General features: G+C 65.3%; 51 protein-coding genes and 1 pseudogene (1 of these 52 running past the window's edge). 18 read left to right on the top strand and 34 right to left on the bottom strand.

The features are described 5' to 3' along the window. The 5 genes from DNK34_RS18975 to DNK34_RS18955 all read right to left on the bottom strand — a co-directional run. Positions 1–372: the 5' portion of a hypothetical protein gene (locus DNK34_RS18975; RefSeq protein ID WP_242675197.1), read on the bottom strand. Its footprint begins 276 nt before the window's first position; the window shows 372 of its 648 coding nt (coding positions 1–372); the start codon lies at positions 370–372; its stop codon lies beyond the left edge, outside the window. Positions 373–601: 229 nt separating this feature from the next. After that, positions 602–2092, bottom strand: a complete 1491-nt coding sequence (locus tag DNK34_RS18970; RefSeq protein WP_131177414.1) for an aldehyde dehydrogenase — start codon at positions 2090–2092, stop codon at positions 602–604. Between the two features lies 1 nt (position 2093). Then, entirely contained in the window at positions 2094–2996 is a 903-nt protein-coding gene (locus DNK34_RS18965) for a dihydrodipicolinate synthase family protein (RefSeq protein ID WP_131177413.1), read from the bottom strand. 294 nt (positions 2997–3290) lie between these two features. Then, positions 3291–4610 (bottom strand): NAD(P)/FAD-dependent oxidoreductase, encoded by a 1320-nt coding sequence (locus DNK34_RS18960; RefSeq protein ID WP_131177412.1) that lies wholly within the window; start codon positions 4608–4610, stop codon positions 3291–3293. A gap of 90 nt (positions 4611–4700) precedes the next feature. Continuing rightward, complete coding sequence (locus tag DNK34_RS18955) at positions 4701–5423, bottom strand: GntR family transcriptional regulator (protein ID WP_131177411.1); 723 nt, start codon at positions 5421–5423, stop codon at positions 4701–4703. A 543-nt stretch (positions 5424–5966) separates the two neighbouring features. Between DNK34_RS18955 and DNK34_RS18950 the strand changes: the two genes are divergently transcribed. The 7 genes from DNK34_RS18950 to DNK34_RS18920 all read left to right on the top strand — a co-directional run bounded on the left by DNK34_RS18950 (position 5967) and on the right by DNK34_RS18920 (position 12700). After that, complete coding sequence (locus DNK34_RS18950) at positions 5967–6659, top strand: GntR family transcriptional regulator (protein WP_131177410.1); 693 nt, start codon at positions 5967–5969, stop codon at positions 6657–6659. A gap of 195 nt (positions 6660–6854) precedes the next feature. Beyond that, a complete protein-coding gene (locus DNK34_RS18945; protein ID WP_131177409.1) occupies positions 6855–7706 on the top strand; it encodes a glycine betaine ABC transporter substrate-binding protein in 852 nt (283 codons plus the stop codon). A gap of 74 nt (positions 7707–7780) precedes the next feature. Beyond that, the gene (locus DNK34_RS18940) at positions 7781–8899 is read left to right on the top strand and encodes a quaternary amine ABC transporter ATP-binding protein (protein WP_131177408.1); all 1119 of its coding nucleotides are present in this window, start codon (positions 7781–7783) and stop codon (positions 8897–8899) included. After that, entirely contained in the window at positions 8896–9756 is an 861-nt protein-coding gene (locus DNK34_RS18935; RefSeq protein ID WP_131177407.1) for an ABC transporter permease, read from the top strand. The genes DNK34_RS18940 and DNK34_RS18935 overlap by 4 nt, the downstream gene beginning before the upstream one ends. Beyond that, positions 9743–10594 (top strand): ABC transporter permease, encoded by an 852-nt coding sequence (locus DNK34_RS18930; RefSeq protein WP_131177406.1) that lies wholly within the window; start codon positions 9743–9745, stop codon positions 10592–10594. Before DNK34_RS18935 ends, DNK34_RS18930 begins: the two co-directional genes overlap by 14 nt. A gap of 16 nt (positions 10595–10610) precedes the next feature. After that, the gene (locus tag DNK34_RS18925) at positions 10611–11609 is read left to right on the top strand and encodes a 4-hydroxyproline epimerase (protein ID WP_131177405.1); all 999 of its coding nucleotides are present in this window, start codon (positions 10611–10613) and stop codon (positions 11607–11609) included. A 41-nt stretch (positions 11610–11650) separates the two neighbouring features. After that, a complete protein-coding gene (locus tag DNK34_RS18920) occupies positions 11651–12700 on the top strand; it encodes a GlxA family transcriptional regulator (protein ID WP_131177404.1) in 1050 nt (349 codons plus the stop codon). A 115-nt stretch (positions 12701–12815) separates the two neighbouring features. On the opposite strand, the gene DNK34_RS18915 is transcribed toward DNK34_RS18920, so the two are convergent. The 7 genes from DNK34_RS18915 to DNK34_RS18885 form a co-directional block, all read right to left on the bottom strand. Then, entirely contained in the window at positions 12816–14315 is a 1500-nt protein-coding gene (locus tag DNK34_RS18915; protein ID WP_131177403.1) for a CoA-acylating methylmalonate-semialdehyde dehydrogenase, read from the bottom strand. Between the two features lie 54 nt (positions 14316–14369). Beyond that, entirely contained in the window at positions 14370–14732 is a 363-nt protein-coding gene (locus DNK34_RS18910; protein ID WP_131177402.1) for a RidA family protein, read from the bottom strand. Continuing rightward, complete coding sequence (locus DNK34_RS18905) at positions 14729–15496, bottom strand: amino acid ABC transporter ATP-binding protein (protein WP_131177401.1); 768 nt, start codon at positions 15494–15496, stop codon at positions 14729–14731. Before DNK34_RS18905 ends, DNK34_RS18910 begins: the two co-directional genes overlap by 4 nt. Before the next feature lie 14 nt (positions 15497–15510). Next, positions 15511–16149, bottom strand: coding sequence for an amino acid ABC transporter permease (locus tag DNK34_RS18900; protein ID WP_131177400.1), 639 nt, complete (start codon positions 16147–16149; stop codon positions 15511–15513). Between the two features lie 57 nt (positions 16150–16206). After that, positions 16207–17016, bottom strand: a complete 810-nt coding sequence (locus DNK34_RS18895) for a substrate-binding periplasmic protein (RefSeq protein ID WP_131177399.1) — start codon at positions 17014–17016, stop codon at positions 16207–16209. A 154-nt stretch (positions 17017–17170) separates the two neighbouring features. After that, positions 17171–18577, bottom strand: coding sequence for an NAD(P)/FAD-dependent oxidoreductase (locus DNK34_RS18890; protein ID WP_131177398.1), 1407 nt, complete (start codon positions 18575–18577; stop codon positions 17171–17173). A 72-nt stretch (positions 18578–18649) separates the two neighbouring features. Further along, positions 18650–19420 carry an AraC family transcriptional regulator gene (locus DNK34_RS18885; RefSeq protein WP_317621891.1) on the bottom strand — a complete coding sequence of 257 codons (771 nt, stop codon included), beginning with the start codon at positions 19418–19420 and terminating at the stop codon, positions 18650–18652. Positions 19421–19887: 467 nt separating this feature from the next. Between DNK34_RS18885 and DNK34_RS18880 the strand changes: the two genes are divergently transcribed. Genes DNK34_RS18880 through DNK34_RS18865 form a run of 4 tightly spaced genes read left to right on the top strand, consistent with a single transcriptional unit; the run spans position 19888 to position 26466 of the window. Next, a complete protein-coding gene (locus DNK34_RS18880; protein WP_131177396.1) occupies positions 19888–20553 on the top strand; it encodes a TetR/AcrR family transcriptional regulator in 666 nt (221 codons plus the stop codon). Further along, complete coding sequence (locus DNK34_RS18875) at positions 20553–22013, top strand: efflux transporter outer membrane subunit (protein ID WP_131177395.1); 1461 nt, start codon at positions 20553–20555, stop codon at positions 22011–22013. The genes DNK34_RS18880 and DNK34_RS18875 overlap by 1 nt, the downstream gene beginning before the upstream one ends. Before the next feature lie 14 nt (positions 22014–22027). Then, complete coding sequence (locus DNK34_RS18870; RefSeq protein ID WP_165497343.1) at positions 22028–23221, top strand: efflux RND transporter periplasmic adaptor subunit; 1194 nt, start codon at positions 22028–22030, stop codon at positions 23219–23221. Beyond that, entirely contained in the window at positions 23218–26466 is a 3249-nt protein-coding gene (locus tag DNK34_RS18865; protein WP_131177393.1) for an efflux RND transporter permease subunit, read from the top strand. The genes DNK34_RS18870 and DNK34_RS18865 overlap by 4 nt, the downstream gene beginning before the upstream one ends. Before the next feature lie 67 nt (positions 26467–26533). Here the strand turns inward: DNK34_RS18865 and DNK34_RS18860 are convergent, their stop codons facing one another. Then, positions 26534–27436 carry a LysR family transcriptional regulator gene (locus DNK34_RS18860; protein ID WP_131177392.1) on the bottom strand — a complete coding sequence of 301 codons (903 nt, stop codon included), beginning with the start codon at positions 27434–27436 and terminating at the stop codon, positions 26534–26536. Between the two features lie 113 nt (positions 27437–27549). Here DNK34_RS18860 and DNK34_RS18855 point away from each other — a divergent pair, with 113 nt between their 5' ends. Further along, positions 27550–27978, top strand: coding sequence for a VOC family protein (locus tag DNK34_RS18855; protein WP_131177391.1), 429 nt, complete (start codon positions 27550–27552; stop codon positions 27976–27978). Next, entirely contained in the window at positions 27975–28562 is a 588-nt protein-coding gene (locus DNK34_RS18850) for a glutathione S-transferase family protein (protein WP_131177390.1), read from the top strand. The genes DNK34_RS18855 and DNK34_RS18850 overlap by 4 nt, the downstream gene beginning before the upstream one ends. A 407-nt stretch (positions 28563–28969) precedes the next feature. On the opposite strand, the gene DNK34_RS18845 is transcribed toward DNK34_RS18850, so the two are convergent. The 5 genes from DNK34_RS18845 to DNK34_RS18825 all read right to left on the bottom strand — a co-directional run bounded on the left by DNK34_RS18845 (position 28970) and on the right by DNK34_RS18825 (position 33695). After that, positions 28970–30040, bottom strand: coding sequence for a serine hydrolase domain-containing protein (locus tag DNK34_RS18845; protein WP_131177389.1), 1071 nt, complete (start codon positions 30038–30040; stop codon positions 28970–28972). 252 nt (positions 30041–30292) lie between these two features. Then, complete coding sequence (gene mntP, locus DNK34_RS18840) at positions 30293–30862, bottom strand: manganese efflux pump MntP (protein WP_131177388.1); 570 nt, start codon at positions 30860–30862, stop codon at positions 30293–30295. A 328-nt stretch (positions 30863–31190) separates the two neighbouring features. After that, positions 31191–32867, bottom strand: coding sequence for a phosphoethanolamine transferase (locus tag DNK34_RS18835; RefSeq protein ID WP_131177387.1), 1677 nt, complete (start codon positions 32865–32867; stop codon positions 31191–31193). A 22-nt stretch (positions 32868–32889) separates the two neighbouring features. Beyond that, positions 32890–33429 carry a cytochrome b/b6 domain-containing protein gene (locus DNK34_RS18830; RefSeq protein ID WP_131177386.1) on the bottom strand — a complete coding sequence of 180 codons (540 nt, stop codon included), beginning with the start codon at positions 33427–33429 and terminating at the stop codon, positions 32890–32892. Then, the gene (locus DNK34_RS18825) at positions 33429–33695 is read right to left on the bottom strand and encodes a PepSY domain-containing protein (RefSeq protein WP_131177385.1); all 267 of its coding nucleotides are present in this window, start codon (positions 33693–33695) and stop codon (positions 33429–33431) included. The genes DNK34_RS18830 and DNK34_RS18825 overlap by 1 nt, the downstream gene beginning before the upstream one ends. A 135-nt stretch (positions 33696–33830) precedes the next feature. On the opposite strand from DNK34_RS18825, the gene DNK34_RS18820 reads away from it, so the two are divergent. Both DNK34_RS18820 and DNK34_RS18815 read left to right on the top strand, forming a co-directional pair. Continuing rightward, positions 33831–34496 (top strand): response regulator, encoded by a 666-nt coding sequence (locus DNK34_RS18820; protein ID WP_131177384.1) that lies wholly within the window; start codon positions 33831–33833, stop codon positions 34494–34496. After that, positions 34493–35854, top strand: coding sequence for an ATP-binding protein (locus DNK34_RS18815; RefSeq protein WP_131177383.1), 1362 nt, complete (start codon positions 34493–34495; stop codon positions 35852–35854). The genes DNK34_RS18820 and DNK34_RS18815 overlap by 4 nt, the downstream gene beginning before the upstream one ends. Positions 35855–36074: 220 nt before the next feature. Here the strand turns inward: DNK34_RS18815 and DNK34_RS18810 are convergent, their stop codons facing one another. From DNK34_RS18810 to DNK34_RS18760, 11 genes are all read right to left on the bottom strand, one after another. Further along, entirely contained in the window at positions 36075–38027 is a 1953-nt protein-coding gene (locus tag DNK34_RS18810; protein WP_131177382.1) for a DUF7844 domain-containing protein, read from the bottom strand. Beyond that, complete coding sequence (locus tag DNK34_RS18805; RefSeq protein WP_131177381.1) at positions 38024–38344, bottom strand: DUF2388 domain-containing protein; 321 nt, start codon at positions 38342–38344, stop codon at positions 38024–38026. The genes DNK34_RS18810 and DNK34_RS18805 overlap by 4 nt, the downstream gene beginning before the upstream one ends. Before the next feature lie 90 nt (positions 38345–38434). Next, positions 38435–38752 (bottom strand): DUF2388 domain-containing protein, encoded by a 318-nt coding sequence (locus tag DNK34_RS18800; RefSeq protein WP_131177380.1) that lies wholly within the window; start codon positions 38750–38752, stop codon positions 38435–38437. A gap of 242 nt (positions 38753–38994) precedes the next feature. Beyond that, a complete protein-coding gene (locus tag DNK34_RS18795) occupies positions 38995–39207 on the bottom strand; it encodes a DUF1127 domain-containing protein (protein WP_131177379.1) in 213 nt (70 codons plus the stop codon). A 528-nt stretch (positions 39208–39735) separates the two neighbouring features. After that, on the bottom strand, positions 39736–41184 hold the full coding sequence (locus DNK34_RS18790) for an NAD(P)(+) transhydrogenase (Re/Si-specific) subunit beta (protein ID WP_131177378.1): 1449 nt from the start codon (positions 41182–41184) through the stop codon (positions 39736–39738). A 1-nt stretch (position 41185) separates the two neighbouring features. Continuing rightward, on the bottom strand, positions 41186–41515 hold the full coding sequence (locus DNK34_RS18785) for an NAD(P) transhydrogenase subunit alpha part 2 (protein WP_131177377.1): 330 nt from the start codon (positions 41513–41515) through the stop codon (positions 41186–41188). A gap of 53 nt (positions 41516–41568) precedes the next feature. After that, complete coding sequence (locus tag DNK34_RS18780) at positions 41569–42687, bottom strand: Re/Si-specific NAD(P)(+) transhydrogenase subunit alpha (RefSeq protein ID WP_131177376.1); 1119 nt, start codon at positions 42685–42687, stop codon at positions 41569–41571. A 537-nt stretch (positions 42688–43224) separates the two neighbouring features. Beyond that, the gene (locus tag DNK34_RS18775) at positions 43225–43596 is read right to left on the bottom strand and encodes a hypothetical protein (protein WP_131177375.1); all 372 of its coding nucleotides are present in this window, start codon (positions 43594–43596) and stop codon (positions 43225–43227) included. Between the two features lie 40 nt (positions 43597–43636). Beyond that, entirely contained in the window at positions 43637–44446 is an 810-nt protein-coding gene (locus tag DNK34_RS18770) for a putative RNA methyltransferase (protein WP_131177374.1), read from the bottom strand. Next, on the bottom strand, positions 44446–45588 hold the full coding sequence (dapE, locus tag DNK34_RS18765; RefSeq protein ID WP_131177373.1) for a succinyl-diaminopimelate desuccinylase: 1143 nt from the start codon (positions 45586–45588) through the stop codon (positions 44446–44448). Before dapE ends, DNK34_RS18770 begins: the two co-directional genes overlap by 1 nt. A gap of 198 nt (positions 45589–45786) precedes the next feature. Continuing rightward, positions 45787–48387, bottom strand: a complete 2601-nt coding sequence (locus DNK34_RS18760; RefSeq protein ID WP_131177372.1) for a glycosyltransferase — start codon at positions 48385–48387, stop codon at positions 45787–45789. A gap of 278 nt (positions 48388–48665) precedes the next feature. Here DNK34_RS18760 and tcdA point away from each other — a divergent pair, with 278 nt between their 5' ends. Beyond that, positions 48666–49472 carry a tRNA cyclic N6-threonylcarbamoyladenosine(37) synthase TcdA gene (gene tcdA / locus DNK34_RS18755; RefSeq protein WP_131177371.1) on the top strand — a complete coding sequence of 269 codons (807 nt, stop codon included), beginning with the start codon at positions 48666–48668 and terminating at the stop codon, positions 49470–49472. An 84-nt stretch (positions 49473–49556) separates the two neighbouring features. After that, entirely contained in the window at positions 49557–50729 is a 1173-nt protein-coding gene (locus DNK34_RS18750; RefSeq protein ID WP_131177370.1) for an alpha/beta hydrolase, read from the top strand. A 461-nt stretch (positions 50730–51190) separates the two neighbouring features. Here DNK34_RS18750 and DNK34_RS25755 read toward each other — a convergent pair. The 5 genes and pseudogenes from DNK34_RS25755 to DNK34_RS18725 all read right to left on the bottom strand — a co-directional run. Next, positions 51191–51316 (bottom strand): annotated as a pseudogene (locus DNK34_RS25755) (IS110 family transposase); the annotation flags it as partial. Between the two features lie 292 nt (positions 51317–51608). Then, complete coding sequence (locus tag DNK34_RS18740; protein WP_131177369.1) at positions 51609–52013, bottom strand: SufE family protein; 405 nt, start codon at positions 52011–52013, stop codon at positions 51609–51611. Further along, entirely contained in the window at positions 52010–53215 is a 1206-nt protein-coding gene (locus DNK34_RS18735; RefSeq protein WP_131177368.1) for an aminotransferase class V-fold PLP-dependent enzyme, read from the bottom strand. The genes DNK34_RS18740 and DNK34_RS18735 overlap by 4 nt, the downstream gene beginning before the upstream one ends. 96 nt (positions 53216–53311) lie before the next feature. Then, positions 53312–54346, bottom strand: a complete 1035-nt coding sequence (gene dapD / locus DNK34_RS18730) for a 2,3,4,5-tetrahydropyridine-2,6-dicarboxylate N-succinyltransferase (protein WP_131177367.1) — start codon at positions 54344–54346, stop codon at positions 53312–53314. 39 nt (positions 54347–54385) lie between these two features. Beyond that, positions 54386–54733: an ArsC family reductase gene (locus tag DNK34_RS18725; RefSeq protein ID WP_131177366.1), complete on the bottom strand. Its 348-nt coding sequence runs from the start codon at positions 54731–54733 to the stop codon at positions 54386–54388. 895 nt (positions 54734–55628) lie between these two features. Between DNK34_RS18725 and DNK34_RS18720 the strand changes: the two genes are divergently transcribed. Further along, positions 55629–57269: a Na+/H+ antiporter gene (locus DNK34_RS18720; RefSeq protein WP_131177365.1), complete on the top strand. Its 1641-nt coding sequence runs from the start codon at positions 55629–55631 to the stop codon at positions 57267–57269. The last annotated feature ends 402 nt before the right edge of the window (positions 57270–57671 follow it).

The following is a 57671-nucleotide window of genomic DNA, read 5'->3' as shown; positions in this document are numbered from 1 at the left end:
AACATCGAGGATCGAGCGACGCCCGGCGCCCTCGAGCAGTTGGTCATCCACATGCGTGGCCAGCAACAGTCGGTGGAAAGGTACGCCCAACCCGCGAAATCGTGTGGTCGCGAAGTATACGACCGGTGCATCGGCGGCATTATCGGAGAGGTCATAGGGCGTCATCGACTCAGGCGCCCAATCGCCTTGGTAATCCTTGTAGTGGTAATTGGAGCAGGCGCTGGTGAGAGCGGCGATCAGCAGGACGGCCGATAGCTTCAGGCACGACGAGAATGACGACGAGCGCATTTGTTCTTCCTTGTTGAACGAGAGAGCCGCATAGGATAGCGCGTCGGCAATCGGCCTGTCCCTGAGCCGGACAGGGAATTCCATGCCATCGGCTTCGTGCTCATTGAACGTCCAGGCCGATCGCTCTTGATCGGGGTGGATAGCGTGTGGAAGCGCCCGCTGTGAGGAGCGAGAGCGCAGCCTCTCTCCGTTGAGGTGCACACGGGTTCAGCGTTTGGTTTTCGATTGTATGAGCGGTGCTCTTCCTTGAGCGCTGCCGCCTCCCTGGCGCGTCGGCTCATGCGCTGGGATAACCCAGCGCATCAACGTCGAATCACGATGCATCGATCCAGATCGTTTTGAGCTCGGTGTATTGATCATGCGCCCATTGCGACTTGTCGCGACCGCCGAAGCCCGACTCGTTATAGCCTCCGAACGGCGTCGAGGCGTCGCCTTCGCCGAAGCAGTTGACGGTCACGATGCCGGCACGGATTTCCCGGGACAGGCGCAGCGCATGGCGCAGGCTGCCGGTGTAAGCCGACGCGGCCAGGCCGTATACCGTATCGTTGGCCAGGTCGATGGCCTCGTCGATATTGCTGAAGGACGTGACCGCCAGCACCGGACCGAAGATCTCTTCCCGGAAAAGCCTGCTGTCGCGGCCCACGTCGTCGAAGACGGTGGGCTCGACGAAGATCTCGCTCGTCGTTTCACCGCCGAAGACGACCTTCAGCCGTTCGTTCTGCGCCTGATCGATGTACGAGCGAACCTTGTCGAAATGAACCTTGCTGACCAGGGAGCCGAGGCGGTTCTGCGGGTCCAGCGGGTCGCCCAGCTTCCAGTCGCGGATATGCACGCCGATGCGTTCCAGCAGGGCGTCCTTGATGTCGGCATGAACGATCAGGCGCGAGGACGCCGAGCAGTTCTCGCCCATGTTCCAGAAGGCGCCGTTGACGACGTGCTGAGCGACCTGATCGAGATCCTCGACGTCGTTCATCACCACCGCCGGGTTCTTGCCGCCGCACTCCAGCACCACGCGCTTGAGGTTCGACTCGGCGGCGTACTTGAGGAACAGGCGGCCCGTCGCCGTGGAGCCGGTGAAGCTGATCATGGCGACGTCGGGGTGGCGCCCGATGGGCTCACCGGCGTCCTTGCCCGAGCCCGGCACCACGTTGAACACGCCGGCGGGAATGCCCGCTTCCTGGGCCAGCTCCGCCACGCGCAGGGCGGTGAGTGAGGTTTCCTCGGCAGGCTTGACGACGATGGAGCAGCCGGCGGCGAGCGACGGCCCGATCTTCCAGGCCAGCATCAGCAGCGGGAAGTTCCAGGGCAGTACCAGGCCGACCACGCCGATGGGCTCGCGAACCACCATGGCCATCGCGGCCGAGCCAGCCGGCGCCGTGCTGTCGTAGATCTTGTCGATCAGTTCGGCATGCCAGCGCAGGGTGTTGATGGTTTCCGGCACGTCGACGTTCTGGCATTCCTGGATCGGCTTGCCGCTGTCCAGGCTTTCCATGACCGCCAGTTCGTGGGCGTTTTCCTCGAGCAACTGGGCGAAGCGCAGCAGCACCGCCTTACGGGTACTCGGCGAGAGCAGATGCCAGCGACCGTCCTTGAAGGCCTTTCGTGCGCTGGCGACCGCCAGGTCGACGTCGTCGCCGTCGCAGGCCGCGACATTGGCCAGCGCTTGCCCCGTCGCCGGGTTGGTCGTCGCGAAGGTTCGCCCCGAGACGGAATCGCGGAACGCACCGTCGATGAACGCCTGGGTACGGAAGTTCAGCTTGGCGGCAATCGCCGCATATTCCTCTTTGCTCAACAATTCAGCCATTTCAGATGCCCTCGGTGATTTTCGCGATGTTGCCCTTGAGTACGGCGATGATGCCCTTCAGCGTCTGCTTCTCGCCGTCGTCGAGCGATTGCAGGGGTGCCCGCACGCCGCCGCTGTTCAGGCCGTTGAGCTCGCAGCCGTACTTGATGGACTGGACGAACTTGCCCGCTTCCAGGAAATCCATCAGTGGCATCATCTCGGCCATGATGCGGCGACCCTTGGCGAAGTCGTTCTCGACCACGCAGGCCTGATAGAGGGCGAGGTGTTCGTGGGGGATGAAGTTGGAGCCGGCGCAGACCCAGCTGCGCGCGCCCCAGGCGAAGAATTCCAGGGCCTGGTCGTCCCAGCCACAGGACAGGGCGATCTGCGGGTACTCGCGAGCGAGGCGATGCAAGTGGGCAATGTCACCGGAGCTTTCCTTGATGGCGACGATGTTCTTGCAGCCAGCGATGGCGGAGAAGAACGCCTCGCCCATGGCCATGCCCATGCGTGCAGGATAGTTGTACAGCATGATCGGCAAGCCGGCGGCGCGGTCGACCGCCAGCACGTGCGTGGCGATTTCCTGCTGGGTGGGCAGTGCGTAGGGCGGTGTGCCGACCAGAATGGCGTCGGCCTTGATGTCCTTGGCCGCTTGCGCGAAGGCGACCGAGTCTTCGGTACGGATGGCGCCGGTGCCCACGATCAGCGGCAGCCGGCCATTGATCACATCCCTGGCCCTGGCGGCGAGCTCGAAGCGCTCCTGTGCGGTATGCGCGTAGTACTCGCCGGTGGAGCCACCGACGATGATGCCGTGGACCTTGGCTTCGATCAGGTATTCGAGGACATTGGCGAAGGCGCAGTCGTCGATCTTGCCTTCTGCCGTCAGTGGCGTGATTGCCGGGGTGTAGATGCCTTCAAATTTCACGGTGCGGTCTCCTGTGGGGTCATCTTCTGTTCGCCGCGTCAGCGCTTCGCCGGTTGACGCGGCAGGTTGGTTTCAGGTGAGCGAAGCCAGATCCGTTTCCCGCTAGGAATTGTCATCGTGGTCTCCTGGCCCTGGGCTGGCGAATGAATTCAGGCTGAACGAAGCCGTGGGGCTGAAGTTTCCTTCAGCCTTGAGGTTCGTAAGCCACCTGAAGCGAACGTGGCGCGCTGTAGCTTGCGCAACCCCTGACAGGGGCTGCCGCGGGTGTGCTGAAACCGCTGGATACGCGGGTACTCAACTCTCTCGGCCGGCGCGATACTGGCCCCACTTGAGGTTGAGGTTCACCCCGAGAGAAAGAAACGGTTCGGGCGGATTGGTGTTCGGGCCGGGTGCGCTCTGCAGAAAATCGATCAACTCGTTTCTTTCTCCGGCCAGCCAGTCGGCCAGGAGTTTGCCAGTGGCCGTCCCCCGCGTTACGCCAAGGCCGTTGCAGCACAGGGCACCGTAGACATTGGGTGCCAGCTGACCGAATTGGCTCATGTGATTTCTCGCCAGGGCCAGCGAACCGCCCCAGCTGTACTCGAAACCGACATCCAGCAAGCTGGGGAAACGGCATTCGAAGGAAGCGCGATGTCGATGCGCGAAGCGGTCAATGAGCGTCGCATTGCTGCGCCCGTCAGGGTTGAAGCTGAAGCTGTTGCGGATCAGCAGGCGGTTGTCCGGGGTACGGCGTACGGTCGTGCCGAATGTATCGGCCGGTATCACGCCCCAGTAAGGTTTGCCACCCAGGCGTACCTGCTCTTCGGGGGCGAGGGGCCGGGTGAGGCTGGCGTAGGTGAAAACCGGCAGCATCTTGCCCTTGAGGAAGCCGAAGCTCATGCCGAAGGCATTGTTGGTGAGAATCAGCCTGTCGGTGGTGATGCTGCCGTTGGCGTGACCAAGGACGATCCTGTCGCCGTACTCGACCTCGGTGATGGGCGTGTGTTCGTAGAGGGTGACGTTTCCCGGGAGCGTGTCGGCCAGGCCCTTGACCAGTGCGGCTGGCTGGATGAGTGCGGTTCCCGGGGTGAACAGGGCCTTGCGGTAGAAGCGCGTACCTATGTGCGCGGGCAGTTCATCGGCCTCGATCATTTCATAGGCCTGCCCCAGTTTGTCCAGGCCGCGCCGGTAGGCGTCGAGGACGGCGATCCCGCGGTCTTCGATGGCGGCCTGATACTTGCCGCACGCCTGCAACTGGCAGTCGATGGCATGCCGCTCGACCAGCTCCTTGAGCAGCGACTGGCCCAAGAGGTTGAGCTTCAGGATGGTTCTTGCCGTGGCGATGTCGCCGATATAGTCGTCGGCGCCGATATCGTGGGGCAGGTCGATGGCAAAACCGGCATTTCGGCCCGAGGGGCCGAAGCCCACCGCCTGGGCCTCGACGAGCACGATCTCCTCGGCGGGGAAGTTCAGCGCCAGCTGGCGAGCCGCGGCAAGGCCGGTGAAGCCGGCACCGACGATGACCCAACGCGCGGAGCGCTTGCCGTAATGGCCGGGCCTTGGCTGTCTGGGCTTGCTGAGATGGTACCAACCGCAGGAGGCGTCATCGGCAGGCAAGTGGGTTACTTTCGTCATTGCAGGGACCTAGCTTTTTCGTTCGAGCCTGTTAACCATCCCTTGCGTGAAATGACTCACCATCGTGCGATGCCACTAGCGCTTGGGGTCTCAATACGTCAGGGCCACCTCGACCCCCGCCGGCGCGGCGTATTCCGCCATACGCCGCCGCGAGAGTTCGAAATGCGCCCGGACGACGTCAGCTGCCGTATCGGGGTCTTGCCGTTCGATGGCATCGATCATCTGGTCGTGCTGGACACAGGCGGTCTCGAGATCCCGCTGCATGTCGTCGGTCGTCGGGTGTCGGTAGAAAATCTTGCCAAGCCGCGCATGGTCGATCAGCAGGCGACGCAGGCTGGGCATCAGGTAATCGTTGTGCGCCATCTTGCCGATCTCCAGGTGGAACGCGTCGTTATGGATGACCCGGCCCTCGACGTCCTTTTCCTCTATGGCTCTGCGGAACTGGCGCTGAATGCCCTTGAGCACCTCGATTTCCGATGCCGAGGCATGGACGGCGGCCAGTTGCGTCGTGGCGATGTAGATCAGCGGTGCAGCGAGGTAAAAACTGCGCAGTGAGTCGTGGCTCATGGAGGCCACGCGCGGGGCGCGATTGGCTTCCAGCTCGATGTAGCCCTCAGCCGCGATCTGTCGCAGCAGTTCCCGCACAGGGGGGCGCGAGAGGCCGAACTCGTTGCACAGGGCAATCTCGTCGACGACTGCTCCGGGCGCCAGTTCCATGCTCAGAATCCGGCGCCGCAGCGCATCTCCCAGAACCGCTTTGCGATCCAGAGGGATATCGATACGGGATTGATCGACTTCGAGAGAGGGTTTCATCGACGCTTTTCTATTTGCCATGGTTTATGTCTACTGTTTGTATAATGACTATAGAATCCTGTTAGACAATATGTCTACAGGTTTTTTCGAGCGGTACGGGTCGGCTTCCACCCGCCTACGGGCATGCCGGAAACCGTCCATGGCGAAGGCCGTCCGTTGGGCTGGCTTGCCGGAGCAACAATGCGTGGCGCCACTGCTATTTACCATACCCGTTCTCATCCGGCGTTCAGGCCTGCCATGGAGAGCGTGCCATCCGTCGTTGGGGGAGCGCTGCGCTTTTGGCGCCAGCCAGGGTATTCCCCGGTAATGGCCGGGGCGGGGTTTCCAGTGCGACCCTCACGTATCTGTGCGCGACAAAACTGGCTGTCTGCCCTGGGCTGTAATTCATTGAATATCGATATAAATCAATGGCTTGAAAGTATTTAATTTGAATTCTTTCTGTATACATAAAGAATTCAAATCGTATTGACCGTTTCGGAAGCCCGTGCGAGTCTCGACTCAACAGCCACTTTCCAGCGGTTGGCGAGTCCGTGGAGGGCCTCCATGAGAAGCGGCAAGAACAGCCTGTACGACGACATCAAGCGGCAGATCCTGACGATGGAGCTCGACCCCGACCAGACCCTGGACGAGGCCGCTCTCGGCGAACGCTACGGGCTTTCCCGTACGCCGGTCAGAGAGGTCTTCCGCCGTTTGGCAGGCGAAGGCTACCTGGACATTCAAGAGAACCGCGGGGCGCGAGTCGCTCCCATGAACCATTCGACCCTGAGGAATTTCTTCCTCGTCGCGCCCATGGTCTATGCCGCCATCGGCCGGCTCGCCGTGCATAACTTCAGGCCCGCTCAGTTGAGCGATCTGAAGGACACCCAGGAGCGGTTTCGCCGGGCCACTCTCTCCGGGGACGCGCTGGCCATGGTGGTGGAGAACAACCGATTCCACGAAATCATGGGCGAGATGTCCGGCAACCAGTACCTGGCGCCCAGCCTCGGGCGGCTGCTGATCGACCATGCGCGGATCGGGCATACCTTCTTCAGGCCCAGGGATCAGGAGATGGAGCAACACCTGCTGCTCTCGATGGAGCACCACGATGCCTTCATAGACGCCTTCGCCAGGCATGACGAGGCTGCGGTCGTGGATCTGGTCTTCGAGCACTGGGAGCTTTCACGGGGCAACATGGAAATGTTCATCGCCCCGCAGGGGTTGAAGGCCGATAAGTGGGTCGACCGCACTGGGGCCTGATGGAGCGCTGCGTCTCCCGGGCCACGCCGAGGCCCGGTCACACAAGAAAAAATAGGCGCAAAGCGAAATTCCGAAGGCGGCGGTTGCAAGCACGAGCCTGGCCAAAAGAATGCGTGGGGAACGGCCGAACACGGTCCCGGCGTCATGAAGCGGCACTTACAACAGACCTTATCAACTGACAACGAGGGGTAAGCCATGAACTATTTGCGGAAGGCACTCTGCGCGCTTGCGCTACTGGGCGTGACCGTTTTTCAGGTACAGGCGCAAGAAAAAGTCATCAAGATGGGAACGCTCTCCTGGGAGGATCTCACGCCCATTACCGGCATTACCAAAAAGACACTGGAAAACGCCGGTTACACGGTGGAGGTCACGTCGTTCTCGGAATGGGGCATCGCTTATGCGGCCTTGAGCAAGGGCGATATCCAGATCCTCACCTCGCAAATCGATTACGCCGCGCACGATTACTGGAACCGTAACAAGAATCGCCTGGAGAAGATTTCTCCGGTCTCCCACGGCCTTTACCAGGGCATCGCGGTACCCCGCTACGTCACCATCGACTCCCTCGACCAGCTAAACGACAACGCCGGGAAGTTCGGCAACAGGATCGTCGGTATCGAGCCCGGATCAGGCCTGATGAGCGATGCGGCGAACGCGGTGTCGGCATATGGCCTCAAGCTCAACCTGCTCGAGGGCAGCACGGCCGCCATGACCGCGGCGCTCAAATCCGCCGTCGATCGCAAGGACTGGGTCGCCGTGACCATCTGGGAACCGTCCTGGATGACGCAGAAGTTCGATGTGAAATTCCTCGAGGACCCCAAAGGCATTTTCCCGCCGCCACAGGGCTACTACTGGATCGCCCAGAAGGGATTCTCCGAGAAGAACCCGCAGGCGCGTGAAGTGATTGCCGGTGTCTATGTACCGCTGGCGGACATCACCGCCATCAATGGCGAAGTGAAAGATGGCAAGACCATGGATCAGGCCATCGCTGACTGGTCCGACAAGAACGCCGAACTGCTGAAACGCTGGAACACCATAAAAAAATACTGACGTACGCTTTAACTGCCGCTGCCGAACTTGATGTCAACAACTAGACCAGAATCCTCTGGTTCGACGGGTGCGAAATGAATACCTTGAGTAATGGCACTGACGAAGTGCTTGTAAGTTGCCAGTCCGTCTGGAAAGTCTTTGGCCAGAATGCCGCCGCGGCGATGAAGGCTTATGTCGAGCGGGGCTTGACCAAGAAACAGATACTGCAGGATTACGGCTGTGTCGTCGGTGTGTCGGATGTCAGTCTTGAGGTTCGCCGCGGCGAAATCTTTTGCATCATGGGTCTTTCAGGCAGCGGCAAGTCCACGCTGATTCGTTTGCTCAACAAACTGATCACGCCCAGTTCCGGTCAGGTCCTGGTGAAAGGCAAGGACCTGGCAAGCCTCAGTGCAGTGGAGTTGCGCAAGGTACGCGCGCAACATATCGGCATGGTGTTCCAGAGTGTGGCGTTGCTGCCGCACCGTACCGTTCTGGAGAACGCCGCTTTCGGGCTCGAGGTGCAAGGCGTCGCCAGGGCCGAACGGCACAAGGTCGCCGAGCAGGCGCTGGCCAAGGTCGGCCTGAGCGACTGGGCCGCTCGCTATCCCGCCGAGCTGTCGGGCGGTATGCAACAACGGGTCGGTCTGGCGCGCGCCATTACCTCCGACCCGGAAATAATCCTGATGGATGAGCCGTTCAGCGCGCTCGACCCGCTCATCCGCCGGCAACTGCAGGACGAGTTCCGCCAGCTCAGCAAATCCCTCGGCAAGTCTGCGGTGTTCATCACCCATGACCTGGAAGAGGCGATCCGCATCGGCGATCGCATCGCGATCATGAAGGACGGCATGATCATCCAAGAGGGGACGGCCGAAGACATCGTGCTGAATCCGGCCGACGACTACGTGGCCGATTTCGTGGCCGGCATCTCGCGCCTGCATCTGGTCAAGGCGCACTCGGTGATGACGCCCCACGCGATCTACCGGCAAGCCCATCCCGAGGTCGACCTCGGCACGCTCTCCAGCACGACGCCCGGCGCGGATCTGGACGAACTGATCAACCTGCTGATCCAGTCCGGTGGTGAGGCCCTGGCCGTCGTGGAGGAGGGCCGGCCGCTGGGTGTGATCACCGCGCGCGACCTGCTGCGCGGCGTGCAGGGCGCGCCGAACGAGCCTGCGCAAGCACCGCTGCGGACGTCGCTGGAGCCCTCGCTATGAGCATTGCAGACTTCGCTTCCTCGTTCGACGAAACGGTCGACGCCGGGCTGGAGTGGCTGACGGATCACGGCGCCAACGTCTTCGACGTGCTCAACCAGGTGCTCACGGGTTTCTACGAGGCCGTGCTGTGGGTCTTGCAGGTGGCGCCCTTCTATGGGGTGGCGCTGGTGGTCGGGGCGCTGGCCTGGCGACTGTCGTCGAGCCCCAGGTTCGGCATCGCCTCGGCCCTGGCCCTGGCCTTCTGCGCGGTCATGGGACTCTGGCCCGCGACCATGAGCACACTGGCGCTGGTGCTGGCGGCGACCAGCCTGGCATTGCTGGTCGGTATCCCGGTGGGGGTGGCGGCCGGCCTGCTGCCCGCGCTGGACAGGGTGACCGAGCCGGTACTCGACCTGGTGCAGACCCTGCCGCCCTATATTTACCTCCTGCCCGCCATCGCGCTGCTGGGCTATGGCTCGGCGACCGCGCTGGTGGCCACCTTCATCGTCGCCGTCCCGCCGGTGCTCAGGCTGACCTCCCTGGGCATCCGCATGACCCCCAATCAGTTCATCGAACTGGGCGAGGCGAGCGGCACCAGTGGCTGGCAGCTGTTCTTCAAGATCCGCCTGCCGTTCGCCCTGCCCAGCATCATGGCCGGGGTGAACCAGAGCCTGATGATGGCCTTCGGCATGGTGGTGATCGCCGGCATCGTCGGCTCCGGCGGGCTGGGGGAGGCCATCTACGGCGCCATTCGCACCCTGGATATCGCGCAGTCGATCAATGCTTCCATCGCCATCGTCATCCTGACCCTGATCCTCGATCGCATGGCACAGAGCGCCACACGGGCGGCAAAGGAGGTGGGCCATGAATCTCGCTGAGCTGACATTCTCGCCGGGTCAGCACCTCGCGCCGCTGATCGACTGGCTGAACGCGAATTTTCATCCCTTGTTCGCGGCGATCAGCCGGGTGATCGAGACGGTCCTCGGTGGCGCCGAGTTCGCCCTGCTGGCCATACCCGCCTACGCGCTGATCGCGCTGGTCGCGGTGCTGGCGTACCTGCTCATCGGTATCCGCGCAGCGCTGCTGTCGGCCCTCATGCTGGGCTTCTGCCTGCTCTCCGGGCTGTGGACGGCGTCGATGCAGACGATCGCCCTGGTCTCGGTATCGGTGCTGATATCGGTAGCCATCGCCTTCCCGCTGGGCGTCCTGGCGTCGCGGGTGAAACGCTTCGAGGCGGCCGTGAACCCGCTGCTGAACGTCATGCAGACGGTGCCGCCCTGGGTCTACCTGATCCCGGCGGTGATGATTTTCAGCCTGGGCAAAGTACCGGCGATCATCGCCACCGTCATCTATGGCATTCCACCGATGATGCGGCTCACCACGCTGGCCTTCAACCAGCTGCCAAAGGACCTGCTCGAGCTGGGGCAAGCGACGGGCGCCTCCCCACGGGCCATTTTGTTCAAGATCGAGATCCCCGCGGCGACGCCGACCTTATTGGTCGGGCTCAACCAGTGCATCCTGCTGTCCCTGGCCATGGTGGTGCTGGCCGGGCTGGTCGGCGCCGGCGGGCTCGGCGCCGAAGTGACCCGTGGCCTGACGCGCATGGAAATGGGCCTCGGCCTGCGGGCCGGGCTGGCCATCGTGGCGGTCGCCCTGCTGCTGGATCGTCTGTCACGCGGGGCGCTGCAGCGGCACTCCGTCCCTAAAGCGAGCTAGAGGGGGAGAACGACGCGTGCGAAGCACATTCTTCTGCATCGACGCCCATGCCTGTGGCAACCCGGTGCGGGTCGTCGCGGGCGGCGCACCGCTGATGCCCCATGTGAGCATGGCCGATCGGCGCGAGCTGTTCGTGCGTGAGCATGACTGGATTCGCAAGGCCCTGATGTTCGAACCCCGCGGCCATGAGGTGATGTCCGGGGCGATGATCTATCCCTCGATACGCAGCGATTGCGATTTCGCCGTGCTGTTCATCGAAGTGAGTGGCTGCCTGCCGATGTGCGGGGCAGGTACCATCGGCTTGAGCACCGTGGTGATCGAACACGGGCTTGTCAAGCCGAAGGTGCCGGGCAAGCTGTCCATCGAGACGCCAGCCGGCAAGGTGGATGTCGAGTACCGCATGGCCGGCGACAAGGTCGAGTCGGTCAGCCTGTTCAACGTGCCGAGCTACCTGCACGCGGCCGATGTCAGCGTCGAGGTTCCCGGCCTGGGCCGGCTCGTCGTCGATATCGCCTACGGCGGCAATTACTACGCCGTGGTCGAGCCCCAGGAAAACTGGCCGGGACTGCAGGGCATGTCTTCCGCGGAGATCGTCGCCCATAGCCGCAGCCTGCGTACGGCGCTCGCCGACATTTGCGCCCCGGTGCATCCGGACGATCCACGGATCAATGGCGTGCACCACGCCATCTGGTGCGACGCCGGCAGCAGCGAACAGGCGGATGGACGCAACGTCGTCTTCTACGGCGACAAGGCCATCGACCGCTCGCCGGGGGGGACCGGTACCTCCGCCCGCCTGGCGCAACTGTATGGCAAGGGGCGCCTCGCCGTGGGCGACACCTATCGCAGCGAGAGTCTGATCGGTACGATCTATCAGGGCCGTGTCGAAGCCGCCACCCGGGTCGGTCCCTATCCGGGCATCCTGCCCAGTGTCGCCGGCTGGGCGCAGGTGATCGGGCTCAATACCATCTTCGTGGACGAGCGCGATCCGTTGGCCCACGGTTTCCTGGTGGACTGAACGCGCGCCGGTGAACGACACCGGCGCCGCCTCCAATAAGAATGAATGATCGAGAGGGGCAGAGATTGTCGGACAGGCGACGTTTCAGTGAGGCCCTGCAAGGGCAGAACCTGCGTTTCGTGGGCGAGAAGGACAAGCGGCTGCGGCAGGCCCGGGTCGGCTTTCTGCTGCTCGAGCATTTTTCCCTGCCGGCCTTCACCCAGGCGCTCGATACCCTGGTCACGGCCAATCTCATCAGTGCGGGTGTCTTCGCAACCCGGACGTTCAGCCTGAATGGCGAGTCGGTCGCCAGCGATCTCGGCATCGTCATCTGCCCTGATGCCGAGCTGGGTACGCGCCACCTCCCGGAGCTGGATCTGCTGGTGATCTGTGGCGGGCTGCGCACCGCCTTGCGGCCGATTCCGGCGCTCAGGCAACTGCTGCATGCCGCGGACGAAAAGGGCGTGGCGCTGGCCGGGCTATGGAGTGGCGCATGGTTCCTGGGACAGGCGGGTCTGCTCGATGGCCATAAATGCGCGATCCATCCCGAGCACCGTGCCGCGTTGGCGGAGATCGCCAGGCACAGCCAGGTCACCTCCGAAAGCTTCATGGTCGACCGGGATCGCCTCACCGCGGCCAGTCCCACCGGCGCGTTCAATATGGTGCTCGAGTGGATCGACAGGCTGCATGGCCGCGCTCTGGTCGATGGCATCGTCGATATCCTGGCCTTCGAAGAGTCCCGCTACAGGCGAGTGCGCCCGACCTTGCACGAGAAAATGAGCGAACCGCTGCGCAATGTCATCAGCCTGATGAGCGCAAACATCGAGGAGCCCTTGAGCCCGGAGCAGCTTGCCCATTACGCCGGTCGATCGAGGCGTCAGATCGAAAGGCTGTTCCAGCAGCAGCTCGGCACGACACCGGTTCGCTACTACCTGGAACTGCGCATCACCGAAGGGCGCCGGCTGCTGCAGCATTCGGACTTGCCCATCCTCGACGTGAGCGTCGCCTGCGGCTTCGTTTCACCCAGCCATTTCAGCAAATGCTACGCCGCGTACTTCGGCAATTCACCTTCCAGGGAAGTGCGGCATGGGCATGTGAAGTCGAGCAAGTGAATGTCGTTCAGCCCGATCGGCTCGAGGGCGGTGCCTGACCGAATGCCCGGAAGATAGGCCGAGGCGAGGAGCACGGGCGTGGCCTGCCAGGCCCGCCGTGCTCCTGGTCCCGCGATCAGCCGTTGCTGGGAAAGGCGAACTGCGCCGCCTCATGGCTCTTGCGCTTGACCCAGCGCTGGGTGATCGACTTGCGCCGGGTGTAGAAGCGCACGCCGTCCGGGCCGTAGGCGTGCAGGTCGCCGAACAGCGAGCGCTTCCAGCCGCCGAAGCTGTGGTAGCTCACCGGTACCGGCAGCGGTACGTTGACGCCGACCATGCCGACCTCGATCTCGTCGCAGAACAGCCGGGCCGCCTCGCCATCGCGGGTGAAGATGCAGGTGCCGTTGCCGTATTCGTGGGCGTTGATCAGGGCCATCGCCTCCTCCAGGCTGGCGACCCGCACGATGCACAGCACCGGGCCGAAGATTTCCTCCTGGTAGATGGTCATCCCGGGCGTGACGTGATCGAAGAGGGTGCCGCCGACGAAGAAGCCTGCCTCGTTGCCCCGCACCTTCAGGTCGCGGCCATCCAGCAACAGCCTGGCGCCCTGTTCGACGCCGCTGGCGATGTAGCCCACCACCTTGTCCCGCGCTGCCGCGCTGACCAGCGGGCCCATGTCCAGGCCGACGGAGGTGCCGGCGCCGATGTTCAGCCCGCGGATTTTCGGCAGCAGCTTGTCGACCAGGCTGTCGGCGACCTGGTCGCCCACGGCCACCACCACCGAGATCGCCATGCAGCGTTCGCCGCAGGAGCCGTAGGCGGCGCCCATCAGCGCGTTGACGGTGTTGTCCAGGTCGGCATCCGGCAGCACCACGGCATGGTTCTTCGCGCCGCCGAGCGCCTGCACGCGTTTGCCGCGCTTGGTGCCCTCGCTGTAGATGTACTCGGCGATCGGCGTCGAGCCGACGAAGCTCAACGCCTTGACTTGCGGGGCCTCGATCAGGGCATCCACAACCTGCTTGTCGCCCTGCACGACGTTCAGGACGCCCTTGGGCAGACCGGCCTCATTGAGCAGTTCGGCGATGTACAGGGTGGCGCTGGGGGTACGCTCCGACGGTTTGAGGATGAAGCAGTTGCCGCAGACGATCGCCAGTGGATACATCCACAGCGGGACCATGGCCGGGAAGTTGAACGGGGTGATGCCGGCGACCACGCCGAGCGGCTGGAAGTCGCTCCAGGCGTCGATGTTGGGGCCGACGTTACGGCTGTATTCGCCCTTGAGCAGTTCCGGCGCGGCGCAGGCGTATTCGACGTTCTCGATGCCGCGCTTGAGTTCGCCGGCGGCGTCTTCCAGGGTCTTGCCGTGTTCTTCGCTGATCAGGCGGGCGATGGCCGCTTCGTGCGTCTCCAGCAATTGCTTGAAGCGGAACATGATCTGGGCGCGTTTGGCCGGCGGCGTGTTGCGCCAGGCGGGGTAGGCCGCGCTGGCCGCGTCGATGGCCTGGCGCAGCACATCGGCATCGGCCAGGCCGACCTGGGCGATGACCTGCCCGGTGGAAGGGTTGTAGACATCGGCGCTGCGCCCCGTACTCACCACGTGGCTGTCGTCGATCAGGTGGGGGATTCTTTTCGTCATGGTTGCTCCGCAAGGGCCGGGTACGTACCCGGCGTCAGATGATGGGCGAAGGCCTCAGGCCTTGACGGCCGCCTGAACCGCGATCTCGACGAGGATGTCCTCGCCGGCCATGTTGGCTTCGACGGTGGCGCGGCTGGGCAGCGACTGCTGCGGCGCCCAGCTGCGCCAGGCCCTGTTCATCTCCTCGAAGTCCTGCACGGCGTGCTTGAGCCACACCTGGGCGAAGAGCACATGGCTCTTGTCGGAGCCGGCCTCGGCCAGCAAGGCGTCGATGCGCGCCAGGATCTGCTCGGTCTGGCCGTGGACATCCTGGCCGCAGTCATCGGCGACCTGGCCGGTCACGTAGACCACGCCGTTGTAGACGGAGGCATGGCTGAGTAGCCCGGAATAGGGCTGGATGCGTTTGATAGAGGTCATGCGGAAGTCTCTGCTGGAGTGAGGGGGATGGGCGGCGTGTGCCGGTGAACGCGACGCAGGAAGTCCTGGGTGCGTGGATGCTGTGGCGCCTCGAGTACCTGGGCCGCGGGCCCGCTCTCGGCGATGACCCCGTCGTAGAGGAAGCAGACCTTGTCCGCGACCTCGCGGGCGAAGCCCATTTCATGGGTGACCACGACCATGGTCATGCCCTCGTCGGCCAGCTCGCGCATGACGCCCAGCACGTCGCCGACCAGTTCCGGATCGAGCGCGGAGGTGGGTTCGTCGAACAGCAACGCCGCCGGCCGCATGGCCAGGGCGCGGGCGATGGCCACCCGTTGCTGCTGCCCGCCGGAAAGCTGCTGGGGCTTGCAGTCCCGCTTGCTGTGCAGGCCGACTTTGTCCAGCAGCGCCATGGCGTAGTCGATGGCGTGCTGCTTGCGTTCACGGCGAACGTGCACGGCGCCTTCGATGACGTTCTCCAGCACCGTGCGGTGGGGGAACAGGTTGAAGCGCTGGAACACCATGCCCACCTGGGTGCGCAACTCGTGGATGTCCTTGCTCCGCGCATCGACGCGCTTGTCGCCGATGAGGATGTCGCCGCCGTCGTAGGTTTCCAGGGCATTGATGCAACGCAGCAGGGTCGACTTGCCGGAGCCCGAGGGGCCGATGAGGCAGACCACTTCGCCGCTGGCCACTTCCAGGCTGATGCCCTTGAGCACCTCGAGGTTGCCGTAGTGCTTGCGCACGTTGGATAGCTTGATCATGGAAACTCCCTCCCTTATCGACGCAGGTGCCGTTCGAGCCAGCCGACCAGGAACAGCAGCGGCAGGCTCATGGCGAGGTAGAGCAGGGCGGTCAGGGTGTAAACCGTCAGATTCTGGAAGGTGGCGGAGGCGATCAGCTGTCCGGCATGGGTCATCTCCGCCACCGTGATGGTCGAGACCAGCGACGAATCCTTGAGGATCATCGTGAAGGTGTTGGCGTAGGGCGGCAGGCTGATGCGCAGGGCCTGCGGCAGCACGACCCGGCGCATGGTCATGCTGGACTTCATGCCGATGGCCTTGGCCGCCTCGACCTGGCCCTGGTCGACGGCCTGGATGCCGGCACGGAAGATTTCCGCCTGGTAGCCCGCATAGCCGATCCCGAGGCCGAGTACGCCAGCCTCGAAAGCCGTCAGGTCGATACCCAGCTCCGGCAGGACGAAGTACATGTAGAACAGCACGATCAGGATCGGCAGACCCCGGATGATGTTGATCATGGCGCCTGCCGGATAAGCAAGCGCCCGCTTGGGCGAGAGTTTCAGCAACGCCAGAACGAGGCCCAACCCGCTGCTCACGAGCAGGGCCAGCAGCGAAACCTTCACCGTCACCACCGAGGCCGCCAGCAGCAGCGGCAGGAACTGAAGAACGTTATCCATCATGACTAGGCGATCTCGTCACAGCTTGAAAGGAACCAGCGGTTCGAGAACCCGATGTCACTCGAGCGTCCACTTCTTCAACAGGGCGTCGAGGCGGCCATCCTGCTTCAGCGCGTCGAGGCCGTCATTGAGCTTCTTCAACAGCTCGCTATCGCCATCCTTGACGGAGAAGCCGATGCTGCCGGCCATCTGGGCGCGGTAGTCGGGTGCCATCTTCAGCTTGGCGTTGGGGTTTTTCTGCAACTGGAAGGCGAGGATCGGCGCATCCCACAGGCCGACATCGGCGCGGCCGAGGGCCACGTCGCGCATCAGGTCCACCGACGAGCCGTACGTCTTGATGTCCTTGATGTCGCCACGTTTGCGCAGGATTTCGATGAAGGTCGTGCCGGTTTCGAGGCCGACGACCTTGCCCTTCAGATCGTCGAGGCTGCGGTAGTCGGTGGTATCGTCGGCCTGCTGCAGCAAGCCTTCGCCATAGGTGTAGATGGGCTGGGTGAAGTCGACGACCTTCTCCCTTTCCTCGGTGATGTACATGGGCGCGGCGATGATCTGGACCTTGCCGGTGCCGATGGCCGGGATCAGCGAGTCGAAGCGGCTGGGCACCAGCTCGTAGGTGAAACCCTGCTCGTCGGCCAGGGCCTGCATGAGATCCGGAACGAAGCCCTGGATTTCTTCCGAGCCCAGGTCGAGGAAGGTGAAGGGCATGCCGGAGGTGGTCGTGCCGACCTTGTAGGTCTGGGCCTGGACGGTGCCGGCGAAGGCCAGCGAGCCGGCCAGCAACAGCGAGGTGAACGGGCGCAGGATGCGGCCGAGGCCCGCTGCGGTCTTGTTGAACCGGGACTTGCTGAGTGTGCACTGCGTGGACATGGTCAACTCCTTTCATTATTGATATTGGAACTGAACACCCCGCGGCCGGCGGCGGGTGCGTACCGGCATCACGAGGCGTTCTAGGCAGTTGGCAAGTGTTGCGGGCCGGCTCTGCGCCGGCAGTCGTGTGGCTCTTTCTTATGGGTGATTCGGTTCAGCGCATCAGCCGTTCCAGGCTCGCGGCAATGCTGCTCGCCAGCGTCCTGCGCCAGGGCGCGGTGTTCGGGTCCGCCAGCAGGCGATCCTCATTGGCGAATGCCGACATGATTCCCTTGTAGGCAAGCCAGCGGCAGGGTTCGGGTTCCCAGGTCGACAGTGTCGACAGGGGCTTCTCCCGGATCACCCAGGGCTGTTCGACGCGGCTGGTCGCGCGCTCGAGGATCAGGTCGGCGAGGGTCTGGCCCGCCAGGTGCGTGGCGCCCACGCCCTCGCCACCGAAACCGCCGGCCAGGGCCAGGCCCTGTTGCCTGTCGCACAGCATGTGCGGGCGAAAGCGGCGGGCCATGCCCAGGTTGCCGCCCCAGGCGTGGGTCAGGTGAACACCGCGTAGCGAGGGGAAGAGCGATTCCATGAGCATGCGGCGCAGGCCTATTTCATCCTCGCTGAGCTGGAAGTCCGCGCGCAGGCGACCGCCAAAGCGATACCCGCCCCGGGCGCCGAACACCAGGCGGTCGTCCAGGGTTCGCTGGGCGTAGGTGACCTGGCGGCTGTGCTCGCACAAGGCCTGGCCCCGGTCGAGGCCGATCTGCTCCCAGCGCTCCGCCGACAGCGGCTCGGTGGCCACCAGCATGCTCTGAACGGGGATCTGGATTCTTTTCAGGGCGGCGAAATCCGCGGCGTAGCCTTCCACGGCGGGCACCACCCATTGCGCGCGGATGCGCGCCTTGTCGGTACGGATTTCACGGCCGCGCCAGTCGCTGACCGGGCTCTGGTCATGGATGCTCACGCCGAGGCGTTCGACGGCATCGGCCAGGCCGCGCACCAGGCGGGCGGGGCTGATGGTCGCGCAATGCGGCGAGTAGATCGCGCCATAGGCGCCGGGGATGCGCACCTGGGCCGCCAGCTCCTGCTGATCCAGCCAGCGGTAATCGTTTTCGTCGTGGCCCTCTTCGTACAGGGCCTGCAACTCCTGGCGCAGGCGGGTCGCCTGTTCCGGGTAGCGCGCCGCGCAGTTGAGCATGCCCGCCTTGCGGTAGTGGCAATCGATCCCCTCACGCTGGAGGACGCCCTGAACCTCGTCGGGGATGGCCTGCAACAGCCGGTACGCCTGCCTGCGTCGTTCGGCGCTCAGGTGGCCGAGAAGGCGTGCCTCGCCGAGCATCCCGCCGATCAGCCAGCCGCCGTTGCGGCCGGAGGCGCCGAAACCGCTGGTCTGGGCTTCGAGGACGACGATGTTGAGCTGCTGCGCCTGGCGCTTGAGGTAGTACGCCGTCCACAGGCCGGTGAAGCCGGCGCCGATGATGGCGACGTCCACATCGCGATCCTGATCCAGGCAGGGACGAGCGGCGACCGTCTCGCCAAGCTGATCCATCCACAGACTGACATGTTTCCAGGCCGGCATTTGCGACTCCCAATCAACGTGCATGACGGAGGTTAGGAGTGCGGGCGGCCCGGCGTCTTTCTTCCGTGCCCGTCAGGAATTTTTGCTGGCCAGCTGCTTCATGTAGGCCTTGGGCGACATGCCCGTGCGTTCGCGGAAACAGCGGTAGAACACCGACAGCGAATTGAAACCCGCCATGAAGGCGAGGTCGTCCGGACGCAGTCGCGGATTTTCCCGCAAGCGCTCGAGCAGCCAGTCGATCCGCGCCTGGCTGAGGTACTGGTAGAAGCTCTGGCCCAGCACCTGATTGAGCAGGTAGGACATCTGGTTGCGCGTGTAGCCGATGGTCGTGGCCAGCCGGGTCAGATCGAAGTCCGCTTCCAGGAAGGTCTTGCGCGTGGCGAAGAACTGCTCCAGATCCAGCAGCATGACACTCAGCTGCTGCCTCGACAGTCCCAGGCGTTGCACCTTGCTCTGGCTTTCCAGCGGCTCGTCGCGGACCATGGTGGCGTATTCGTGGACACGCCAGATCAGGTCATCCTTGACGGTGATGGCCTCGCTGGCGCGGAAGGAGGCCAGGCGGCTGCTGCGCCTGAGCGAAAGGCGCGAGCAGTACTGGATGAAGGCCGTGTCGCCGTCCACCCGGATGCGGTCGATATGCTCGATGTGCTGCTCGGCATTCCTGGGCATGCCGGTGCGGACGTAATCCTGCATGTCGGCATAGGAGAGCCGCAGGTTGTTGAAGAAGTCGTAGTATTCGAGCTCGGGGTGATAGAGCTGCAGGATGCTTTCGACGTCTCGTTCGATCCAGGCCTTGTGGTAACGGGTCATGACCTCCCGGGTGCGGCGGGTAACGGGATCCAACGGATACCTCCAATAAGCCGAAAGCCGTGCAGGGCGTCGAAACACGAGGGAACTGCCCGTGGCCTGCCATCGATCCTTGTGTGAGTGGTAAGGCTGGGAGCGCATGCCGGCCGGCGGCGCGCCACAACACCGGGGGGCCTTCTCCGGTAAGCAGGGTAGGCGTTTCAGGCTACCGTTCCCTCGGGCCTTCTGCAAATAGGGCGACGACGCTTCCCCCATGATCGCCCGGGTGGGGCCGGCTATCGGGCGCCCCCTCCTTTTGGATGCACCCCTGGACCGCTCGGGAGTGGAGGGAGCGCCGTCCCCTGTCCCTGCCTGCATGCCACTCCCCGCTCAGCGAGCGCTTCCATACGCATATGGGCGCGAAAAACCTCGTAACAGAGGCTTCGTTGCTAACTACCGCTTGTATGTTAGCGTTGTTTCCGCCCGCATTTTTCGAAACCAGTCAACGGTAGTCCGCGCCCCACATGACCCAGGATTCAGCGCCAGAGGGAACAGCAAGCAAGCCTGTGGCGAGGGGCAAACGCGTGCGTCTGTCCGCTGAGCAAAGGCGCCAGCAAATACTCGATGCCGCGCTGCTGGAGTTCAGCACCGTGGGCTTCGAGGGCGCCACGGTCGAGCGCATCGCGCAACGTGTAGGCCTGACCAAGGCGGGGCTCTACGCCCACTTCTCCAGCAAGGATGCGATTCTGGAAGCACTGTTCGTCAATACGATTTTTTCTCCCTCGAACCAGAGCCATTGGCAGTGGGGCGAGGGCGCATCGCTGGAAGAGACCGTCGACCGCTTTCTGCACATGGCCTACGCGGCCATAGGCGACCCGCGGGCTCGCGCGATCTTTCGACTGCTCATCACCGAGAGCGCCAGGTCGCCGGAGCGGCTTCGCGACTGGCACGAGCACATCCTGTTGCCCCATGCCACGCGCCGGCAGGCCGAGCTCGATGAGTGCGTCGCCAAGGGCGTGATACCGGATAACGCGGTATCGAGGAAATTCTCCCTGGCCACCGCGCCTGTGCTGATCGCCCTGCTCACCCAACTGCTGTTTGGCGAAGAACTGGCCGAGCGGGAAGTTGCCGAGATTCGAAGCGCGCACAGGGAAATGCTGCTGATCCTGTTCGCCCGGCGAGGTAACTGATGGGACCCGTTCGCCCTTTGCCGATCGCATCCCGCCCCCTGTTGCTGGCTTCGATCGTCCTGCTCGGCGCCTGTGCCAGCGTGCAGCCCGAGCCAGCGCAAGTCCCTTTCGACCTGCCTGCGGGCTTCGCCGCCGCCGATCGAGCGGATTATTCGCCAGTGGATTTCTGGTGGCGCGACTTCGGCGATGCGCGGCTCGATGCCTTCGTGAACACGGCATTGCAGAGGAACCCAGGACTGGCCCAGGCACTGGCCCGTTCGCGCATGGCCGAAGCCCAGGCGCGCATGAACCGGGCCGACCAGTTGCCGCAAGTCGGCCTCGGCGCGGGAGCCACGCGGCAGCGCCAGAACCTGCCGGATTCGACGGGGGAGAACGCGGCGGTCATCGGCAACAACTACGACCTGGCCCTGGACGTGAGCTGGGAGCTGGATCTGTGGGGCCGTCTGTCGGCGCTCACCGCCTCGGCCCGCGCGGACTACCTGGCCAGCGCCGAGCAGTTGCGGGGCGTGCGCCAGTCCGTGGCGGCCCAGGCGGTGCAGCTGTATTTCGAGATCGTGCATGCCCATGCGCAAGTCGACCTTTCCGAGCGCACCGTCGATGCGCTGGGCGAAATGGCCCGGCAGATCGATAACCGCGTCACCATCGGCATCACCTCGCCGGCCGACGGCATGCTGGCGGACGCCAACCTGGAGTCGGCGCGTGCCGGGCTGGAACAGCGCCGAGAGTCGCTGCAACGCAGCCTGCGGCAGCTACAGATCCTCATGGGGGAATATCCCTCGGGAGATGTCGAGACCGCGCTGGCGCTGCCGCCGGTTCCCGCCGCGCCGGCGAGTGGCGTCCCGACCGAGCTGCTGGCTCGCCGCCCCGATGTTCGCGCCGCCGAATTGAATCTGTTGAGCGCGGGCTATCGACTGGGGGCGGCAGAGCGTTCCTTCCTGCCGTCCCTGTCGCTGACCGGAACCGCCGGTTACAGCGGCAGCGAGTTCGCCGAACTGTTCAATGGCGGCAACCTGATCTGGTCGATTGCCGGTCGGGCCCTGCAGCCGGTGTTCCAGGGCGGGCGCCTGGTCGCCCAGGTGGACATCGCCGAAGGGCAGCGCGATGAGGTGTTGAGCGCCTACGCCGAAACGGCCCTCGTCGCGCTCTCCGAAGTCGAGAGCGCGTTGGCCGTCGATTCCCTGCTGACGCAGCGGGAGCGCGCACTGGATTCCGCGGCGAGCTCTGCTGAAGAGGCGGTGACGGTCTCGCTCAACCGCTATCTGCAAGGCATCGATCCGTTCCTGAACGTACTGGAAAGCCAGCAGCGTGCCCTCGACGGACGCAGTGCGCAGATCAGCGCGCGGCATGCCCGCCTGGAAAATCGCATTGCCCTTCACCTCGCCCTGGGCGGTGGCTTCGAGGACGCATCGCCAGTTGCCGAGCCCGCCACCCCGTCGCCCATTTCGCCGACCGCACCATGACGATAAGCCCAGCCATGACCCGATACTGTCGTAGCACCCTCGGTGCCCTTGCCCTGATCAGCCTTGCGGCCTGTGGCGACAAATCCGAACCCAGCGAGCCGCAAGCCGACCGGCAGCAGGCAAGCGGCAAAGGCGCCGTCAGCGTCAATGTCGTGGCCGTGGAGCGGCGCCAGTTGCAGGCCTGGGTATACAGCCAGGGCACTGCCCGTTCGCGGCAGCGGGAATTCCTGACATTCACCCAGCAGGGGGTGGTCTCCCACGTCGACGCACGACTGCGCGTGGGGATGCCGGTCAAGGCCGGCCAGTTGATCGCTCATCAGGCGCCCGAGCGGGTGGAGGCCGATCTGCAGGCAGCCAAGGCTTCCCTTGCCGAGGCCCAGGCGAGCCTGAGGCTCGCCGAGGTCACCCAGAAGCGCTATGAAACCCTGATCGAGCAGCGTTCGGCCTCCCGGCAGGAGCTCGATGAGGCCAGGGTGCAAGTGCAGCAGGCCAGGGCGGTACGCGACAACGCTCGCGCCGAACTCGCCCAGGCGCAGCTCAGCGTCGATGAATCGCGCCTGGTGTCGCCCATCGATGGCGTGCTGGCGCGGCTCAACATAGAGAAGGGCCGGTACTTCATGCCCAATACCTTGCAGGCCGACACCGAGCAGAATGCCTTGCGCACGGTACCGGCCATGGTCATCGACCCGGACCGTTTCGAAGTACGGGTCGATCTGCCTTCGTACAACTTCCGGCAGATCACCACCGGTGCCCGGGCGGTGATCGGCGAGAACGCATCGGTTGACGGACAGGACGTCGACCCCGCCAGGGCCAAGGCACGGATCGACGGCCAGGTCTATGCCATCAGTCCCTCGCTCGACCCGGAGACGCGCACCTTCGAAGTCATCGTGCATACCCGGGGCAATGAAACCGGGTTGCAGGATGGCGAGTTCGTCGCCGTGTGGATCGCCGAGCCGAGCGTCGACGATGCACTGGTCGTTCCCCTCGAAGCCTTGCGTTTCCGCAATGACCAGGCGTTCGTGTTCGTGGCGGACGAGGAGAGGGGGACGGTCAGCGAGCGGCGCGTCGAACTGGCTCAGCAGTCTGGCGATTACCGGGCCGTGACGGCTGGGCTGGAAGTGGGCGAACTGGTCGTGACTGATGGCCGTGCGGCGCTGAATGACGGGCAGCAGGTCCGCGTCATCGGCGCGGACGAGCGTGCGCCATGAGTGCCGGGAATACCGGCGACGGGCAGCGATTGCCCACTGGCAGCGCGCCGCTCGAGAGCGAGGAAGTGCGCAACGCGCACCCGCTGGCGCGGTTCTTCTTCCTGCAGCCGATCTTCGGGATTCTGCTCGTCGCGACCCTGCTGCTGGGTGGCGTGATGGCCTACACGCAACTGGTCAAGGAATCCCTGCCGGACCTGAACATTCCCCAGGCGACCATCACCACCACCTGGCCGGGGGCCGACCCGCTGACCATGGAAGAGCAGGTCACCGACATCATCGAGGATGAAGTGACGACGCTGCAGGGCGTGCGCCGCGTCGACAGTGCCTCGTTCGATTCCTTCTCGATCATTTCCGTGGAGTTCGAGGCATCCGCCGAGCCGCTCGATGCGATGACGCGCCTGCGCGCGGCGGTCGCCGACGCCGAGGCCGAACTGCCCGCTGACGTCGAGCGCCCGACGATCAGCCAGGCCTCGGTGGACGACCGGCCCATCTTCACCTTCACCCTGCACGGGGCTGCCGGCTCGGCCACGATGAATGAGCAGGCGCGGCGCATCCGGGACACGCTCGAGCGGGTACCCGGCGTCAACGAGGTGGACATCGGCGGTGAGCGCGAGGAGATCGTGCAGATACTGCTGCGCCCCGAGCGACTGCTCGCCCTCGGCCTGTCGCCAGCCACGGTGCGCAACGCGGTGCAACAGGCCAACATCGAACAGCCCTTCGGCGAAATCCGCAGCGACAGCATCGGTGCGGTGGTGCGCCTGGAGGGGCGCTTCCGCGATGTGGCCGACCTGCGCGCGCTACCCGTCGCCCGCCTGGGCGGTGCCGGCGCCGGGCGCGCGGTGCGGCTGGATGAGATCGCCTCGGTCAGCCGCATGCAGGAAACCGAGACCAGCCGCGCCTTCTTCGTCGAGCAAGGGGGCGACTTCGAGCCGTCGCTGGAAATCTCGGTGCGCAAGTCGCCGGGTGCCGATACCGTCAATCTGGTCGAGACGCTGCGCAGTACCCTGGCGCGGATGGAGCAGGAAGGCGCCTGGCCGGTCGGCCTGGAATACACCGTCACCCAGGACGAAGCCAGGCAGATCTGGGAAGCCCTCTCCGAGGTGTTCGTCAGCGCCCTGCAGACCATGGCCATCGTGTTCGTCATCCTGCTGCTGACCATCGCCTGGCGTGAGGCGGTGGTGGCCGGGCTGTCGGTGCCGATCACCTTTGCCGGCGTGCTGCTGGCCATTCTGGTCATGGGCTACTCGCTCAACGAGCTGGTGGTCATCGGCATGGTCATCGCGCTGGTGATGATCATCGACGTGTTCATCATCCTCATGGAAGGCCTGCACGACGAAATCTACGTTCAGGGCAAGACCTTCGGCCAGGGCGTGCTGGCTACCGTGAAGCGCTATGCGATGCCGGCATTCGCCGCGCAACTGACGACCATTCTGGCCCTGGCGCCACTGATGTCGATCGGCGGCACGGTGGGCGAATTCATCCGCGTGCTGCCCGCCACGGCGGTGGTCTGCCTGGTCATTTCATTCATCGTCGCCATGCTCTGCTCGCTGCCGCTGTCACGGGCCTTGCTGGGCAAGCAGCGCAAGCCCGACAGCGCCCAGCAGCAGGGCCTGTCGGACAGGGTGACGAGCAGGGCCGTGAATGGCCTGGAGAGCTGGAATGCCCGCTGGGTGGTGCGCACGCGCAAGCAGTCATGGCTGTGGGTGCTGGCCGCCATCGCGCTGTTCATGGTGTCGATGGTGGCGTTCACGCAGGCGCGCATCGAACTGTTCCCGCCGTCCGATGGCGAGCGCCTGGGGATCAACATCGAGCTGCCGCCAACCGCTCAGTTGGCCACCTCCCAGCAGGTCGCGGACGAGGTGGGCGAGATTCTCAGGAGCAAACCCTATTTCCAGAGCGTGGTGAAACTGGTCGGCCTGAAGAGCCCCTTCGCGGGCGGCTCCATGGCCTCCAACCTGCAGCCGAGCGAGGCGGAGAATTTCATCGGCTTCTCGGCGATCTTTCTGCCGCGTGGCGAGCGTGAGGCCGATTCCTACGTACTGGCCGAGGAGCTGCGCCGCGAGCTGACGGTCTACCTGCAGGACAACGTGGCCGCCGCGCAACTGCTGGTGGTGCCCGAGGCCAGCGGCCCGGGCGCCGGAGACCCGATCGAGATCCAGTTGCTCGGTGCCGACATGGACGAACTGCTCGTGCGTTCCCGTGAGGTTCAGGCCTTGCTCGCCGATATCGGCGGCGTCGTCGACGTGCGGGACAACATCGGCATGCTCAAGCCTCAACTGGCACTGCGGCCCGATCGTGAAGCGGCCAACTTCTTCGGCATCGGCCATGATGACCTGGCATCGCAGGTCCGCATCGCCTTCAGCTCCGATATCGTCGGCACCTTCGTCACGGCCAGTGACACCGACAACATCGACATCCGCCTCGGAACCGAATGGCCCAGCCGCCCTGGCGAGGCCGGAGGGCCGCGTAACACGGAAGAGCTGTCGCGGGTTCGCGCCTTCACCGAGGACGGGGCTTCCATCGCACTGAACCAGTTGCTCACGCCGGCGCAGTCGGAGGCGGCAATCGCGATCTCCCACAGCAATGGCGAGCGCGCGCTCACCGTCATGGCCAAGAACGAGGGGCGCACGGTCGGCGAGATCATGGCCGAGGCCGGGCCTCGCCTGGCCGACCTGCAGGCGACCTGGCCCGACGGCTACCGCGCCGTGGTGGGGGGCGAATCCGCCGATACCGCCGAGACCTTCACCTCGGCGCTGATCGCCCTGCTCATCGCCGTGGTGCTGATCGTCGGCGTGCTGGTCATCGTGTTCAGCAGCTTCCGCCAGGCCTTCATCATTTTCGCCACCATGCCGCTTGCGATCATCGGCTCGGCGCTGGGCTTCTGGGCGTTCGACATCACCTTCTCGTTCTTCGCGATGATCGGCCTGGTGTCGTTGATCGGTATCGCCATCAACAACGGCATCATCATGGTCGACACCATGAACGGTTACCTCAAGGAGGGCATGTCCATCACCGAGGCCGCCGCAGCCGGCTCCGCCCGACGCCTGCGCCCCTTGCTGACGACTGCCGTGACCACCATCGTGGGCCTCGTGCCGCTGGCCATCAGCAGTGCGTTCTACCGTCCACTGACACTGGTGATCATCTTCGGCCTGGTTTCCGTCTCGATACTCGCGCTGATCGTCGTGCCGGCCTTGTATCTGCTGCTCACTCCCAGGACCGCGGGGCAGCAGGTGTCGCTGGATTGACGGAGCAACGCCACGTGAGTCGAAGGCGGCCCGGCCTTGCTCGGGGCAAGGCGGGAGAACGCCGGCGCTAGTCGCCATCGGGATCAGGTGTGAGCTTTTCCAGCCGGGGACAGGCCCATTCGACGAACGCTCTCACGCGCGGCGAGAGCTGCAAGGCGTGCGGATAGACCAGTTGAATCGGCAGATCCAGGGGTTCGAAATCCCTGAGAATCCTGACCAGGCGACCATCGGCAAGCTCGTCCGCGACCTGGTAATGCATCAGCCTGGTGATGCCGACGCCCTGCACGCAGGCCAGGCTGGCGGCTCGAATCTGGTCGCAAACCAGCCGCGCAACGATCGCTTCGACCCGTTCCTTGCCGTTGTCCCGGTAGTACCAGTGCCGGCCGTGCGAGGCCAGGGCGATGCAGGCATGCTCGCGCAGCGATTCCGGCGTGTCGATGGCCGGGGCGCTGCGCAGGTAATCCGGGCTGGCGCAGGTCACCAGCCGAGTGGCGCCGACGTGGCGCGCGACCATGGCCGAGTCGGGGAGATGGCCGATGCGCAAGGCCAGATCCAGGCGCTCATCGAGCAGGGGGACTATCCGGTCGTTCAGGCCCAGCTCGATCCGCATTTCGCCATGTTCCTTGAGGAACGCGTTGACGAGCGGCGCCAGGTAGCGTTGGCCGAACTCGACGGGCGCGGTCAGCCGCAGCAGCCCGCGAACGATGCCGTCGCGCGCCTCCAGCCGTTGCTCCATGTCATCGAAGTCGGCGAGCACGCGGCGGCTCCAGGCCAGATACGCTTCGCCCTCGTCGGTGAGGGCCATGCGCCGGGTGCTGCGGTTCAACAAGCGAACCCCCAGGTAGCGTTCCAGGGCCGCCAGCGAGCGCACCAGCGAGGCCACGGACTGCCCCGTCGCATCTGCCGCCGAACTCAGGCTGCCGCTATCGACGATCCGGACGAAATTGGCCATTGCCTTGAGCCTGTCCATTGCCACCCTTCGATTTGTGCGTTTACTGCATAGCTATTGTCAGGTTCGCGGCATAGGTGAAACGCGGGCTTCGGTGGACACTCCAGCCACCGATGTCACCCGGAGTTTCCCCCATGAGCCAACGACCCAGCCCCGCGCGAATCATGGCATACGACCATATCGGAATTCGTGTCAGCGACAAGAACCGCGCCATGTCTTTCTACCAGGCCCTCGGCTTCGTGGAGAGTGCCAGCTTTCCGCTGTTCGAGGCCAACGAGATGCTCAGCGCGGACGGCGTTCGCATCAACCTGATCTTCAACGGCGCGCGCCTGCCCGCTGCGCACAACGTCCTGCTGGACGCTCCGGTGAAGCTGCCGGGGGTGACGCACCCGGCCTTCATCGTCGATGACCTGCAGGCGCTTCAGGCCTGGCTGGGCGAACGGGGCATCGCGATCACCGAGGGGCCGCATCACATCGGCCCCAGGAGAGTCGCGCTGTTCATCCGCGACCCCGATGGCAATGTCCTTGAATTCAATCAACTCGTCGATGGAGAAGCACCATGAAACTGTACGATGCGGACGCGTCCGGAAACTGCTACAAGGTGAGGCTTTTCGCGGCTCTGGCCAATATCGAGCTGGAAACGGTCGCGGTGGATATTCCGGGCGGAGCGCACAAACGGCCACCGCTTTCCGAGCTGAACCCCCTGGGCCAGTTGCCTGTCCTGGAAGACGGCGCGCAGGTCGTCCGGGATTCGCAGGCCATCCTGGTCTACCTGGCCGGCGCCTATGGGGGCCTGGCCTGGTGGCCGGCCCATCCCCAGGGCCAGGCCGACATCGTCCAGTGGCTGTCTTTCGCCGCCAATGAAATCCAGCACAGCCTGTGTGCCGCGCGCCTGGTCCGGAAATTCGGCTACGCATTGGACCAAGCGGCGGCGCTGGCGAAGTCGCCAGGGGTTCTCGCGCTGCTCGACAAGCACCTGGAGCGCCATGACTGGCTTGCGCTGGGGCGGCCCACGATCGCGGATTGCGCGGTCTACCCCTACGTCGTGCTGGCCCCGGAAGGCGATGTGGAGCTCAAGCCATACAACCACGTGGCACGTTGGATCGAGCGCCTGGAGGGGCTGCCCGGTTATCTGCCCAAGCCCTGATGCGGGCCGGCTGGCAACGTCGTTCGGCACTGCTCAGGATCGGGCGTCCAGCCTGGCGCAGGTTCGAACCTGGGCGCCAGGCTCATTGCCAGTCAGTCAAGCATTTGGCCCGCAAAAACGGCGGTTTTCCCGGGCCCTGTACAAGCCGCGACCCCGCGGCGAATGGTGGTCGCGCCGCGAATCCTGCGGGATGGCCGCTATCGTTTCGCGCCGAGGTCGACGCTCCTACAAGGGTGGTGACAGCCCTGCCCGTGTGGGAGCCGCGCCCCCGCGGCGAATGGTGGCCGCACCGCGAATCCTGCTGGATGGCCGCTACCGCTTCGCGCCGAGGGCGACTGCATGAGTGGAGGTTTGCCACTCTTCCGTAGGCGCCCCCAGTTCCTACGAACCCCCTTATCTGATCAGCATCAGGCACCAGGCTCGGTTTGCGCCGCCAGTGCCTGGATGATCCGGCCCAGGAGGCCGTGCAGATCGTTGCGATGCCCCGTGCGCGCAGCGGAGATCCGCTCGTCCGAGGTCATGACCACCGTCAGCCCCAGCCTGGGCACCACGTAGAGCATCTGGCCGCCATAGCCCCAGCCGTAGCGGACATCCTCGCCGGCGATTCGGCCCAGGAACCAGGCATAGCCATGCCCGTCTCCCGTCCAGGGAGAGCGCGTATACCGCTGCCATGAGCGGTCGATCCAGGCGCTGGAGATCAGGCGTTCCCCGTTCGGGCTCAGCCCGCCATTGCGGTACAACTCACCGAAGGCCAGGAGCGAACGCGGGCTCATGGCCATCTCGTTCCCGCCCATGTAGATGCCCTGCGGATCGCGGGTCCAGGCGCTGATCGCGAATGCGTCGAGCGGGCCCAGCCAGTCGCGTGCCAGTTGCAGCGTGGAACGCTCCGTCTGGCGGGACAGGATCGCGGAGAGCAGGTGCGTGGAGCCGGTGGAGTAGATCATCCGCCCGCCTGGCTCATCTTCGAAAGGGCGCGCCAGAGCGGCCCGCACCCAGTTGCGGCTTGCCACCCAGGCGCCGTAGTTGGCCCCGGAGGTCGACCCCAGGCCCGCTCTCATCGACAACAGGTCGCCGATCGTCAGGCGTTGCAGCCGCGGGTCGGGGTTGGCCGGAAGATCCCGCGAGAGCAATGGCGCAACGGCTTGCTCGGTCCCCTGGAGCACGCCCTTGTCGATGGCGATGCCGACCAGCGCCGAGATCACCAGCTTCGACGCCGACTTGATATTGCTCGGCGTGGTGGGCGCATGCCCCCGGTAGCCGCGCTCGGACAGGATCCTGCCGTGCTGCGACACGATCACCGTCTTCAGCGGGGTCAATGACTCGGCCTGGTCGAGGAGGTCGCGGATCGCCGCGGCCTTCGCGACCTGCGACTCGAGCGCCGAGGCATGGCCCGCCACGAGCAGGGCGCCGAACAGCAGGCCGCGAAACAGACGTACCGGGAGGCGTGCCGATAGAGGGCGGCTTGCGGGGTTGCGCATGGTCGCGATCCATCCATAAGCTCTGCAACGTGCATTTCATTCCGCGAGGCGTTGCCGGGTTTCCCGGTTCGCGGAATCTTCTGGTGCGTTCTTGCCGCCGGCAAGCGTGGAAAAGCCATCGCGGCATTCTCCGTTCACCTGAATTGACCGCGAGCGGCAGGGAGAGTGCAGTCGATCCACGCGGGCCGGTCGCCGCCTGTGAGCAAGGACAACTGCGGCCGAAAGCAGCATGCGGGGCGGACCAGCGGCTGCTCACATCATCGTGTGTTCATAGAGGATGCTGGCGCCCACGAGGATCAGCACCACGCCGCCAATGATCTCCGCGCGTTGACCCACCACCGTGCCCAGGGCCCGGCCGAGCATCACGCCAATGGTGACCATGGTCATGGTGGCCAGGCCGATGGCTGCCGCCGCGATCAGTATGTTCACCTCGACGAAGGCGAGCCCGATGCCTACGGCCAGCGCATCGATACTGGTTGCGAATGCGGTGACGGCAAGAATGAAGAATGAGTGTTTGCTCTGTTTCTCGTTCGTTTCGTGCTGCGCTTCGGTCTTGCAGCCGTTGTAGATCATATGCAGCCCCAGCGCCAACAACAGCGTGAAGGCGATCCAGTGATCCCATTGCTCGACATACCGGGCTGCCGTGAAACCGATCAGCCAGCCAATCACGGGCGTGACGGTTTCAATGGCGCCGAAGATCAGGCCGGTGCGGAGCGCTTCGGAGAATTTGGGCTTGTGCAGGCTCGAGCCCTTGCCGATGGCCGCAGCGAAAGCGTCCGTAGACATGGCGAGGGCGAGGAGGATCAGGGAAATGGGATTCACGGTTTACATCTCAGCCGGGCTATTGGAGTCAATGACAGCCCCATGCGCCCGGCTTTAGGCATGGTTCTGTCATTGGTCTCACCAACCGAGAGGCATCCGTACCACGGCATGGGGCCGAGGGTGTTGATACGGACTCTTCCGAGCAGGGTCTCGGAAGCAGGCTACTCCCCAACGAGGGCGCCGATCATAGCATTGCCGTGACCTGGAAAATCCAACCTCATGATTTATCGAGGTAATTTTTCTTGCATCATGTGACCTCCGCTATTTCTCCTGGATATCCGCACGCACCTTGTGGTTCGGCGCGGGGCGCTGGCCGTCCCGGCGCCGGTCAGCCATCGCAAGGCATCGCTTCAGGTTGTTCGAGCAACAGGCTGAGCTGCTGTGGCGCATGATGAACCAGGCCACCCGGCGTTTCGCACACGCGCTGGATGAAATTGTCGGTGAACAGCAGCTTGCCGTGCACGAAATGTTCGTTCGGCCGCAGGTTGGGATTTTCGATACGGGTACCGAGGCGTGCGGCCAGCCATTTGCCCGCTTCGTAGTGGCTGATCCAGCGTTCGTCGGAAAACTGCTCGAGGACGTCGGCGGGCGCGTCGCGGCTGATGACGATGACGGGAACGTCACTGACTTCCGGCACCAGGTCGTTGTGTCCCCAGTGGCCGTCTTCGCCGAGGCGCTGGCCATGATCGCCGGTGATGATCAGGTAGCGCTCGCCCTCCAGGCGGTCGAAGTCGGCGACCACCTCGGCCAGCAGGCTATCGAGGTAGTGCACCGAGTTGTCGTAGGCATTGCCCTGGCCGTTCGGGCCCCGGTCCGTCCAGGGCGCCGGGCTGGCTTCATGCCGGTAGTTCTGGGCGTAGGGCAGGTGCGCGGTGCGCAGGTTGAGCACGACGAAATTGCGCTCGGCCCACTGCTGCCGAGCGAGCACATCCAGCAGGGCGCGATCCTGCTGTTGCAGGAAACGCACCGGGTGGTCCTCGCGGGTGATCGAAACGTCCAGATAACGGCTGCCCAGGTTGGCCAGCAGCTTGGACTCCTGGGACGAGATCCAGTGGGTGCGGAAGCCCGCCTGTCTGGCGAAACGGAACAGGTTGATGTCGCCGGTTCGCAACAGCCGATCCTGGCCGGGTTCGCGGATGGGGTTGAGCAGGTAGGGCAGGCTCACGTCGGTGGCCACGCCTGCGGCGATGCCCGGGCGCACGAAGGCGCTGGGGTGATCGCGCAGGTACTCGGCGAGCCGTGGCGTGGTGTCGCGTTCATAACCCAGCAGGCCCAGGCGATCGCTGCGCAGGGAGTCGGCCACCACCAGCCACACGTGTCGCGCCTGACTGAGGCTGGGGCTGAGCTGGTAGGGCGCGAACGGCACACTCGGTAGCTCGACTTCGGGGCGCAGCGCCAGGCGCACCGACCAGGCCGAGAAGGCGTTGAGGCTGTTGTGCAGGGCGCTGCGGCTGGGGCTGGCCGCGAACGAATCGAAGTTGCGATAGGTGGCCCGGTACGGTTTGGACAGCAGCACCACGGCGATCAACAGCAGTGCCCAGCGGCTTTGCGGCAGGCTCACCCGGCCGGGCAGGCGCAGGTGAAGGGCCAGCAGCAGGCCATAGGGCAGGGCCACGCAGAGGAGAACCGGCCAGTGTTCGGCGAAGCTGTGCAGCGCGGTCTGGCGGACTTCGCCGGGGTCGTTGAGCGACGCCTGGATATCGATGGCGGTCAGGGGTTCGCCGAAGAAGCTGATATTGGCCAGTTGCATGGTCTGCATCGCCGCGAACAGCAGCAGGACGCCAGCGCTCAACCAGCGCAGGTTGCACAGCCAGAGCGCGGCGCTGAACAGCCAGAGCACCAGGACATAGCCGACTTCGAGCTCGGCCCGGTTGTTGGGCGTGAACAACTGTTGCAGGAAGTCGTCGGCCAGCAACAGCAGGCCGCTGAGTGTGGCCAGAGCCAGCAGGTTGAGCCAGGAGCGCGGCGCTCCGTTGGCACGGGGGCAGGTCAGATCGGGCAGCATGATTCATTCCCGGAGCAGGGCATCAATGATCGTCAGGGCGTATCCGGCGTTTGCCGGTGAGCATCGACAGGGGCAGGTTTTCGCGCGCGCGAACGCTTTCGATAACGGCCGCGGCGAGGTGAGTCGCCACCAGCAGCGCCAGGCCGTCGGCGATCCAGCCGTGCAACTGCTGGGGCCAATCGGCGCCCCAGAGGGCGTCGACCTCCTGCATCAGGAAGCCGCTGACGCCAAGCGCGGCGATGGCGCCCATCATCAGCAGCATCACCAGGGCGCCGAGCGGCGAATGGCCGAGACGGTGGCAGGCACGGCCTTGCCGCAGGGCGGCGAGGTGTTCGCCCAGGCGTGCGCGGGTCGGCCAGAAGTCCTGCCAGCGGGCGCTGCGCGGGCCGACGAAGCCCCACACCGAGCGCACCAGCAGCCAGCCACAGGCGTAGTAACCGAGCCAGGTGTGCCAGTCATCACCGGCCTCGGTGAAGAAATAGTTGGCGACGAACACTCCGGCGACCGAGACGTGGAACAGACGGATCAGCGGATCCCAGAGCTGGATCGTCGCCGGGCGCATCAGTCTGCGATCTCGGTCTTGACCGCCTTGCCGGTTACCGGGTCGTGGTAGATCTCGACCTTGCGCTTGTCCTTGTCGAAGCCGTAGATCTCGTAGCAGTTACCTTCGGTGATCTTGAACTTGCTGATCTGGTAGCCCTGTTCTTTCAACTGTGCCTGAAAGCGCTCGGGATCCTGCCAGGTCGATTGGTCGGCGTTCGTGCATTCGGTGGCTGCCAGGGCGAACGGGCTGCACAGCAACAGGGCGGGAAGGGTGAGGTAGCGCATGCTGGTGACTCTCCAGTGAAGGGGAGTTCAAAGGTGAGCTGCGAAGCTTAAGAAAGCCTTAGCGAGTAAATCTGGGTAACATTTGCCCGCCAGGCGCATCATGGCGTCCGCAATTTTTCCGATGAGGTGAGTCCCTTGCGTGTCTTGCTGGTTGAGGACGACCGCGCCCTGGCGCGCGGTATCCGGGTTGCCCTGCGCGGCGAAGGCTATACGCTGGACTGGCTGGAGGATGGTGCCGAGGCCGCCCATGCGCTGCGCTGCGAGCAGTTCGATCTGGTGCTGCTGGACCTCGGGCTGCCGCGGCTGGATGGCATGACGCTGTTGCGCGAGCTGCGCGCCCGTTGCGCCAGTGCCGTGCCCGTGCTGGTGCTGACCGCCCGCGACGCCACCGATGATCGCATCCAGGGGCTGGACGCGGGCGCGGATGACTATCTGGTCAAGCCCTTCGACCTGGAAGAGCTCAAGGCCCGCATCCGCGCGCTGCTGCGGCGCAGCCAGGGGCGCGCGCAGCCGTTGCTGGAGTACGCCGGGGTGAGCCTGGACCCGGCCACCCAGGAGGTGCGTTACCAGGGCAATAGCGTGCCCATGACGCCCATGGAGTATCAGTTGCTGCATCAACTGCTGGTTCGGCCCGGCGTGGTGGTGACCCGTGAGCGCCTGAGCAATGCCCTCTATGGCTGGCAGGAGAGCGGGCCGGGCAACACCCTGGAAGTGCTGATCCACAATCTGCGCAAGAAACTGTGCAGCGAGTTGATCCGCACGGTGCGTGGTGTCGGCTACCTGGTGGAGCGAACGCCATGATCGCCATCCGGACCCGTATCCTCGCGCCCACCATCGCCCTGGTGCTCGCCGGTAGCCTGGCGCTGGTGCTGCTGGCCCTGCGCGACAGCCACCGCCAGACCGAGGCGGTGTACGACGCCCAATTGGTGCAGGCGGCCCGTCTGCTGCAGGGGATGCTGCAGCAGCAGGCGCCGGAGCGGATCGACTGGGCCTTCGTCGGACAGGCGCTGGACAACGCCATGGACCGTTCGGGCGAGGGCATCTTCTCGCACCCCTACGAGATCAACCTGGCCTTCCAGGTCTGGTCACAGGACGGCACCCTGCTGGTGCGTTCGCAGGAGGCGCCGCCGTTGCCGGCGCCTCCCGAGCCGGGCATTCATGAGTTCTTCTTCAACGACCAGGACTGGTGTGGTGTGTTGCTGGACGATGCCGGGCAGGGCCTGAAAATCTGGGTCGGCGAGCGCGACGACCTGCGCCAGGACCTGATCCAGCAGATCCTCCAGCACACCCTGCTGCCGACCCTGGTCTGCCTGCCGGTGCTGGCGGCGTTCATCTGGCTGCTGCTGGGCTGGGGCCTGAGCCCGCTGCAGCGCCTGGCGCGGCAGCTGCGCGAACGGCCCGAGCATAGCCTCGCGCCGTTGTCGCCGGGGCCATTGCCGCCCGAACTGGAACCGATGCGCATGGCCCTGGACGATGTCCTCAGCCAGTTGCGCGCGTTGCTCGAAAGGGAGCGGCGCTTCATCGCCGATGCCGCCCACGAACTGCGCACGCCCCTGGCGATTCTCGATATCCACGTGCGCAATGCGCTGCAGGCGGACAGCGCCCAGGACCGCGAAGAGGCGCTGTCGTTCCTGCAGCAGGGGGTTCGTCGCGCCACCCGCGTCGCCAGCCAGTTGCTGACCATGGCCAGGCTGGAGGCCCCGTCGCGGGAGCTGCAAGCCCTGGATCTCACCGCCCTGGTTCGCGAGGAACTGGCGGACCTGGCGCCGCTGGCCCTGGAACGTCGGATCGAGCTGGTGCTGGAGGCGGACGAGGGCGTGCTGGTGCAGGGCGATCGAGGCTCGATCGCCACCCTGCTGCAGAACCTGGTCGGCAATGCGCTGGCGTTCTCCCCGGCGGCGGCGGAGGTGAACGTGCGCATTGGTCATGATGGCCAGGGCGTTCACCTGCGGGTGCTGGATCAGGGACCGGGGGTCGAGGAAGCGCGTCTGAGCCGGCTGGGCGAGCGCTTTCACAGCGCCGGCAACCCCCAGGGCGCGGGATTGGGCTTGGCGATCGTGAACAGCATCGTCCGCCATCTGAACGGCACGACCAGCTTTCGCAACCGTGATCCGCGTGGCTTCTGCGCCGAGGTCAGGCTGCCTGAGCCGGCCGAATGAGGGATGGTAGCCATAAGGCGGAAGCGGACGGCCGATAAAAGCGCTAGAGGCTGGAGGCTGAACGACAAGCAAACCGCATAGGCTCTTTCGTCCAGCTTTCCAACCCGTAGGATGGGTGAAACCCATCAATTGCCGATGGGTTTCACCCATCCTACGATCGTTCGCTATCGCCTTCGAGCAACCCCCAGCCCGTTCGCTCGGGTTGATCTGTGATGTGGCACTAGGGCAACTGCAAGCCGCCGGCGGCCTTGTGCAGGGCGCGCAGGTGCTCGCCGAGCCGTTCCAGGTTGGCTTCGTTGGCTTCCAGTTCGGCCAGGCGTCGCGGTTCCAGCAGGCGGCGGACTTCCACGTCGAGGTCGGCGCTGAGCGTGCGTAATTGCTGTTGGCGGTTGCGGCTCTCGCTTTCCAGGCGCTGCCATTCGGCGTCCTGCGGCAGGCCGTAGCCGCCTTCGAGCAGTTCGGCCGGGCGGCTGAGGAAGCCACTGTTGGCGAGGATCTGCTCCAGTGCCACGCCGGCCTTGTCCAGGTCGGGGTCCTTGGCCGCGCGGCCGGTCAGGTAGCGCTGCTTGAGCTCTTCCTGGGACAGCAGCAACTGCCGGCGCATGGCCGCCTGTTCCAGCAGCAGCATGGCCGCGCTGGCGCGCAGATCGGCCTGTTCGAACCAGCGACGGCGTTCGCTGGCCGGCTGCTCCAGCCACTGCTCGACGTGCTGCTGCTCGATCGGCAGGCGTTGTTGCAACACGGCGAACATGGCCTGGTAGCGATCGCGGAAGGAGTCGAAGCGGTAACCCAGGCGCAGCGCCTCGCGCGGGTCGTCGAGCACGCTGCGGTCGGCCAGGCCGCGGGCTTCGAGCACCTCCAGCAGGCCGATGGGGGTGATGCTGTCGAGGTCCTGCAGGCGCGGGTGCTGGCTACCGCTGCGCAGCAGCTTGAGGGTTTCCACCGCGCAGTTGTTGGACACGAAGTAGTAATCGCCGTCGTAGCTCCAGTGCTGCTCCACGGCCCGGGCGACCAGGCGTTCCAGGCGTTCGCGCGGCAGCCGCAGCGGCACCGAGGCCAGGCTGCGCAGCTCGACCTTGGTGTACTCGTCGATGACCTGGGCCAGCGGCAGGACGAACAGGCGCGACGGGTAGACCCCGGTCAGGCCGTCCCAGTTGGACAACTGCACGTCGCCGACGAACGCCCGGTACGACAGCACCAGGTGCTGATCCAGGTCCAGCCGGCAATCCGGGCCACGGGGACGGCCCGGGGCGCAGATGACCAGGCGCAGCATGCTGTGGCCCCAGCGGCTGGCCAGGTTCTGGTTGGCCTCGGCGAGCAGGTAGTCGACCTCATAGACCCGCTCGGGGTCCAGGTTGGCCAGGGCCTGGCTGTCGAAATCGCGGCCGGCATTGAGGTAGGCATAGCTGCTGGCGCACGGCGTGGCATGGGCCGGCGACCAGGCGAAGTGCTCGCTGAAGAAGCGGGCCAGGGACGGCCGGCGACAGGCGTACTCGGGGTCGAGCAGGAAATACTCCATGTTCACCGCGACGAATTCACGCGGATTGCTCAGTTCGTAGAGGTCCGGACTGCGCGCGACCTGGCCGTTGTGCTGTTCGCGTGCGCCGCGGCTGCCGACCCGTTGTGGCCAGCCGGCCAGATCGAGCAGCCTGGGGTCGTCGCTGAGGGTGAAGCGTCGTTCGCTCTGGCCACGGCACTGCGGCGGCAGGCCGACCGGACCGAGGCTGTCGTGGTAGCGCTGGCACTGGCGCAACCGACGGCGTTCGGCGGCGCTCCAGTAGGCACCGCGGTCATACAGGTGGGTCAGTTCGTGGACCACGGTGGCCAGCAATTCGCGGCGGACGTTGCCGTGGGGGCGCTGGTTGGCGGTATGGGCGGCGCTACCGTCGCTCAGGGCGGGCAGCAGGCCGGCATTCAGCTCGATGCCGCTGAGGCGTCCGGCCCGGCCGTAGATCCGTTCGGGCAGGGGCATCCAGCGTACTGCCACCTGCCGATCCAGGTCGTTGCGCAGGCGCGGCGGCAGGGCCTCGAGCGCTTCATCGAGCAGCGCCTGGCTGGCCTGTCGCTGCTCGGCGCTGAGCGTTGCCGCGTCCAGCGCCAGGCGCAGCTGGGCATGGCTGCCGGCACTGAGCAGTAGGGTCAGTGCCAGGCACCAGGCGCGCGGGGGGATCACAATGCCAGGATGGCTTCGGCCAGTACCTGGTCGGAGGCATTGCGGGCTTCCGGTACCTGGTCGCGGATGGCGCCGAACGCGGCTTCCAGTTGCGCACCGCGGATATCGCCCTGGCTGGCGACGAAACTGGCGGCATCATCGCGGGCCTCGAGCACCACTTTCATGTCGCGAATCGAGGTCGTGGTATCCGAGGTGAAATTGATGGTGCGATCGAGAGCGCGCACGATGATATTGCTGGTGGCCACCAGGGTCTGGGCTTGAGCGCCGCCGACGAACAGGGCGAGCGATACGGCGGCGGCGAACAACGGACGGTGCATGAACGGTCTCCGATTGGGCGTGGGGATGGCAGGTTGGACGAGTTAACGCAGCGGCAGTTCCGAGCCGCTGCGAGGGGCGATTGCGGCCGTTCAGCGCGCCAGGATGGCCAGCGCCAGTTGCCGGTCATCCGCGATGAGCTGCGGCGCACGCTGGCGGATGTGCCGCAGGGCCGCCTCCAGGCGAGCGCCACGGATGTCGCCGTGGCTGGCGACGAAACTGGCGGCGTCGTCACGGGCGGCCTGCACCACCTTGTTGTCGACCAGGGACGAGGTGGCGTCGGAGGTCGCATCGACGGTGGCGGCCAGGGCGTCGACCAGGGTGTCGGTGGTGACCACCAGGCTGCTGGCCGAGGCGGCGCCGGTGAAGCTGAGCAGGCTGAAAAGCGCGAGTGTGCGTGCGGGATTCATGGGATGACTCTTCGCGGGTCGAAAAGCGCTCATTCTAACCGCTGACGCCGGTGTGTAGATGCTCGGCCGGAAAAAGACCTGCACAGTTTGTGTCGGTTGTCATGTGGGGCGGCACGGCGCGCTTGGCTGGCGCCGGAGCGGTTCGCCGGGGCGGCATGGAAAAGCGCCCTGCGGAAACGACAAAACCCCGCTGGCGCTGCATGCCGGCGGGGTTTTGCGGGAGATCTTCGATGCTGTTGCAATCAACGCCAGAACGGCTTGCTCAGCTCGGCGAAGCGCTGGCTTTCGCTGATCCCGGCATCGGAGAGCAGGCGGCTGTCCAGACGGGCCAGTTGGCGACGGCTGACGATGCGGCGCTGCCACAGAAGCAGGGTGGCGAAAATGCTCAGCGGCAGGTCGCTGGCAGGTTTGGAGGCGTTGTCGGCAAGCAGATCGGAACTGAGGGTACGTTCCATGGTGTGCATCCTTCCGCTTTTGGCGGGGTTGGGTAGGGTTCTGGTGATCATGTTGCGCTTTGCGCCGGGTCGGCAGTAGTCACAGCTGCATGAAATTAGCAGGGTATTAGATAGGATGCTTTGTAACTGTTTCGTATTTTTTTAAGATAACTGTACCGGTCATTGGTGATTTGCCGTGTTCAATGCTTTTGGGTAGTTCTTTTCACTGCAGAATGTCGTTAGGACAGTGTTTATCTATAGGTACAGTTGCGGATTGATCGCGATTTCAGGCTGACTCGATGATCAACTTTTTTCTTTTCAGGGCCTGTTGCGCGGGTATCTGTACCCGCCTGGCGTAAACGCTTGCCAGGCATGAAAAAACCGCCCGCATGGGCAATGCCGGTCAGTGAAGCGTTTGGCCGGCAAAACGGCGGTTTGCCCTGGTCCCGTGGGAGCCGCGACCCGCGGCGAATAGCGGCCACGCCACGGATTATGCGGGATGGCCGCAATCGCATCGCGCCGGGGTCGACGCGCCTACGGCGGCGGTAGTCAGTCCACGGCCTTGACCATGTCCTCGATGACCTTCTTGGCATCGCCGAAGACCATCATGGTCTTGTCCAGGTAGAACAGTTCGTTGTCCAGGCCGGCATAGCCGGTCGACATGGAACGCTTGTTGACGATCACCGTCTTGGCCTTGTACGCCTCGAGGATCGGCATGCCGGCGATCGGCGACTTGGGATCGTTCTTCGCCGCCGGGTTGACCACGTCGTTGGCGCCGAGCACCAGCACCACGTCGGCCTGGCCGAATTCGGCGTTGATGTCCTCCATCTCGAACACCTGCTCGTAGGGCACCTCGGCCTCGGCCAGCAACACGTTCATGTGCCCCGGCATGCGCCCGGCGACCGGATGGATCGCATATTTCACGGTCACCCCCCGGTGGCTCAGCTTCTCGGTCAGTTCCATCAGCGCATGCTGGGCGCGGGCCACCGCCAGGCCGTAGCCGGGCACGATGATCACGCTGTCGGCGTTGCTCAGCAGGAACGCGGCGTCGTCGGCCGAGCCGGATTTGACCGGGCGTTGTTCCTGGCTGCCCGTGGCCGGGCCGGCATCCGTCGCGCCGCCGAAGCCGCCGAGGATGACGTTGAAGAACGAGCGGTTCATCGCCTTGCACATGATGTAGGAGAGGATCGCGCCGCTGGAACCGACCAGCGAACCGGCGATGATCAGCATCGAGTTGTTCAGCGAGAAGCCGATGCCCGCCGCCGCCCAGCCCGAGTAGCTGTTGAGCATGGACACCACCACCGGCATATCGGCGCCGCCGATGGGGATGATGATCAGCACGCCGATGATGAAGGCCAGGGCCACCAGCGCGGCGAACGCGGTCAGGTTGCCGGTGAAGGTGAACATCAGGCCCAGGCCGACGATCGCCAAGCCGACCGCCAGGTTGATCAGGTGCTGGCCGGCGAACTGTACCGGCGCGCCCTGGAACAGGCGGAACTTCCGCCCAAATACGAGCCGGCCAGACAGTTTTCCGAAGGCGATCACCGAGCCGGAGAAGGTGATGGCGCCGATGGCCGCGCCGAGGAACAGTTCCAGGCGGTTGCCATGGGGGATCGGATCGCTGATGGCGGCGACGATGCCCAGCGATTGCGGTTCGACCACGGCGGCGATGGCGATGAACACCGCGGCCAGGCCGATCATGCTGTGCATGAAGGCGACCAGTTCGGGCATCTTGGTCATCTCGACGCGCTTGGCCATGATCGAACCGGCGCTGCCACCGACCAGCAGGCCGACGATCACGTAGCCGATGCCCTGTAGCGCCAGCTCGCTGCCGAGCTTGTGGATCAGACCCAGGGTGGTGAGCACGGCGATGCTCATGCCGAGCATGCCGAAGGCATTGCCGCGTCGCGAGGTGGTCGGGTGCGACAAGCCCTTGAGCGCCTGGATGAAGCACACCGAAGCGACCAGGTAGAGGAGGGTGATCAGGTTCATGCTCATCTCAGTGGCTCTCTTCCTGGGTGGCAGCCACCTGGGCTTTCGGGGCTTTCTTCTTGAACATTTCCAGCATGCGCCGGGTGACCAGGAAGCCCCCGAAGACGTTGACCGCCGCCAGGGCCACGGCCAGGGTGCCCATGGTCTTGCCCAGCGGGGTGACGGTCAGCGCGGCGGCGAGCATGGCGCCGACGATGACGATCGCGGAGATCGCGTTGGTCACGGCCATCAGCGGGGTGTGCAGGGCGGGGGTGACGTTCCATACCACGTGGTAGCCGACATAGATGGCCAGCACGAAGATGATCAGGTTGTAGATGCCGTCGGCAATCAGATCCATCGGAGTGATCCTTTTCTAAGAGTGGTTTGCCCGCTCCGCGGGAGAGGGGGCCGTCATGGGTTGACGCGCACGAGCTCGCCGTTGTGGCACATCAGGCAGGCGGCGACGATGTCGTCTTCCAGGTCGAGGTGGAAGGCGCCGTCCCTGATCACCAGCTTGAGGAAGTCGAGCAGGTTGCGCGCATACAGGGCCGAGGCGTCGGCGGCGGCCAGCGCCGGCAGGTTGCCGTGGCCGACCAAGGTCACGCCGTGCCTGACCACCACCTTGTCCAGCTCGGTCAGCGGGCAGTTGCCGCCCTGGCTGGCGGCCAGGTCGATGACCACCGAGCCGGGCTTCATCTCGGCGACGGTGGCCTCGTGCAGCAGCGTCGGCGCCTTGCGCCCGGGAATCAGTGCGGTGGTGATGACGATGTCGGCCTGCCTGGCGCGCTCGTGCACGGCCCTGGCCTGGCGTTCCATCCACGAGGCCGGCATGGGCCGCGCATAACCGCCGACGCCTTCGGCGCATTCGCGCTCCTCGTCGGTCTCGAACGGTACGTCGACGAACTTGGCGCCGAGGGATTCGATCTGCTCCTTCACCGCCGGGCGCACGTCGGAGGCCTCGATCACCGCGCCCAGGCGTCTGGCCGTGGCGATCGCCTGCAGGCCGGCCACGCCGGCGCCGAGGATCAGCACACGGGCGGCTTTCACGGTGCCGGCGGCGGTCATCAGCATGGGCATAAAGCGCGGGTAGTGGTGGGCCGCCAGCAGCACCGCCTTGTAGCCGGCGATATTGGCCTGGGAGGACAGCACGTCCAGGCTCTGGGCGCGCGAGGTGCGCGGCGCGGCCTCCAGGGCGAAGGCGGTGACGCCCCGGGCGTTCAGGCGGGAAAGGGTGTCGTTGCTGAACGGATCGAGCATGCCGACCAGCACGGCGCCGGCCCTGATCTGCGCCAGTTCGCTTTCGTTCGGTGCGACGACCTTGAGTACCAGGTCGGCGGCGAACGCCGCAGCGGCATCGCCGATGCTGGCGCCAGCGGCCTCGTAGGCGCTGTCGGGAATGCTGGCGCCGGCGCCGGCTCCGCTCTGTACGGTGACCTGATGGCCCTGGCCGATCAGCTTCTTGATGGTTTCCGGCGTCGCGGCAACCCGCGTCTCGCCTGCATGGGTTTCGAGGGGAACACCAATGTGCACGCTTGCATCTCCTGCGATCGTTGCAGATTCGCCCGAGGGCGACGGAGGTACGGCATCGACTAAAGTCGATAGTCCGCATTCTGCAAAGGAAGCCGATCAGTAATCAATATTCATGGAGTGTTTATTTTCCATGACTACAAGTTATAGGAGATATTGTTATTTTTCATGCGGAATTATTCGGATAAAAAATCATATCTTGTCGATAAGATCCGAGAAAATAGAGCTATAGAGAATAAATTTCTGAAAATAGGATAGCTTGCTATCGAGTGGTGTGCGGCGCAGTGTCGCACCGTTCGATATCGTTTACAGGGCATTGAACGGGTATTCGGCAAGGGTTCTTGCTGTTTTTGTAGCGTGGTTGACTCGATGCTACAAATTGCCTGGCTGGGATTGCCCGGCTTCTGGGGGGGGCGTCGGCGCGATGGTGCCTGAACCTGGGTATCGTTTCGCTCAACGCCAGGCTACGGGATGGAGGTGCTTGCTCAACCCGTAGCCCGGGTTGAGCGAAACGATACGGGGAGAAAGCGCATGCTCCTGTCAGCCCGTGCGCCAGGTGATTTCCTCGACGCCATCGGCGCTGATGCGCAGCCACTGGTCGGCCTGCTCGTCGCTTTCCTCTTCCTGCCAGCTACCCGGTGCGCAGCGGACTTCCACGGCCAGTGCGGCGAAGGCGGCCCGGGCGCAGGCGAGGTCGTCGGCCCAGGGGGTGGCGTCGCTCTCCAGGTACAGGCTGTGCCATTTGCCCACGGCTTTCGGCAGCCAGGTCACCGGCACCTCGCCGGCCCGGCACTTGAAGGTCTGGCCCTTCTGCTGCCAGGGGCTGCAGGGGCCTAGCGCCTCGCTCAGCCAGGTGGCGATCGCCTGGTGATCGGCATCCTTCAGGTAGATCTCGATATCCGGTTGGCGCATGGTCATCCTCGTTGGGCAGGTCAACAGACTCTGGGGGCGTTCAAGACGCGTCACGCTCGATCCAATCGTAGCGGATGGCCACGGTCACTTCGAAGGGGTCGGCAATGACCGCGGCGCGGCGTTCGGCACTGGCGCGCCAGCCGTGGGGCGTCATCGCCAGCAGGTCGGCGCGCGCCTGCGGGCTGTCGAGCTGCAGGGCGAAGCTCAGGGTTTCGCTGTGGGCCAGGCGCATGCCCGGCGGGATCAGCTCGAGGTGTTTCTGGTCGTCATAGTCGCGTACTTCGTCGTAGAGCTTCTGGCGCAACTGCATCAGGTGGTCACGGGTTGGCCCCATGCGCAGCAGGCCGCCGCCGGGGGCAAGCAGGCGCCTGGCCTCCTGCCAGTCCAGCGGGCTGAACACGCTGGCCAGCAACTGGCAACTGGCGTCCGCCAGGGGCACGCGGGCCATGCTGGCGACCAGCCAGTCGAGTTGCGGTGCGCGCTTGCAGGCGCGTTTCACCGCCTCGCGGGAGATGTCCAGGGCATAGCCTTCGGCAGCGGGCAGCGCCTCGGCGATCCGTGCGCTGTAATAACCCTCGCCGCAACCGATATCCAGCCAGCGCTGCGGCCCGTAGCCAGCCGCCAGTTCCGCCAGCCGGGCGGCCAGCGGCGCATAGTGACCGCCATCGAGAAAGCGCCGGCGGGCCTCGACCATGGCGGCATTGTCGCCGGGCTCGCGGCTGTTCTTGTGCTGCACCGGCAGCAGGTTCAGATAGCCCTGGCGGGCGCGGTCGAAGCGGTGCCTGGCCGGGCAGACGACGCCGTTGTCGACGGCCTGCAGCGGCGCCTGGCAGATCGGGCAGGTCAGCATCAGGCGAGCAGCTTGACCAGGGTCTGGTAGTAGATCTCGGTGAGCACGTCGAGGTCGCTGGCGAGGATGCGCTCGTTGATCTGGTGGATGGTGGCGTTGACCGGACCGAGTTCGACCACCTGGGTACCGAGGGTGGCGATGAAACGGCCATCGGAGGTGCCGCCGCTGGTGCTCGGGCTGGTCTCGCGGCCGGTCACCGAGCGGATGCTGGCGCTCACCGCGTCGAGCAGGGCGCCGGGCTCGGTGAGGAACGGCAGGCCCGACAGCGCCCAGTCGATGTGGTAATCCAGGCCGTGCTTGTCGCAGATGGCGTTGACCCGTCGCTGCAGGCCTTCGACCGTGGACTCGGTGGAGAAACGGAAGTTGAACACCGCCGTCAGCTCCCCCGGAACCACGTTGCTGGCGCCGGTGCCGGCGTTGAGGTTGGACACCTGGAAGCTGGTCGGCGGGAAGAAGGCGTTGCCGTCGTCCCAGTGCTCGGCGGCCAGTTCGGCCAGGGCCGGGGCGGCGAGGTGAATCGGGTTCCTGGCCAGGTGCGGATAGGCGACATGGCCCTGGATGCCGCGCACGGTCAGGGTCGCGCCGAGGGAGCCGCGACGGCCGTTCTTCACCACGTCGCCCACCAGCGAGGTGCTCGAGGGTTCACCGACGATGCACCAGTCCAGGCGCTCGTTGCGCGCGGCGAGGCGCTCGACCACGGCCTTGGTGCCGTGGTGTGCCGGGCCTTCTTCGTCGCTGGTGATGAGGAAGGCGATGCGCCCCTGGTGGTTCGGGTGATCGGCGACGAAGCGTTCGACGGCGACGATCATTGCCGCCAGGCTGCCTTTCATGTCCGCCGCGCCACGCCCGCAGAGCATGCCTTGTTCGTCGATCAGCGCCTCGAACGGCTGGTGCTGCCAGGCCTGCAGCGGCCCGGTGGGCACCACGTCGGTATGCCCGGCGAAGCACAGCACCGGGCCGTCGCGGTCGCCATGGCTGGCCCAGAAATTCTCCACCTCCTCGATGCGCATCGGCTCGATGACGAAGCCCAGCGCGGCCAGCCGGCGCATCATCAGCTCCTGGCAGCCTTCGTCCACAGGCGTGACGGACGGGCGACGGATCAGGTCGCAGGCGAGCTCGAGGGTGGGGGACAGGGCCGTCATGGGGAACTCCGGTAAAGCGTTTCGGGGCGGGAAAGGGCGCATAGCTTAAAGCAAAACGCGCTTGCCTCGTAGGCGTTCGGTCGTCATTGCCCCCGGTGGAACGGCTCCCGGCTATCGCTTCGCTCCACCCGGGCTACGCCTCGCATCGGTAGCCTGGCGTTGAGCGAAGCGATACCCAGGGCAGGGCGCGAACTATGCTCAGGCCTTCTCCGCCTCGCTCTGCACCACCGGGATTTCCAGTGGCTTGGGCTGCGACGACAGCAGGGCCATGATCAGCGCGGCCAGGTAGGGCAAGGACTGCACCAGCAGCATGGTCACCCAGAACTTGACGTCGGCGCTGGGCATGCCCTGGACGATGCCGATGCCGATGGCTGCGCCCCACAGCAGGAGCATGATGAACACCTCTTCGCGGGCTTCCGCCAGGGCCACCATCAGGCCGTGGCTGGCGCGCATCTTCGGCGTGCGGAAGAACGGGATGGTCTTGGTGAAGGCGCCATACAGCACCGCCTTGGCGATGGTGTGCGACAGCGCCAGGCCGGCGATAGCGGCACAGAAGGCATCCTTCAGGTCGACGCCCACCGCGCGCCGGTAGAGGAAGACGATCTTGCCGACCTTGAACAGGAACAGGGCCAGGGGCGGGATGGCGAAGATCAGCAGCGGCGGGTCGACCCGTTGCGGCACGATGATCATCGCCGCCGACCAGAGCAGGGCGCCGGCGGTGAAGAAGATGTTCAGGCCGTCGGCGATCCACGGCAGCCAGCCGGCGATGAAGTGATAGCGCTGGCCGCGCTTGAGTTCGCTGCCCTGGCCGCTGAACAGGCTGCGGGCATGGCCCTTCATGATCTGGATGGCGCCATAGGCCCAGCGGAAGCGCTGCTTCTTGTAATCGATGAAGGTGTCGGGCATCAGGCCCTTGCCGAAACTGTCGTAGGCGTAGGCCGCGGCGTAGCCCTTCTCGAACACGCGCAGGCCCAGCTCGGCGTCTTCGCAGATGGTCCAGTCGGCCCACTTCAGCTCGTCCATGACGCTGCGGCGGATCATGGTCATGGTGCCGTGCTGGATGATCGCGTTGCGGTCGTTGCGGGTCACCATGCCGATATGGAAAAAGCCCTTGTACTCGGCGTAGCAGAGTTTCTTGAAGGTGCTTTCCTCGCCGTCGCGGTAGTCCTGGGGCGATTGCACCACGGCGATCGAGGGGTCGGAGAAGTGCGGCACCATGTACTTGAGCCAGTTGCGGTCGACGCAGTAGTCCGAATCGATCACCGCCACCACTTCGGCGTCCGCCGCGGTGTGCGGCAGGATGTAGTTCAGTGCGCCGCCCTTGAAGCCATGCAGCGGCGCGACATGGAAGAAGCGGAAGCGCGGGCCGAGCTGTTCGCAGTAGTCGCGCACCGGCTCCCACACCGCCGGGTCCTGGGTGTTGTTGTCGATGATCAGGACTTCGAAATCCGGGTAGTCGAGGTTGGCCAGGGCGTCGAGGGTCTGTTTGACCATTTCCGGTGGCTCGTTATAGCACGGCACGTGGATCGAGACCTTGGGCCGGCACGGGCTGTCGCCGGGGATCGGGGTGAAGGGGCGGCGGCGTTGCTGCGTCCACACCGTCTCGGCCAGTTCGTGGGCTTCGGTGAGCAGCACGATGAACACGCCGATGGCGCCGATCCCGAGCAACAGGCCCACCAGCAGGCTGAACCAGGTGCTGTACTGCTGGCTGTAGTCGTAGCCGATCCACACCAGGGCCGAGCCGCCGGCGAAGGCGACGAAGGTGAGGAAGGTGCGCCCGCGCTGGCGCAGGGCGCTGCCGTCGATCAGCAGCAGGGCCAGGGAGAGCAGGGCCATGACCACCGAGGCGACCGCCAGCAGGCGCCACTGGGGAATGGCCACCACCGGACCGGTGAAATTGAACTTGGGCTGCCGGTCGAGGTTGTACACGCCCCAGTAGGCGCCCACCGAGCCTTCGTCGCTGGCTTTCCAGGGCTGGTCGAAGGCCTCGATGACGAAATAGTTGTAGCCCTGGGCATTGAGCGTGGTCACCAGGGTGCGCAGGTAGATGGCCTGGTCGGCCTGGCTGGCGTCGGCGCCGCCGCGCATGCGGCCGTTGCTCGGCCAGCCGACTTCCGAGAGCAGCAGCGGCTTCTTCGGAAACAGTTTCTTCAGGTCGCGGGCGCGGTCGAGGACGAACTGGGTGGCGTCCTCCATGCGCACGAATTCCCAGTAGGGCAGCACGTGGGCGGCGATCAGGTCGGCGTGATCGGCCAGTTCCGGGTACTCCTGCCAGATGTGCCACTGTTCCGAGGTGGTCACCGGCACCTTCACCGCCGCGCGTACGCGATCCATGTAGGCCGTCAGTTGCCGGGTGGTGACCTCGCGGCGGAACAGCGCCTCGTTGCCGACCACCACGCGCACCACGCTGCGTGAATCGTTGGCGATCTCGATGGCCTTGGCGATCTCGCGCTCGTTGCGCGTTTCGTCGGGGCCGATCCAGATGCCCAGGGTCACGCGCAGGCCGAATTCCTCGGCCAGGCGCGGCACGTTTTCCAGGGCGCCATCGACCGAATAGGTGCGGATGCTGTCGGTCTGTTTCGCCAGCAGTTCCAGGTCCGCGCGGATCTCGGCCTCGCTGGGGTAGGTCCCGGTCTGCGGGTTCTGGCCCTGGCGGAACGGCGAGAAGGAATAGCCGGACACCTGCTCGGGCCAGTCGGGGGCCGTCACCGGGCGGTTGTAGAGCGCCCAGATACCGGTGAACAGCGCGGCAATGGCGAGGAACACGATGAGATTGAGGCCGAACTTGCGGGAAAGCATGCGGTTTCAGGTTCCGGAAGGTGGAACGGGGAAGGGCCGACGAACGCTGGCTGGCGCGCATGCTACTCCGTCGTCGTTTGCCTGTATAGCATGGGCCCGAGCGCCCGTTTCGCCTGGGCTGCAGCGCTTCGTGAGAGGCCTTGCGGCGGGGCGCTGGCAACCTCGCCGGAGAGGCGCGATCCAGTGCATGCGCGCCGGGCAGCTTGTGTTCCGTCGCCGGCAGAGGGCTTGGGTCGGCGCCACGAGCTTCCTATAATGCGTGGTTTGGGGGAGTCGTCATGTCGTTCGATGAGCAACGTTTCGCGGGAATCGCCCGCCTGTATGGGCGCGAGGGCGCCGAGCGCCTGGCCGCCGCCCATGTGGCGGTGGTCGGTGTCGGCGGCGTGGGCTCCTGGGCCGCCGAGGCGCTGGCGCGCTCCGGCGTGGGCGAAATCTCCCTGTTCGACCTGGACGATGTCTGCGTCAGCAACACCAACCGCCAGGCCCATGCCCTGCAGGGCCAGGTCGGCCGGGCCAAGGTCGAGGTGATGGCCGAGCGGCTGCGGGCGATCAATCCGGCGTGCGTGGTGCACCCGGTGGCGGATTTCGTCACCCGCGACAGCATGGCCGAGTACATCACCGTGCAGCTCGATGGGCTGATCGACTGCATCGACAGCGTCGCGGCCAAGGCGGCGCTGATCGCCTGGTGCAAGCGCCGCAAGATCCAGATCGTCACCACCGGCGGCGCCGGTGGGCAGATCGACCCGACGCAGATCCAGGTCGCCGATCTGAACAAGACCTTCAACGATCCGCTGGCCGCCAAGGTGCGCTCCACCCTGCGCCGCGACTACCAGTTCTCGCGCACGCCGGGGCGCCACTACAGCGTGCCCTGTGTGTTCTCCAGCGAACAGCTGCGCTACCCGACCGCCGAGGGCGGCGTGTGCCAGAGCAAGGCATTCGTCGGCGAAGGGGTCAGGCTGGACTGTGCCGGTGGTTTCGGTGCGGTGATGATGGTCACCGCGACCTTCGGCATGGTCGCCGCGGCGCGCATCGTCGACAAGCTGGTGGCCGGCGCCCGGCGGCCATCCGAGCGGCCGCTGGCCTGATCCTTTACCTTTTCATTACCTGGCGCTGACCGTCGCCGGCCCGATGGCTTGCTAGCATCCCGGTTCGTTTCCGAGGATGACTGCATGATCTTGCGACCTTTGCCCTGGCTGGCGGCAGCCCTGCTGCTGAGCGCCTGCGCCCAGCACCCTGAGGCGCCCGCTTCGCCCGACAGCCGTATCGATCAGTTCATGGCCGGTGCCTATCAGCCGCTGCGCGTGCCAGTACAGGGCTGGCATGCCGAGTGGACGCTTGATGGCGAGGTGCTGGAGGTGGACTGGCTGGCACCGCAGACGGGCAGTGCACTGCCGGTGATCCTCTATCTGCCCGGTCTGGGGGAAGGCAGCGGCGCCGCCGAACCCTGGCGGCGGGCCTGGGCCGAGGCGGGCTATGCCGTGCTGGCGGTGCAGCCGCAGCGTCACGGTCGTGGCATCTATGCCAGCCAGGAAGCCCAGGCCGGGGTCTTCCACGCCATCGCCCAGCGTGCCTACGCGGACGAGGCGTTGCAGCGGCGGCTACGGCAGCTCGGGCAGGTGCTGCAGGAAGCACGCCAGCGCGCTGAGGCCGGTGACGGCGATTTCGCCCGCATCGACTGGACGCGCCAGGCGGTGGCGGGCTTCGACCTGGGTACCCAGACGGCGACCGCGCTGCTCGACGGCCAGCACGGCTGGACACCGCGCGCGGCGATCCTGCTCAGCCCCTACGCGCCTGCGCCGGAGGTGGCGCAGCGCATCTCGATTCCGCTGTTGAGCGCCACCGGTCAAGCCGATGAGGATCCGTTCAACTGGGTGACACCCGCGCAGCGCCATCAATTGTTCTGGCAACACCTCGAGGCCGCCGGCAGCTACCAGTTGCTGCTGGACCGCATGAGCCATGCCCAGTTGGGCGGTGCTTTCGCCGCCGGCCCTGGCGGGGGTGGCAGGGCCGAAGGCGACAAACCGCGTGGGCGACCCGAGGGTGGTGGTGCGCCAGGCGGTTCCGCTGGCCCGGGGATGGGCGGCGGCCAGGCTGGAGCGGGTGGGCCAGGTGGTCCCGACGGGCGTCGCGGCGATGCGGGTGGCGACCGCGCCGGTTACGGGCGCGGCGGCGAAGCCGCAGTCGATCCACGCCAGGCCGCGGCACTGCGTGCGGTCAGCGTGGCCTTCCTCGATACCCATGTGCAGGCGAGCGGCGAGGCCCGTACCTGGCTGGAGTGGGACGCCAATCGCTGGCTGGCGCCAAGCGCCCGGCTGGAGGCGAAGAATCATACGCCGGAATAGAAGCCACAAGCTTCAAGCTTCAAGCCAGAAGCAAAAGCGTGAGCCGCTTTTAACCGCCGGCGGCGAGGTCGTAGATACCGTCTTGAACCTTAGCCTGCAAGAGCCCGCTCGCCGTCAGGGTTGGCCAGTAGGCGCGTCGACCCCGGCGCGATGCGATGGCGGCCACGCCGCAAAATCGCGGTATGGCCACGATTCGCCGCGAGGTCGCGGCTCCTACGCAAATGCGGCAACTTCTGCGCGCTTAGTGCTGAATTCCGTGTAGGGCGCATTAGCCGCAGGCGTAATCCGTCGAATGTCTCGACAGGCTACGCAATCACCATTGCCATGCTGCGAGGCGAACGACTTCGCCTTGCGTAGCCCGGGTCGAGCGCAGCGACACCCGGGAAAGCCCACCCTGGGTATCGCTGCGCTCAACGCCAGGCTACGGGGCAAGTCGTACCCTGCAGATACCGTCTTGAACCTCACTTCGCAAGGGCGAGTTCAGGGTTGAACGGCTTGCCAGATTTCAGCACCCCATAAGCGATGCACAGTAACTTGCGCATGGCCGCGCAGACGATCTGTTTGCCGGTCTTGCCTTTTGCCCGTAACCCCTCAGCCGGTTCGCTCGGGTACGGTATTTGATCTGCGCTGCGGTACTAGTGTCGCGACACAGATCAAATGTTGGTCGCGCGGTATCTGCGCGCAGCATGGTCACATTCGCGTAGGAGCCGCGCCCTCGCGGCGAATCGTGGCCATAGCGCAATTTATGCCGCATGGCCGCCATCGCCTCGCGCCGGGGTCGACGCGCCTACTGGCGAACCCTGATTCCGAATGGGCTCTTGCAGACCAGGGGTCAAGACGGTATCTACGGGAGTCCGACATTTCATGCTTGACACGACACTAGCCGGTGGCGAGCAACTGGCGCATCCGCTGCAGTACCGCGTTCATGCCATTGGCGCGTGACGGCGACAGTTGGCGCGACAGGCCGAGCTGGGCGAACCAGTCCGGCAAATCGAGGGTGGCCAGTTGCTCGGCGCTCAGGCCGTTGACCCGGGCCAGCAACACGGCGAGCAGGCCACGAATCAGGCGGGCATCGCTGCTGGCGCGAAAGTGCCAGGCGCCATCCCGTCGTTCGCCGACCAGCCAGACCTGGCTTTCGCAACCCGACACGCGATCGGCTTCGTGGCGGGCGTCCAGTGGTTCCAGGCGCTCGCCCCAGTGCATCAGCAGGCGCGCCCGCTGCTCCCAGCCGGGGCAGGCGGAGAACGCCTCGAGCGCCTCGCGGGCGCTGGCGGGGAGGTTCACCGAAGCAACTCCAGGCCCTTGTCCAGGGCGTCGAACAGGCGCTGCAGATCGGCCTCGTCGTTGTACAGGCCCAGGGATACGCGAATCGCCCCGCTGACCCCGAGGCGTTGCAACAGCGGCATCGCACAGTGATGCCCGGCGCGTACGGCGATGCCCTGCTCGCTCAGCAGGTGGGCGAGGTCGCCGCTGTGCACGCCCTCGACGGTGAAGCAGGCCAGAGCCGTCTGCGGTTCGCCGAGCAGGCGTACGCCCTCGCGGCGTTGCAGGCCGGCCAGCAGCAGCCGGTGCAGGGCGGCTTCATGGGCGCCAATTGCGCTGGCGTCCAGGCTGTCGAGGTAGGTCAGGGTCGCGCCAAGGACGATCACGCCGGACACCGCTGGCGTGCCGGCTTCCAGGCCCAGCGGCGCGCTACGCCAGGTCGCGGCGTGGTAATCCGCCTGCTGGACCATTTCGCCGCCGAATTGCCAGGGCCGCAGGTTCTGCAGGGCGCTGCGGTTGCCGTAGAGCAGGCCCACGCCATCGGGGCCGTACAGTTTGTGACTGGAGCAGGTGTAGAAGTCGCAGCCCAGCGCCTGCACGTCGTGACGGCCATGCACGGCGCCCTGGGCGCCATCCACCACGGTCAGGGCGCCCTGGGCGCGGGCCAGGGGGATCAGCCGATCCAGCGCCTGCCAGCGCCCCAGCACGTTGGACAACTGGCTTACCGCGAGCAGCCGGGTGCGCGGACCGATCAGTGTGCTCGCCTGTGCTACGTCGATATCACCCTGCCGGGTCAGCGGCAGGACCACCAGCTCGAGCCCCTTGCGCTGCGCCAGTTGCTGCCAGGGCAGCAGGTTGGCGTGGTGCTCGGCGGCGCTGACGACGATCTGCTCGCCCGCCGTGAACAGGTGTTCCAGGCCATAGGCGAGCAGGTTGAGGGATTCGGTGGCGCCACGGGTGAAGACGATTTCCTCGGCGCTGGCAGCGTTGAGCCAGCGTGCCGCCTGGTGCCGGGTCTCTTCGAAGGCGCGGGTCGCCCGCTCGCCGGGAACATGCTGAGCACGGTGCACATTGGCCGCGCCGTGGGCGTAGTAAGCCAGCAGGGCATCCAGCACCGCCTGGGGCTTCTGCGCGGTGGCGGCGCTGTCCAGATAGGTCTGGCCTTCGGCCGCGAGGGCCCGAATGCCGGGGAAATCGGCGCGCCAGGGAGAGATCAGTGACATGCAGCTGAACCGGTATGAGACCTGGCTGGAGGCTGGAGGCTGGACGAAAATGTTGCTTTCACGTTCAGCGTTCAGCCTCTAGCGCTTTTTCGGTGTTTAGTTGTGGGCGTGCAGGGCTTCGTTCAGCTCGATGGCCGACTTGTGGGTCTTGCACTCCACGGCGCCGCTCTGCGAGTTGCGGCGGAACAGCAGGTCGGCCTGGCCGGCCAGCTCGCGGGCCTTGACCACCTTGACCAGGCGGTCGTCGCTGTCGAGCAGCGCCACCTTGGTGCCGGCGGTCAGGTACAGGCCCGATTCCACGGTGTTGCGATCGCCCAACGGGATGCCGATACCGGCATTGGCGCCGATCAGGCAGCCTTCGCCCACGGAGATGACGATGTTGCCGCCACCGGAGAGGGTGCCCATGGTCGAGCAGCCGCCGCCGAGGTCCGAGCCCTTGCCGACGAACACCCCAGCCGAGACACGGCCTTCGATCATGCCGGGGCCGGCGGTACCGGCGTTGAAATTGACGAAACCTTCGTGCATGACCGTGGTGCCTTCACCGATATAGGCGCCCAGGCGGATGCGGGCGCTGTCGGCGATACGGACGCCGGCCGGCACCACGTAGTCGGTCATTTTCGGGAACTTGTCCACCGAGAAGACTTCCAGCAATTCGCCCTTGAGGCGCGCTTCCAGCTGGCGCTCGGCCAGTTCGGCCAGGTCCACCGCACCCTGGCTGGTCCAGGCGACGTTGGGCAACAGCGGGAAGATGCCGGCCAGGTTCAGGCCGTGCGGCTTGACCAGGCGGTGGGACAGCAGGTGCAGCTTGAGGTAGGCCTCGGGGGTGCTGGTCAGGGCGGCATCTTCGGCGAGGAAGGTGGCGACCAGGGGCTGGTGGCTCTCCGCCAGGCGGGTCAGCAGGGCGGCCTGGGCGGCGTCGAGCCCCTTGAGGGCTTCGGCCAGTTCGCCGGCCTGCTGGGTGGTGAAGGTGATGGCCTGGTTGCCGCCGTCGTAGCCGAGTTTTTCGGCGACCCTGGCCGCCAGTTCGGCGGACGGATGCAGCAGCGGTTGGGCGTAGAACACTTCCAGCCAGGTGTTCTGGCGGTTTTGCGTGCCGACACCGAAGGCCAGGCTGAACAGAGTGGTGGTCATGGTGTTTTCCTTGCAGCGAATTCGATGGGGATGACGGTATCAGGCCAGTTCGGCGGCGTAGCGCTCGGCTTTGAAGCCGACCAGGGTGCGATTGCCCAGATCCAGTACCGGCCGCTTGATCATCGATGGCTGGGCCAGCATCAGTTCGATGGCCTTGTGCTGGTCGAGATCGGCCTTCTGGGCATCGTCGAGCTTGCGAAAGGTGGTGCCGGCGCGGTTGAGGATGGTTTCCCAGCCGTGCTCGTCGCACCACCTGTCCAGGTTGCCGCGATCGATGCCGGCGGTCTTGTAGTCGTGGAAACGGTAGTCGACGCCCTGCTCGTCGAGCCAGGTGCGGGCTTTCTTCATGGTGTCGCAGGCCTTGATCCCGTACAGCACGTAACTCATTGATTCACTCCTGAAGGATCCGGCTGGCCGAATCCTCTCCCATATCCTGTGAAAGCCGAGGCGTGGATTATGCCACGTCGATCCATTTTGCGCGTTACGGTATAACGCGGTGATGCCTACCGGGCGCCGTGCCGTGCTTCGTCCTCTGCAACCGGCGTCCAGGGCGCTAGAATGGGCGAGCCACCGGAGGTCCTGTGGCGATGCCTTCCGCTTCCCTGCAGGAATGTCCCCGTCAGGCAGCTTCTCTACACCATCCTGGTCATGTTGCTGGTGGTGAGCGGTACCCGCATCACCGCCCGGTTCCTTCCCCTGCCGCTGCCGATCCTCATCGGCGCGCTGTGGGCTAGGTTCCCACCCGTCGAAAGCCTGTCCCTGGCGCCAAGGCGCCTATCAGGGAAAAGCACGAAGCGACCGAGGCCTGGTTCGCCAGAGGATCGAAGAGAAGCGCAGGAAGCGAGCGCTGCCCTGAAATCCACAGCATCGATTCCGCAAGGGCCGAGGTGCCGCCAGCCAGGAGCGCGCGGGCGAGCGCGATGGGTGCCGGGCGACGCGGGCGAGCCTGGAGCCCAGGGTTGGCGAGCAGAATGCGCGCGTGGCCCAACTGCGTCTGGAGTTGGAGCCAGAGGCCGAGGGCAGGCCGTGCTGATAGAGCGGGCTCCGGTCGGTGCTGATGCGTGTGCAGCGGCAGCGCAGGCGTTCGACGATGAGCTGAGACGGGAGCGCGGGCTATGAAGGCAACTGTTGTTCGGCCAACGTACGTGCGTGGGCAAGAAGTGGACTTTTCGTCCAGCCTTCCAGCCTCCAGCGCTTTTATCGAGGCCTGCTCTACGCACGCGTCCCGGAGCTGGCTAGAATGGGGCCCTCTCGCTTGTCCTCCAGTCGGTCGTTTGCGCCCATGCAGCTTCTCTACACCATCCTGATCATGTTGCTGGTGGTGAGCGGTACCCGCATCACTGCCCAGTTCATCCCCCTGCCGCTGCCGATCCTGCAGATCCTCATCGGCGCGCTGCTGGCGATCCCGGTGCTGGGGCTGCATGTGCGCCTCGATCCCGAGTTGTTCCTGCTGCTGTTCATCCCGCCACTGTTGTTCGTCGACGGCTGGCGCATGCCCAAGGGGCAGTTCCGCAAGCTGCGCACGCCGATCCTGTTGCTGGCTTTCGCCCTGGTGTTCTTCACCATTCTCGGGGCCGGTTATTTCATTCACTGGCTGCTGCCCCAGGTACCGCTGGCGGCCTGCTTCGCCCTCGCCGCGGTACTGTCGCCGACCGATGCGGTGGCCGTTTCCGCGATCGCCCATGGCCGCCTGCCGAGCACCCTGAACAATCTGTTGCAGGGCGAGGCGCTGATGAACGACGCCTCGGGCCTGGTGGCCTTCAAGTTCGCCGTGGCGGCGACCCTGACCGGGGTGTTCTCGCTGAGCGACGCCGGCCTGCAGTTCGTGCTGGTGGCCGTCGGCGGCCTGCTGGTGGGCATGAGCCTGAGCTACCTGCTGGGCCGGATGCGTGCCTGGATGATCGCCCGTGGCTGGGAAGAGCCGGCACCGCATGTACTGTTGATGCTGCTGTTGCCCTTCGCCGCCTATGTGGCGGCCGAAGACCTGGGCCTGTCGGGGATCCTGTCGGCGGTGGCCGCCGGCATGATGCAGAGCCGGCTCGACCTGCTGCCCCGGCAGACCACCACGCGCCTGCTCAATCGCAGCGTCTGGGCGATGCTGGAGTTCACCTTCAACGGCCTGATCTTCCTGCTCCTCGGCCTGCAGTTGCCGGACATCCTCAAGGCGGCCATGGGCGAGCAGGCGCACGCCTGGACCTTCGTCCTGTCGGCGCTGGCCTATGTGCTGGCCGTATACGCGGTACTGATGACGCTGCGCTTCGTCTGGGTATACGGCTACTGGCGCACGTCCGGCATGCTGCGCCGCTGGCGTGGCAAGCCGACCCGTTTCGCCGGGCAGTCGCGGCTGGCCCTGAGTGCGGTGCTGACCCTCGGCGGTGTACGCGGCGCAGTGACCCTGGCCGGTGTGATGTCGTTGCCACTGCTGCTCAACAGCGGCGAGGCCTTTCCCGAACGCGACCTGCTGATCCTGATCGCCGCCGGGGTGATCCTGCTGTCGCTGCTGGTCGCCAGCGTCGCCTTGCCGAAGATTCTGCCCCTGCTGCCGCAGGACAATGTGGCGCGCCACGAGGAGGAGCTCAACCGCCATCGCGCGCAGGTGCTGGAGTCCGCCATTCGCAGCCTGGAAGCCGAGGACGAGCGGGCCAGCGATACCGAGGGCGCCATCGCCATGGCCGAGATCAAGGCCAAGTTGATGAGCGAGTACCGCGACCTGCTCGAGCGCACCCGCACCCGCGGCGCGGAAACCTCGCGCGAACATCAGCGGCAGGCCGATCAGCTGGAATATCGCCTGCGCTTGCAGGCGCTGCGTACCCAGCGCCTGGAGCTGTACCGGATGCGCAAGGAGAACCAGCTGGACGACGACATGCTGGCGGAGATCCTGCGCGACCTGGACAACGCCGAGGCGCGCCTGCACAAGGGCTGAGCGATACCAAGGCGATAGCAGCCATAAGCCTCAAGCTTCAAGCTGCAAGTTAAAGGCGAGAGCAGACAGTGGGCGTGATGGCTTTCGTGGGAGGGGCCGGGCGGCGATCCGCTTTAGCCGCGATTGGGCCGTCAAGGGCGCGAAGAGCTCGCGGCTAAAGCCCCTTCCACGCAAACTGCAATGTCCGCTTATGCGGGGTTGGGGCAAGCCCAGGCGCTAGAGAATCCACACGACGAGGCCGTAGGATGGGTGCAACCCATCGACAATTGATGGGTTTCACCCATCCTATGTATGGACTCGCCTTTACCTGTCAACCCGCTTTGAACAGAGAAACCCGGTTGCATCTATGTATCAGGCCTCAGCAAGGGAGCATCAGGTGCTCCGGGCCACCATTGTTTGAGC

Source organism: Phytopseudomonas dryadis (genome assembly GCF_004327355.1).
GTDB classification, from domain to species: domain Bacteria; phylum Pseudomonadota; class Gammaproteobacteria; order Pseudomonadales; family Pseudomonadaceae; genus Aquipseudomonas; species Aquipseudomonas dryadis.
Note: the sequence above shows the minus strand (reverse complement) of the source record. Positions and strands in the feature narration are given on the sequence as shown.

Coding starts and splice junctions, on each gene's coding strand:
- DNK34_RS18800 (WP_131177380.1), bottom strand. CDS start 38,752: ATGAATCCCGCACGCACACTCGCGCTTTTCAGCCTGCTCAGCTTCACC.
- DNK34_RS18790 (WP_131177378.1), bottom strand. CDS start 41,184: ATGAGCATGAACCTGATCACCCTCCTCTACCTGGTCGCTTCGGTGTGC.
- DNK34_RS18720 (WP_131177365.1), top strand. CDS start 55,629: ATGCAGCTTCTCTACACCATCCTGATCATGTTGCTGGTGGTGAGCGGT.
- DNK34_RS18970 (WP_131177414.1), bottom strand. CDS start 2,092: ATGGCTGAATTGTTGAGCAAAGAGGAATATGCGGCGATTGCCGCCAAG.
- DNK34_RS18860 (WP_131177392.1), bottom strand. CDS start 27,436: ATGGACAGGCTCAAGGCAATGGCCAATTTCGTCCGGATCGTCGATAGC.
- DNK34_RS18900 (WP_131177400.1), bottom strand. CDS start 16,149: ATGGATAACGTTCTTCAGTTCCTGCCGCTGCTGCTGGCGGCCTCGGTG.
- DNK34_RS18735 (WP_131177368.1), bottom strand. CDS start 53,215: ATGTCACTGATCTCTCCCTGGCGCGCCGATTTCCCCGGCATTCGGGCC.
- DNK34_RS18785 (WP_131177377.1), bottom strand. CDS start 41,515: ATGGATCTGATTGCCGACGGCATCTACAACCTGATCATCTTCGTGCTG.
- DNK34_RS18875 (WP_131177395.1), top strand. CDS start 20,553: ATGGGACCCGTTCGCCCTTTGCCGATCGCATCCCGCCCCCTGTTGCTG.
- DNK34_RS18870 (WP_165497343.1), top strand. CDS start 22,028: ATGACCCGATACTGTCGTAGCACCCTCGGTGCCCTTGCCCTGATCAGC.
- DNK34_RS18845 (WP_131177389.1), bottom strand. CDS start 30,040: ATGCGCAACCCCGCAAGCCGCCCTCTATCGGCACGCCTCCCGGTACGT.
- dapD (WP_131177367.1), bottom strand. CDS start 54,346: ATGACCACCACTCTGTTCAGCCTGGCCTTCGGTGTCGGCACGCAAAAC.
- DNK34_RS18805 (WP_131177381.1), bottom strand. CDS start 38,344: ATGCACCGTCCGTTGTTCGCCGCCGCCGTATCGCTCGCCCTGTTCGTC.
- DNK34_RS18940 (WP_131177408.1), top strand. CDS start 7,781: ATGAATACCTTGAGTAATGGCACTGACGAAGTGCTTGTAAGTTGCCAG.
- DNK34_RS18890 (WP_131177398.1), bottom strand. CDS start 18,577: ATGCCGGCCTGGAAACATGTCAGTCTGTGGATGGATCAGCTTGGCGAG.
- DNK34_RS18935 (WP_131177407.1), top strand. CDS start 8,896: ATGAGCATTGCAGACTTCGCTTCCTCGTTCGACGAAACGGTCGACGCC.
- DNK34_RS18725 (WP_131177366.1), bottom strand. CDS start 54,733: ATGAGTTACGTGCTGTACGGGATCAAGGCCTGCGACACCATGAAGAAA.
- DNK34_RS18895 (WP_131177399.1), bottom strand. CDS start 17,016: ATGTCCACGCAGTGCACACTCAGCAAGTCCCGGTTCAACAAGACCGCA.
- DNK34_RS18960 (WP_131177412.1), bottom strand. CDS start 4,610: ATGACGAAAGTAACCCACTTGCCTGCCGATGACGCCTCCTGCGGTTGG.
- DNK34_RS18760 (WP_131177372.1), bottom strand. CDS start 48,387: ATGCTTTCCCGCAAGTTCGGCCTCAATCTCATCGTGTTCCTCGCCATT.
- DNK34_RS18950 (WP_131177410.1), top strand. CDS start 5,967: ATGAGAAGCGGCAAGAACAGCCTGTACGACGACATCAAGCGGCAGATC.
- dapE (WP_131177373.1), bottom strand. CDS start 45,588: ATGACGGCCCTGTCCCCCACCCTCGAGCTCGCCTGCGACCTGATCCGT.
- DNK34_RS18880 (WP_131177396.1), top strand. CDS start 19,888: ATGACCCAGGATTCAGCGCCAGAGGGAACAGCAAGCAAGCCTGTGGCG.
- DNK34_RS18905 (WP_131177401.1), bottom strand. CDS start 15,496: ATGATCAAGCTATCCAACGTGCGCAAGCACTACGGCAACCTCGAGGTG.
- DNK34_RS18830 (WP_131177386.1), bottom strand. CDS start 33,429: ATGCGCCCGGCGACGATCCAGCTCTGGGATCCGCTGATCCGTCTGTTC.
- DNK34_RS18770 (WP_131177374.1), bottom strand. CDS start 44,446: ATGCTGACCTGCCCGATCTGCCAGGCGCCGCTGCAGGCCGTCGACAAC.
- DNK34_RS18915 (WP_131177403.1), bottom strand. CDS start 14,315: ATGACGAAAAGAATCCCCCACCTGATCGACGACAGCCACGTGGTGAGT.
- DNK34_RS18815 (WP_131177383.1), top strand. CDS start 34,493: ATGATCGCCATCCGGACCCGTATCCTCGCGCCCACCATCGCCCTGGTG.
- DNK34_RS18865 (WP_131177393.1), top strand. CDS start 23,218: ATGAGTGCCGGGAATACCGGCGACGGGCAGCGATTGCCCACTGGCAGC.
- DNK34_RS18930 (WP_131177406.1), top strand. CDS start 9,743: ATGAATCTCGCTGAGCTGACATTCTCGCCGGGTCAGCACCTCGCGCCG.
- DNK34_RS18920 (WP_131177404.1), top strand. CDS start 11,651: ATGAATGATCGAGAGGGGCAGAGATTGTCGGACAGGCGACGTTTCAGT.
- DNK34_RS18910 (WP_131177402.1), bottom strand. CDS start 14,732: ATGACCTCTATCAAACGCATCCAGCCCTATTCCGGGCTACTCAGCCAT.
- DNK34_RS18955 (WP_131177411.1), bottom strand. CDS start 5,423: ATGAAACCCTCTCTCGAAGTCGATCAATCCCGTATCGATATCCCTCTG.
- DNK34_RS18855 (WP_131177391.1), top strand. CDS start 27,550: ATGAGCCAACGACCCAGCCCCGCGCGAATCATGGCATACGACCATATC.
- DNK34_RS18945 (WP_131177409.1), top strand. CDS start 6,855: ATGAACTATTTGCGGAAGGCACTCTGCGCGCTTGCGCTACTGGGCGTG.
- DNK34_RS18750 (WP_131177370.1), top strand. CDS start 49,557: ATGATCTTGCGACCTTTGCCCTGGCTGGCGGCAGCCCTGCTGCTGAGC.
- DNK34_RS18825 (WP_131177385.1), bottom strand. CDS start 33,695: ATGCGCTACCTCACCCTTCCCGCCCTGTTGCTGTGCAGCCCGTTCGCC.
- DNK34_RS18775 (WP_131177375.1), bottom strand. CDS start 43,596: ATGCGCCAACCGGATATCGAGATCTACCTGAAGGATGCCGATCACCAG.
- DNK34_RS18835 (WP_131177387.1), bottom strand. CDS start 32,867: ATGCTGCCCGATCTGACCTGCCCCCGTGCCAACGGAGCGCCGCGCTCC.
- DNK34_RS18795 (WP_131177379.1), bottom strand. CDS start 39,207: ATGGAACGTACCCTCAGTTCCGATCTGCTTGCCGACAACGCCTCCAAA.
- DNK34_RS18850 (WP_131177390.1), top strand. CDS start 27,975: ATGAAACTGTACGATGCGGACGCGTCCGGAAACTGCTACAAGGTGAGG.
- tcdA (WP_131177371.1), top strand. CDS start 48,666: ATGTCGTTCGATGAGCAACGTTTCGCGGGAATCGCCCGCCTGTATGGG.